The organism is Caulobacter sp. LARHSG274, assembly GCF_052871235.1.
Map to the genome: position 1 here is coordinate 167,794 of NZ_JBIXJO010000004.1, position 54,855 is coordinate 222,648.

Consider the following 54,855-nt stretch of genomic DNA (forward strand, 5'->3'; position numbering starts at 1 on the left):
AGCGCCATCTTCGGCATGCCGATCCTCGACGTCGAAAAGGCCCGCACGGTGCTGTTCGTCAAGCGCGGCATGAGCAGCGGCTATGCCGGGGTCGAGAACGAACTGTTCTTCCGCGACAACACCATGATGCTGTTCGGCGACGCCAAGAAGATGGTCGAGGGGATCGTCAAGGGGCTGTAGGGCTTCCCAAGGCGGCTGCTTTTCAAGGAAAGGCCCCGGACCTCCTGTCCGGGGCCTTTTGCTTTTTACATTCCGCGTCCCTCAGCGGGCGGCGACCGCCATGGGGCTGGCGCGGGACGCCATGCGCAGGCTTTGACGCTGGTGATCGGACAGTTGCGACATGACTTGCCGGCGGGCCGCGATCTTGCAGCCGGCCATGGTGAACCCGCCCTGGGCGTTGGCCAGCGCCATGTCGTGGCAGAGCTTTTCGCTGGCGGCGTTGACCCGGGTGGCCAGCTTGGCCGCGTCAGCGGGGGTGGCGAGGTTCAGGTCCGCCAGCTCGATGCGTGCGCTGGGTTCGGCGGCGGGGGTGGGCTGAGCGAGGCCCGAGGCGGGGGCGACGGTCAGGATCAGGGCGGCGGCGGCCGCGAGGCGGGTGAACTTGCGCATTGGAGTTGTCCCTCAATTGGCGCTTGGTCTCCCAGTCGCGAGCGGATTACTCCTGTATTTGTGGAAATGCGCGTTCATTCGAATTTCTGAAGTGAAAGTGACCGAAAATAGTTTTAAGTATATATATTGATATTGTGGATATGATGTATCGCAAATCGTGTGGTTGTATTTGTCGAATAGTTAAGCTGAAAATCCCGTGGTCGGGAATCGCGAACGAGCCTCAGAGCGTGCACCGGGTGGTTTCGGTCCACAGGTCGATTTCCGTTGATGGCCCGCGCCCAACGTCATTTCGGGTCAACCTCTAGGAGCTGTGGACAGTTAGGCGTTTGGCGACCGTGGGCCGCCCTCGTCCTTCGACAAGCTCAGGATGAGGGCTACTTTACAGGGCGGTTCAGTAGAATTCCTCATCCTGAGCTTGTCGAAGGACGAGGAATTCGGCCCAAGATCATCAACTGTCCACAGCTCCTAAGCCGCCTGCAGCCCCTCGACGCCCTCCAGGTCGACCCCCAGCCGGGTCCGCAGCTCCTCGCGGCCGCGTGTCGTCAGCCGGGCCGCACGGCTGCCGGCCACGGTCTCGATCCAGCCCAAGGCCACAAGGCGGCTCAGCAGGGCCACGCCGAGCGGGCCGGCCAGGTGGTGGCGGCGCTCGGTCCAGTCCAGGCACTGGCGGGCCAGGCCGCGCTTGGACCGCGAGGGCTCGGCCTCGACGCCGAGGTCCTCGAACCAGGCCTGGCCGGCCGCGGTGACCGCATAGAGCTTGTCGGCGGCCGGGACCAGCAGGCCGCGGCCGACCAGGGCGTCGGTCACCGCGATCCCCAGCCGTCCGGCCAGATGGCCGTAGCAGCAGCGGCCGTCGCGCAAAGCCCGGGCCTGGGGCAAGCGCGGCTGCTCCAGCGAGCGGACCGGGGCGGCCAGCAGGGCCAGGGATTCCAGGGCGTGGGCGACCTCGGCGTTGGCCAGGCGATAGTAGCGGTGGCGACCCTCGCGCTCGACCGTCACCAGCCCGCCGTCGACCAGCCGCGCCAGATGGTTGCTGGCGGCCTGGGCGGTCAGGCCGGCGGCCCAGGCCAGGGCGCCGGCCGGATGGGCCCGGCCGTCCATCAGGGCCTGCAGCATGGCCGCGCGGCCGGGATCGCCGATCAGGGCGGCCGGGGAGGCGATATTGGGTTCCATGGCTGACTCCGCGCTTTGATCGCGGACCGAAGATAGGCGTTATCGGACGACGTTGCTTCAGCCGTCGATGTAACATTCCGCGTCGGCCTCGACCAAGATCGCCGCATGACCCAGACCCGCCCCGCCAAGCTGCCGCTGATCCTGGCCGCCGCCAGCTTCGGCTTCACGATCGTCCAGCTGGACGTGACCATCGTCAATGTCGCCCTGGCCGCCATCGGCCGCGAGTTCTCCGCCCCGACGGCCGGGCTGCAATGGGTGGTCGACGCCTACGCCCTGCTGCTGGCGGCGCTGCTGCTGTCGGCCGGGACCTTGGGCGACCGGTTTGGGCCGCGGCGGGTGTTCCTGGCCGGGCTGGCGCTGTTCGCCGTCTCCTCGGCCGCCTGCGGCCTGGCGCAGGACGTGGCCCAGCTGATCCTGTCGCGCGCCGTGCAGGGCGCCGCCGCCGCCCTGCTGGTGCCGCCGTCTCTGGCCCTGATCGCCCACGCGGCGGCGGGCGACGACAAGGCGCGGGCCTGGGCGGTGGGCTGGTGGACGGCGGCCGGCGGGGTGTCGATCGCCGCCGGACCGGTGATCGGCGGCCTGCTGATCGGAGCCCTGGGCTGGCGCTGGGTGTTCCTGGTCAACCTGCCGCTCTGCCTGGCCGGGGCGGCCATGACCCTGGCCTTCGTGCCCGAGATCCCGCCGCGCGAGAAGCGGCCGCTGGACCTGCCGGGCCAGGCCCTCGGCTTCCTGGCCCTGGCCGGACTGGTGGCGGCGATGATCGAGGGCGGCCATCGCGGCTGGGGCGGCCCGCTGACCTTGGGCCTGCTGGTCGCCGGCCTGGCGGCGGCGGCCGCCTTCCTGGCGGTCGAGGCCAGGTCCGCCCACCCGGCCGTGCCGCTGGCGACGTTCCAGGCGCGCCGGGTGTGGTCGGCGGTGGTGGTCGGGGTGTCGGTGAACTTCAGCTATTACGGGGTGATCTTCGTGCTCGGCCTGTTCCTGCAGCGATCGGCGGGCTACGGGGCGGTCCAGGCCGGCCTGGCCTTCCTGCCGCTGACGGCGACCTTCATCGTCTCCAACCTGCTCAGCGACCGGATCGCCGCCCGGTTCGGCTCGGCGCGGACCATGGCCGGCGGCCTGCTGGTCGGCGCCGTCGGCTACGTCCTGACCAGCCGGCTGTCGGCCGACAGCGCCTATTGGGCGATGGTTCCCGGCTTCCTGCTGATCCCGGCAGGCATGGGCCTGGCAGTGCCGGCCATGACCAGCGCCCTGCTGGCCAGCGTCGACCGCCACGAGTCGGGGACGGCCTCGGGCGTGCTCAACGCCTGCCGCCAGGCCGGCGGCGCGGCCGGCGTCGCGGTGATGGGCGCGCTGGCGGCCGGCGGTCCCGAGCGGATCGCGGCGGGGCTGCGGGTTTCGGGGCTGATCGCGGCTGTGGTGCTGCTGGGCGCGGCCTGGGTGGCCGGGCGCAGCGAAAGCCGACAGTCGGTCGCCGCCTAGGCGAGGCGCGAAAAAGACGCCCGCACGAGGGCGGACGTCTTCCTCGGTTCTTAGCGGACTTAGGCCTTGAAGAAGGCCAGCAGGTCCTTGTTGATGAGCTCGGCGTGGGTCGAGGCCATGCCGTGCGGCAGGCCCGGATAGGTCTTCAGCGTGCCCTTCTTGAGCAGCTTGACGGCCAGGTGGGCGCTGTCGGCGATCGGCACGATCTGGTCGTCCTCGCCGTGCATGACCAGGACCGGCACGTCGATCTTCTTCAGGTCGTCGGTGAAGTCGGTCTCGGAGAAGGCCTTGATGCAGTCGTAGTGGGCCTTGGCGCCGCCCATCATGCCCTGGCGCCACCAGTTGTCGATCAGGCCCTGGCTGACCTTCGCGCCGGGACGGTTGAAGCCGTAGAACGGGCCGGCCGGCAGGTCCTGGAAGAACTGCGAGCGATTGGCGGCCAGGGCGCTGCGGATGCCGTCGAACACCTCGATCGGCAGGCCGCCCGGATTGGCCGCCGTCTTCAGCATGATCGGCGGCACCGCGCCGACCAGCACGGCCTTGGCGACACGGCCGGGCTGGGCGCGGGCCACATAGTGGGCGACCTCGCCACCGCCGGTCGAGTGGCCGACATGGATGGCGTTCTTCAGGTCCAGATGGGCCACGACGGCGGCGACGTCGGCGGCGTAGGTGTCCATCTCGTTGCCGGTGTCGGTCTGGGTCGAGCGCCCGTGGCCGCGGCGGTCATGGGCGACGACGCGATAGCCCTGGGCCAGGAAGAACAGCATCTGGGCGTCCCAGTCGTCGCTGCTCAGCGGCCAGCCGTGGTGGAAGACGACCGGCTGGGCGGTCTTGGGGCCCCAGTCCTTGTAGAAGATCCGCGTCCCGTCCTGGGTGGTCACATAGCCGTCGCCCGGCGCGGCCTTGGCGCCGGAGGTTTTTTGTCCCGCGGGAGCGGCGGCCTGGGCCGAGGCGGAGGTGGCGGTCGCGGCCGCCGCAGCGGCGAGGCCGAGGCTGGCGGTCATCACGTTGCGGCGCGAGGCGGTGTTCGTCTGGCTCATCTCGATGTCCCTCAATGATTGCTGCGATATTCGTTATCGCGATATCGATATGGCTAGGGCGTCCGCGGCGATCTGTCCAGCAAAATCTTTATCGCGATACCATTTTTTGTGGTATGCAACTGCCGAGGGCTCTCCCCCGTGAGGACTATCGCCGTGCCTATCCCGTTGGACAACCAGATCTGCTTCACACTGTACGCCACCAGCATGGCGATCACCCGCACCTACAAGCCGATGCTCGACGCCATGGGGATCACCTATCCCCAGTACCTGGTGCTGAGCGTGCTGGGCGAGGCCACGGACAAGGACGGCGGCGCGACGGTCGGGGCGATCGCCCATCGCCTGTCGCTGGAGTCCAGCACGATCACCCCGCTGGTGAAGCGTCTGGAGCAGGCCGGGCTGGTCACCCGCCAGCGCAGCACGGAGGACGAGCGCCAGGTGCAGGTCCGCCTGACCGAGGCCGGCCGGACCCTGCTGCAGCAATGCGACTGCCTGGGCGAGACCCTGGTGGCCAAATCGGCCATGACCATGGAGCAGCTGGACGCGCTGAACCGCCAGATCCAGGCGATGCGCGCGGCGCTGGTGGAAAACCCATAGGTCCCTTTCCTTCCCGACGAGGGGGAGGAAAGGAAATCAGAAATCGAAAACGCCCGCCCCGGTCTCCCGGAGCGGGCGTTTCCGTAATCACCAGGCGCTTCAGGGCCTAAACCAGCGCCCCGTGGCAGTGCTTGAACTTCTTGCCCGAGCCGCAGGGGCAGGGGCCGTTGCGGCTGGTGTGCTCCCAGCCGTCGGGCAGCAGGGTGACCGGCAGGGCCTCGCGCTGCTCGGGCGACAGGCCCTCGGGCAGGACGCCGGCGGTGGCGACGTTCTCGCCGGTCAGCGGGTCGAGATGGACCTCGACCAGGCCCTCGGGCGAATGCAGCGGCTCGGGCTCGGCATAGGCGATCTCGACCGTCATCAGCCAGCGGGTGGTGTTGGTGCGCAGGTCGCCCAGCAGCTTCTCGAACAGCGAGAAGGCCTCGGTCTTGTACTCGTTCAGCGGGTCGCGCTGGCCGTAGCCGCGCAGGCCGATGACGTTGCGCAGGTGGTCCAGGTGCATCAGGTGCTCGCGCCATTGCAGGTCGATCATCTGCAGCAGGAAGCTCTTTTCCACCGAGCGCATCTGATCGGGGGTGATGATCGCCTCGCGCTCGGCGGCGTGGGCGTCGGCGGCCTTGTTGATGCGCTCGCGCATCTCCTCGTCGCCGATGCCTTCCTCGGCGGCCCAGTCTTTCAGCGGCAGCTGCAGGCCCAGAATCGCCTGGACGCGCTCGTCCAGCCCCTCGATGTCCCACTGCTCGGCATAGGCCTTGGGCGGCATGTAGCGGGCGACGAAGTCGTCGACCACGTCGTGGCGCATCTCGGTGATGATCTCCGAGAGGTCGGTGGCCTCCATGAACTCCTGGCGCTGCTCGAACACGGCCTTGCGCTGGTCGTTGACGACGTCGTCGTACTTCAGGAGGTTCTTGCGGATCTCGTAGTTGCGCTGCTCGACGCGCTTCTGGGCGGTGGCGATGGCGTTGTTCAGCCACTTGTGGGTGATCGCCTCGCCTTCCTGGACGCCGAAGGTGCGCATGATCGCGTCCAGGCGCTCGCCGGCGAAGATCCGCAGCAGGTCGTCCTCGCACGACAGGAAGAACTTCGAACGGCCCGGGTCGCCCTGGCGGCCGGTGCGGCCGCGCAGCTGGTTGTCGATGCGGCGGCTTTCGTGGCGCTCGGTGCCGAGCACGAACAGGCCGCCGGCCGCCAGGGCCTGGGCCTTGGCTGCGGCGATCTCGGTTTCCAGCTCGACGCGCTGGGCCAGTTCGTCCTCGTGGGTCGGGGTGATCCCAAGGCCCTTCTGCTGCTGGCGCCAGTTGGCCAGGCGCATGTCGACATTGCCGCCCAGCTGGATGTCGGTGCCGCGGCCGGCCATGTTGGTGGCGATGGTCACCGCCCCCGGCACGCCGGCGTCGGCGACGATGCCGGCCTCCTGCTCGTGGAAGCGGGCGTTCAGCACCTGGTGCGGGATGCCCTTGTGCTTCTTGCCCTCATGCTCCCAGTCGTAGGTCGACAGCAGCCTGGACAGCTCCTCCGACTTCTCGATCGACACCGTGCCGACCAGGATCGGCTGGCCGCGGGCGTGGCAGTCGGCGATCTGCTTGAGGATCGACAGGTTCTTCTCGCGCTCGGTGCGATAGACCTCGTCGTCGTCGTCGATGCGCATCACCGGCCGGTTGGTCGGGATCTCGCTGACGCCCATCTTGTAGATGTCGTCGAATTCCTGGGCCTCGGTCGCGGCCGTGCCGGTCATGCCCGACAGCTTCTTGTAGAGGCGGAAATAGTTCTGGATGGTCACCGAGGCCAGGGTCTGGTTCTCGGGCTGGATGTCGGCGCCTTCCTTGGCCTCGATGGCCTGGTGCAGGCCTTCCGACAGCCGGCGGCCGCTCATCATCCGGCCGGTGAACTCGTCGATCAGGATCACCTCGCCGTCCTTGACGATGTAGTCCTTGTCGAGCGTGTAGAGCACATTGGCCCGCAGGGCCTGGTTTACGTGGTGCACGACCGAGATGTTGGCGGCGTCGTAGAGGCCGGCGGTGTCCTCGGCCAGGTGGCCGCCCGCCATCAGGATCTCTTCGATGCGCTCCTGGCCGTCCTCGGTGAGGATGACCTGCTTCTGCTTCTCGTCGTGGTCGTAGTTGGTCTTGTCCTTGATCAGCTCCTTCACGAGCAGATCGATGGTCTTGTAGAACTCGCTGCGGTCCTCGGTCGGGCCGGAGATGATCAGCGGCGTGCGGGCCTCGTCGATCAGGATCGAGTCGACCTCGTCGACGATCACGAAGTGGTGGCCGCGCTGGACCATCTCCTCGACGCTGTAGACCAGGTTGTCGCGCAGGTAGTCGAAGCCGAACTCGTTGTTGGTGCCGTAGGTGATGTCGCTGCGATAGGCGCGCTGGCGCTCGCCCTGGCTGAGGCCGTTGACGATCACCCCGTAGGTCAGGCCCAGGAAGTTGTGGATCTGGCCCATCCACTCGGCGTCGCGCCGGGCCAGGTAGTCGTTGACGGTGATGACGTGGACGCCCTTGCCCTCGAGCGCGTTGAGATAGGTGGGCAGGGTGGCGACCAGGGTCTTGCCTTCGCCGGTGCGCATCTCGGCGATGCCGCCGCCGTGCAGCACCATGCCGCCGACCATCTGCACGTCGAAGTGGCGCATGCCCAGCACGCGTTTGGAGGCCTCGCGGACCACGGCGAAGGCCTCGGGCAGCAGGTCGTCGAGGGTCTCGCCCTTTTCCAGCCGGGCCTTGAACTCGATGGTCTTGGCCTTCAGCGCCTCGTCGGGCAGCGCGGCGTATTCCGGCTCCAGGGCGTTGATCCGCGCGACCTTGGCGGACATCGCCTTGACCTTGCGTTCGTTGGAAGAGCCGAAGAGCTTTTTGGCGAAGCCGAGCATGAATAGGGAATCCGGAGCGTGTCTGTGAGGCCGGCGCTAGGGCTTTGAGGCCTTCACTACGGTAAAATCGAGGCGTCGAAGCTGGCGAAAACCGGCTTCTGGCGTGCGCGCGGAGACTTAAGCACCGACCCTGCGGGTGTCAACGCGAGCCGGACGGGTCGGTTCGCTGGAAACGCGGCCGGGCGGGGCCTGTCGCCTGCCCGCTTTCGGCTTCCGGCGCGATTTCCGACCGGCGTCGCGAAGCTGTTTCCTCTTGGCCCGAAACCGCGCTAGAGCGCTCTTCGAGAGTCAGCCGGAGATCGGCCACCGATGAATATGGGTAAGCCTCGCGCGTACGGCGTCGCCGTCGCCATCGTCCTGAGCCTGCTGGTCGCCGCCTGCGGCCGCGACAAGGCCGACGAGCGGCCGCCCGAGCCGGGCGACACCGCCGTGGCCAAGGTCGACGGCCACACGGTCTGGGCTTCGGACGTCAAACGCGAGGCGGTGGCCCAGGGCCTGATCAGCGAGGGCGATCCGCTGGACATCGGCTCGGACCTGTTCCGCCAGCGCCTGGACGAGGTGATCGACCAGAAGCTGCTGGCGACCGAGGCCCTGAAGCAGAAGCTGGACAAGGACCCGGTGGCCCAGCGCCGCCTGGCCGCGGCCCGCGAGCGGATCCTCGGCGACATGCTGGTCGAGAACGTCGTCGAGAAGGCGGTCAACGAGAACGCCATCCGCGGCCTCTATGCCGAGCAGCAGAAGCTGGCCGAGCGTTCGGAGGAGGTCCGGGCGCGCCAGATCCTGGTCGCCAGCCAGGCCGACGCCGAGGCGGTCAGGAAGCTGCTGTCGACCGGGGCCTCGTTCGACGCCCTGGCCATGGAGCGCTCGACCGACCCGGAGACCCGCTTCAAGGGCGGCGACCTGGGCTATTTCACCGTCGACGTGATGCCGCCCGCCTACGCCGCGGCCCTGAAGGACGCCAAGAAGGGTGACCTGGTCGGCCCGTTCCAGACCGAGGGCGGCTGGGCCGTGCTGCGGGTCGAGGACAAGCGCCTCGAGGAGCCGATCACCCTGGAGGCCGCCCGGCCGCAGATCGTCCGCTTCCTGACCTATGACCAGGTCCGCGACCTGCTGGAGAAGCTGCGCGGCGGCGCCAAGATTCAGATGCTGACCGGCAAGCCCCAGGACGTGCCCGGCGCGCCCCAGGAGCCGGCCTCGGCCCCGCCCGGCTCCGACAAGCCCGACGCCGCCAACCCGCCCTCCGACCTCGACGCCGCCCCGCCGGCCTCGGCCCCCGCCGCCCCAGCTCCGGCCAAGAAATGACCCGCAAGCCCGCCAAGCCGACCGCCCCGAAGAAGTCCAAGGCCGCGCCCGCCAAGCCCGCCGCCGCGACCGCCGCCCCGACTCCGGCCGAGATCGTCGGCCAGGTCGGGGCCAGCGTCGGCCAGACCCTGGAACGGGCCCTGGACCCGCTGACCGCCGCCCTCAAGCGCGCCGGCCTGCGCCGGGCCGAGAAGGCCGCCGGCCAGTTCTCGCCGGCCGCCGCCTCGCCCGAAGCCGTCCAGGCCGCTAAGGCGAGCGCGCCGGCGCCGGGCAAGCCGGGCCTGGCGGTCTCGCCCCTGGCCGTGCCGTTCCCGACCATCCCGCCGATCGCCGGGGTCGAGATCGCCACCGGCCGGGCCGGCTTCTACAAGCACCAGCGCGAGGACCTGCTGCTGATGCGCTTCGCCGAGGGCACCAGCTGCGCCGGGGTGTTCACCCGCCACGGGGTCGGCTCGGCCCCGGTCGACTGGTGCAAGCGCCAGCTGGCCGCCAGCAAGGGCGAGGACGTCCGCGCCCTGGTGGTCAACGCCGGCTGCGCCAACAGCTTCACCGGCAAGCCGGGGGCCGACGCCGTGCGCCGGGTGGCCACCGCCGTGGGCAAGCGCTTCGACTGCCGCCAGCGCGACGTGATGATGGCCTCGACCGGGGTGATCGGCGTCATCCTCGACGACAGCAAGATCACCTCCAACCTGCGCCTGGTGGAGGCCGGCCTGACCGAGGACGCCTGGGCCGGCGCGGCGGCGGCGATCATGACCACCGACACCTTCCCCAAGGGCGCCTACGCCACGGCGACGATCGACGGCCACGAGGTTCGGATCGCCGGCATCTGCAAGGGTTCGGGGATGATCGCGCCCGACATGGCCACCATGCTGGCCTTCGTCGCCACCGACGCGGCCATCGCCCCGGCCGCGCTGCAGACCCTGGTCAGCCTCTATACCCGCACCACCTTCAACTGCGTGACCGTGGACGGCGACCGCTCGACCAACGACACCCTGCTGCTGTTCGCGACCGGCCAGTCGTCGGCGCCGCGGATCGCCCGGGCCGGCGACCGCCGCCTGGCCGACTTCCGCGAGAAGCTGGAGGCGGTGCTGCTGGACCTGGCCCTGCAACTGGTCCGCGACGGCGAGGGGGCGACCAAGTTCGTCAAGATCACCGTCAACGGCGCCGAAAGCCCGCTGTCGGCCCGCAAGATCGCCCGCACCATCGCCGAGAGCCCGCTGGTCAAGACCGCCTTCGCCGGCGAGGACGCCAACTGGGGACGGATCGTCATGGCGGTCGGTCGGGCCGACGAGCCGGTCAATCGCGAGAAGATCAACGTCCGCTTCGGCGACCTCTACGCCGCCCGCGACGGCCTGGTCTCGGCCGACTATGACGAGGCGGCGATGAGCAAATACGTCAAGCGGGCCGAGTTCGAGGTCAGCGTCGACGTCGGCGTCGGCAAGGGCTCGGCCACGGTCTGGACCTGCGACCTGACCAAGCAATATGTGGCGATCAACGGGGATTACCGGTCCTAGCATCGCCCTATACCGCTCAATATAGGCACCGCTCATCCCCGCGAATGCCGGGACCCAGATGGAATGGCTTTGAGGCTGACGCCAATAGCGCTGAGCCCGTCCAACCAGCCAGACCGTTATGGGATCTGGGTCCCGGCATTCGCCGGGATGAGCGGGTTTAAAAGGGGTAAGCCATGTCTGTCCTAGCCCTCCACGACGTCGCCGCCGCCTGCCGCGAGGCCGGCTATGTCGTCGACGAGATCGACAACGGCCTGGAGGTCTCCGGCGCCGAGGACGGCGGGGCCTTCTACCTGTTTCCGCAGAACGATTGGCTGCAGGTGCGCTGCCAGGTCCTCGACCAGGCCGACCTCGACCAGGCCCGCAGCCTGGACGCCCTGTTCGAGACGATCGCCCGCGCCCAGTTCCGGCTGATCGGCTGCCGCTTCGGCTTCGACGTCCTGACCGGCCTGTGGCTGGTCGAGGACCTCTATCCCGGCTTCGAGCCCGACCGCCTGCCCGCCGTGCTGGAACAGCTGGCCTTCGTCTGGACCTCGCTGGCCGATGTGCTCGACGTCGCCCTGAAGGGAACGGTCGTGGATGAGACGGCCCTCGACGCGGCGTTCGAACTGGAACCGGCCGAACGACCTCACTAGCGGCGAAGTTATCCACAGCCTCGTGATCTCCCTTCCCCCTCGATGGGGGAAGGGCCGGGGATGGGGGTGGAAGCGGTTCAGGATGGATCGCAGGCGCGGAAGCTGTCGCAGGCGGCTTCGGACCTGTGAGTTATCCACAGCCCCCTTCATCCGTCTCCCCGGCGAAGGCCGGGGTCCAGATCGAACCCTGAGCGCTGGTCGTCCGGCCACCGTCGGCGGGCGCGTCATCCCCAGACGCTCAGGCTGAATCTGGACCCCGGCCTTCGCCGGGGAGACGGGGAAAAGTGGGGAAAGCCGCGTCTATCCCCGCTGTTCGCGAAACAGACTTGCGTAAAATCAACCACTTACAAGAAAACGCAGGTTTCCGATCCCCACCGTCCAGGACGGCCGCACACTGGCGGCATGACCCAACCTTCCTTCCCCGCCTGGTGCGAGACCCTGCAACTCAAGCTCATGGCCGCCCTCGACGCGGTCTGGGCGACCCTGGAGACCAGCGATGATCCCGCTGAGATCCGAAAGGCCCGCGACAAGGCCAAGGCCTGCGGCGAGCTAGCCTCAGTGGTCCGCAAGGTCGCGACCATGACCGGCCAGGCCCGGGCCAAGCCGGCCGTCGAAGCGCCGGAACCGGCCCTCGCGGTTCCAGCGACGGCGCCCGCCGCGGCCGTGGCCCAGGTCTCGGCCCAGGTCGAGCATGCGGTTCGGGCGCTGGAGAAGCTCAAGGGCCGGCGGCGCGCGGTTCTGAGGATTTCCCTTCTCCCGCAAGGGGAGAAGGGAAGCCGCGCGCCCGCTCAGCACCCGCCGGACCGAGAGGCCTATTTCGCGACGGTGGTCACCACCGTCGAGCCGGCCGTCAGCATCTTGTGCACGGGGCACAGCTCGGCGATCTCGAACAGCCGCAGGCGCTGGGCGTCGTCGAGGTCGCCGCCCAGGGTCAGCACGCGGCTGAAGATGTCGGCGGGCAGGGCGGCCGGGTCGCGCCGCCAGGTCACCTCGACATGCACCGCGCCCAGCGGCCAGGCCTTGCGCTGGGCGTAGAGGCGCAGGGTCTGGGTGGTGCAGGCCGCCAGGCCGGCGGCGACCAGGTCGTGCGGGGTGGGGCCGAGGTCGAGGCCGCCCTGCGACGGCGGCAGGTCGGCGGCCAGGCGCGAGGGGCCGGCGGCGACCAGGATCTGCACGCCGCCATGGCCGCTGTCGTCGGCGCTGGCGGAGGGGCGGGCGAGGTCGGGTGTCATGGCGGGCTCCAGAGGCTGGCTGGACTTGCTAGCCTGAAGCGGAGCCGGCTGGAAGGGATCAGGCCGCGGCCTGCCGTGCGCTGACGTCGAACAGCCGGGTCGCGCCGCGCCACACCTCGACCAGGTCGCAGCCGCGGTGCACGCCGATCAGCTCCTCGGCGCGGCGGCGCGCGGCGGTGTCGTCGGGGCAGGGGGTGACGTCGAAACGCGGCACCGAACCATCGGGCTGGACGCAGAAGAAGGTGAACACCTGCATGGGAACATCCGTTCGCATCAGGCGGGACCGGGTCCATATTCGATGGGCGGGGCCGCGAGCGCCGGCCTTGTTTCTGGGCCGACCAGGACGGATATAGGCGATCTTGACGGTTTTAACCAGAGATCACGCGTTTTTAATCCGGACTCTCCTGTGGGCGAATCCCCCGCGAGCGGGGAAGGTTCCAAACCGGCTTCCCCTTTTGGCTATCGCGCTCTAGGTTCGCCACCTTTCCGCAACGGCGACGTTAAGAGACTCATGGCCGCGCATTATCTCGACTTCGAGCGACCCATCGCCGATCTGGAAAGCAAGATCGAGGAGCTGTCCAAGCTCTCCGAGACGGCTGGCCCCGGCGCGTTCGACGGCGAGATCCAGGCCCTGCGAGACCGCGCCCAGCAGCTGCGCAAGGAAGCCTATGCGGGCCTGGACGCCTGGCAGAAGACCATGGTCGCCCGCCATCCCGAGCGGCCGCACCTGAAGGACTACATCGCCGGCCTGATCGACGAGTTCGTCGAGCTGCGCGGCGACCGCAAGTTCGCCGACGACCAGGCGATCGTCGGGGGCCTGGGCCGGTTCCGCGGCATTCCGGTCGTGGTCATGGGCCATGAGAAGGGCCACGACACCACCACCCGCCTGAAGCACAATTTCGGCATGGCCCGGCCCGAGGGCTACCGCAAGGCCGTGCGGCTGATGGACATGGCCGAGCGCTTCAACCTGCCGGTCATCACCTTCGTCGACACCGCCGGCGCCTATCCGGGCCTGGGGGCCGAGGAGCGCGGCCAGGCCGAGGCCATCGCCCGCTCGACCGAGCGCGGCCTGGTGCTGGAGACGCCGATGGTCGCCACCATCGTCGGCGAGGGCGGCAGCGGCGGGGCCATCGCCCTGGCCGGCGCCAACAAGGTGCTGATCCTCGAGCACTCGATCTATTCGGTGATCTCGCCGGAGGGCGCGGCCTCGATCCTGTGGCGCGACGGCGCCCGGGCCAAGGACGCGGCCAGCAACATGAAGATCACCGCCCAGGACCTGATCCAGCTGAAGATCGTCGACCGCATCGTCGATGAGCCGGCCGGTGGGGCCCATTCCGATCCGGCCGCCGCCATCGAGGCCGTCGGCGACGCGGTCGAGGACGAGCTGAAGGCGCTGATGAAACTCTCGGCCTCGGACCTGAAGAAACAGCGCGCGGCGCGGTTCTACGCCATCGGCCGCGAGGGGCTGCAGTAGGGCGTTTCATCCAGCGCAAAGCTCAACGTGGCGGTTGACGCGCGCTGTCTGGAATTCCATCCTGAATTGTAAGAGCAATTGGGGGAAGATCATGAACCGTCGTGCAACGCTGGCCCTTGCATTCGCCCTGGCCGCCGTCGGCGTCGCCGGCGAGGTCCGGGCCGAGGATCCGTCCGCCGCGGTGATCGAGGGCCTGACCTCGACCCTGCCCGGCGGGGTGATCAGCATCCAGGCCGACCCCGTCCTGTCGAGCGGCCGGCTGGTCCTGCGGGTGGTGGCCCTCAACCGCGGCGGGGCCCCCGCCGCCTTCAGCGACAAGGACATCCAACTCTACACCGCCGCCGGCCAGCCGGTGGCTCTGCTGTCCTTGCAGACCCTGATCGCCGAGGTCTCCAAGCCGTCCGGACCGGTCGGCGGCGCTCCGACCAACTATGGCGGTCCGGCCCTGGCCACGGGCCAGGACGGCCGGCTGGACGTCAGCGGCTTCTCGGGCGCCAACAATGCGGTGGCGGGCGGCCTGACGACCCAGACCCAGGCGCAGATCGCCTCGTCCGGCCGCAAGCTCAGCAAGGCCGACCAGGCCCAGGTCGACGCACTGCGGGCGGCGATCCTGCAGCCGATCCAGATCGCGCCCGGCCAGGCGGCCGGCGGCCAGATCGTCAGCGAAAAGCTGAAGTTCGACCGCAAGGCGCCGCGGGACCTGAAGCTGGTGGTGCATTTCAACGGCGAGACCCACGGCTTCGCCTTCACCGCGCCGCCGGCCCGCTGAGCGAGGGAGGCCAGGCGAATTTTTCTCGCCGGCCATGTCACGCCCGGCCGCGCCGCCTCGTCCTGTTCCCGAAGCCCGACCGTCGGGCAAGATCGAGGACAAGACCATGAGCGACACCGCCGCCTTCCGCCACGACCTGAACGTCCCCGCCGTGCTCCAGGCCTTCATCGCCGCCGAGGGCGCGGTGGCGGCCGCCGATATCGACAAGCACCTGTTTCACCTGGTCAAGCTGCGGGCCTCGCAGATCAACCAGTGCGCCTTCTGCGTGAAGATGCACACCAAGGAGGCGCGTCAGGACGGCGAGACCAACGACCGGCTGGATCGGCTGGTCGTTTGGCGTCATGTCTCGGACTTCACGCCCCGCGAGAAGGCCGCCTTCGCCTGGACCGAGGCCCTGACCGAGCTGTCGCCCAAGACCGACTTCGCGCCGCTGCGGGCCGAGCTGCGGGCCCACTTCACCGACGTCGAAGCCAGCGCCCTGACCGCGGCGGTGGGGATGATCAACCTGTGGAACCGGCTGCAGGTGTCGGGGCACTAGGCGGGATGGTGAGGCTGCCGACGCCGTGACGCCCCCTCCGTCACGATGCGTATTCGCATCGCGCCACCTCCCCCGCGATGCGGGAGGAGGAGAGGTCAGCCTTCTCCTCACCCGCGTAGCGGGGGAGGTGGCGCGTCGCCGCTTGGCGACGTGACGGAGGGGGCGTCACGCCGCTAACCGACCACGGTAAACACCCTCGCAAGCACTGTGACGCGCCCGTGAAGTTTTCGCGAAATAGCAGCGCTTCCGCCCGCCGATTAGCCAGTCGTTAGGCGGGAAATGGTCCCTCCGGCCGCGAGTGGAGGCGTTGCATGTTCACCCTGCGAGACACCGTTTCATCCCTGGCCCCGGCCCGGGCCGACGATCTGGGCAAGACCCTGTACGAGCGGTTCCGCGAGGAGCCCGACACCCTGATCGTGCCGGTGCTCGACGACGAGGACCGGCCGATCGGCCTGGTCGAGCGCAACGCCTTCTTCCTGCGCATGGCCGCCGAATACGGCCGGGCCCTTTACGCCCTGCGGCCGATCTCGGTGCTGATGGACGCCGCCCCGCTGATCGTCGAGGCCGATGTCGAGCTGGCGGCCTTCACCAGTGACAGTCTGTCCTACCGCGCCTCGAACCTGCTGCGCGGCTTCATCGTCACCGACGGCGGGCGCTATCTGGGGGTCGGCACGGTGCTGGGCCTGCTGCAGGCGGCCAACGAGACCAACCGCCGGGGCGTCGAGGCCCTGGCCGCGGCCAAGGCCAGCGCCGACCAGGCCCGCACCTTCATGACCGCGGTGGTCGAGGCCATCCCCTCGATGGTGTTCGTCAAGCGGGCCGACGATCACGCCTATGTCCTGCTCAACCGGGCCGGCGAGAAGATGCTGGGCCACGCCCGCGACGAGATGATCGGCCGCACCGACGCCGACTTCTACCCCGCCGAACAGGCCGCCATCTACCGTCGGCGCGACGCCGAGGTGATCTCCTCGGGCGAGGTGCGGGTGATCGAGGAGGACCAGGTGCCGCGTAAGGACGGCTCGGTGGCCCTGCTGCGCACCAAGAAGATCGCCATTCCCGGCCCCGACGGCCGGCCGGAATATCTGCTGGGCGTCTCCGAGGACATCGCCGAGCGCAAGCGGGCCGAGGCCCAGATCGCCCGCCTGGCTCACTACGACCCGCTGACCGACCTGCCCAACCGGCTGCTGTTCCAGAAGGACCTGGCCGCCGCCCTGGCCCGGGCGGCGCGGCGCGAGGACATGGTGGCGGTGCACTGCATCGACCTCGACCGCTTCAAGACTGTCAACGACACCCTGGGCCATCCGATCGGCGACGCCCTGCTGAAGACGGCGGCCGAGCGGCTGCGGGCCTGCGCCGGCGACGGCGACACCGTCGCCCGGCTGGGCGGCGACGAGTTCGCGGTGGTGCAGACCGGCCTGACCGACCTTGCCGAAGCCACCCGCCTGGCCGGCCGCATCGTCGAGGCCCTGGCCGAGACCTTCGCGCTGCAGGGCCACCAGGTGACCATCGGCGGCAGCGTCGGGGTGGCCGTGGCGCCCAATGACGGGGCCGGCAGCGACGAGCTGCTCAAGAAGGCCGACATGGCGCTCTATCGCGCCAAGGGCGACGGCCGCGGGACCTTCCATTTCTTCGAACGGGCCATGGACGAGCAGCTCCAGGCCCGCCGGGCCCTGGAGTTGGACCTGCGCCTGGCCCTGGCCGAGGGCCAGTTCGCCTTGCACTACCAGCCGCTGTTCAGCTTCGGCGCCGACCGGGTGATGGGCTGCGAGGCGCTGCTGCGCTGGAACCATCCCACCCGCGGCATGGTCTCGCCCGCCGACTTCATCCCGCTGGCCGAGGAGATCGGCCTGATCGTTCCGCTGGGCGAATGGGTGCTGCGCGAGGCCTGCCGCGAGGCGGCCGGCTGGCCCGGCCACGTGCGCCTGGCGGTCAACCTGTCGCCGGCCCAGTTCCGCGACAGGCAACTGGTGTCCACCGTGGTCTCGGCCCTGGCGGCCTCGGGCCTGGCCGCCGAGCGGCTGGAGCTGGAGATCACCGAGTCGGTGCTGCTACAGGACACCGCCGGCAACATGTCGATCCTGCACGACCTCAAGGCCCTGGGCGTGCGGATTTCGATGGACGACTTCGGCACCGGCTATTCCAGCCTGAGCTATCTGCGCAGCTTCCCGTTCGACAAGATCAAGATCGACCAGACCTTCGTGCGCGACATTCTCGACGACGCCGACGCCCTGGCGATCATCAAGGCCGTGCTCGACCTGGGCGCCAGCCTGGGCATCACCACCACGGCCGAGGGCGTGGAGACCGTGGAGCAGCTGGACGAACTGCGCCGCCAGGGCTGCGGCGAGATCCAGGGCTACTTCATCAGCCGCCCCAAGCCGGCGGCCGAGATCGCCGCGATGCTGGGGGTGGTCGTCCAGAGCGGCGACAGGGCCCCCGTGATCGCCTTCTCCCAGCGGGAGAAGGAGGGGCCCGCGCCGCAGGCGTGGGAGGATGAGGGGGTTCTGAGCTCGACGGCGTGCCGGCAGAGCGGTTCGTGAAGGCTGGGGACAGGCGCATGCGCCTGTCCCCGTCCCGATCCCTCCGTCTGGATTTATCCCCGGCCTTTCGGCCTTCACCCCTAGCCTCGCGCCGCGATCTTCGCCACACAGCGGCCATGCGCATGGTCGGCTATCTAAGGGTTCCGCCCGTCAGGGGCGTGGTGATCGACGGGCCGCAGTCGCAGCGGCTGTTCGAGGCCGGCTGCGACCAGCTGTTCCACGACCGTTGCTACGGCTTGGCCGTTCACAAGCCGGGCCTGGACCAGGCCCTGGCGGCGATGAAGCCCGGCGACGTGCTGGCGGTCGTCAACCTCCACGCCTTCGCCGCCCACCTGGTCGACCTGCTGGAGGTGCTGGCGCGGCTGGAGGCGGCGCAGGTCCATCTGCTGACCCTGGCCGAGGGCGTCGACACCCGCCAGCCCGGCGGCTTCTTCACGGCCTGCGCCCAACTGGCCCGCTTCCACGACCAGCGCCGCATGGTGCGGACGGCGGAGGAGAAGATCGTCCGCGACGGACCCTTACGCCCGGCCACGACGGAAACCGCCGACTAAGGACCGAACAGGCTGAAGTCGGGCAGCCGGCCGCGGGCGGCGATCTCTTCGTCGCTGCCCAGGCGCCGCACCGAGCCTTCCGAACCGTCGAACGGCTTCCAGCCCGGCAGGTCGGGCCCGTTCGGGTCGCCATATTTGGCGAAGTTGGTCCAGTAGCCCACCATCCGGGCGGCCAGCCGCCGATCCTCGGCGTTCCAGGCGCGATCGTCCTGGTCCAGGTGGTCGAACATGTAGCGGATCTCGGCCCCATGCCCGGCGTTGCAGCCGTAGCCGCAGGGGGTCGACGGCGCGGCCGGTGAATGGACGAAGTAGTAGAAATAGGCCGGGCGCTCGGTCTTCGCCTGGTGCAGCCTCGCCCAGCGCCAGATGCGCCATCCCCAGAAGTCGCTGACCAAGTGGAACATCGCCGCCGGGGCCTCGGCGTCGTCCTTGGCCGGATAGGCTTGCAGCAGGGCGGCGGAAGGCGGCCGTCCCAGCAGCTTGGCGATCAGCGCCGGATGGCGGGCCGCCGTGAAGTCCGAGGTGGCCAGGACCTCCGGCGCCAGGTCCTTGCCCTCGTCGGCGTTCCAGCCGACCAGGATCGGCACGCGGTTGCGCCGGCCGGTCTGGTAGGCCGTGGTCTGGTCCTCGCGCAGCACGACGCCGTCGACGACGGCGCGCGGCGTCCAGGGCCGCTTGATCAGGTCGTCCGCCGAAAGCCTGCGAAGATCGGCCAGCGAGGCCGCGCCGGTTTCGCGCGCGAAGGCCAGGCCTGTGGCCTCCGCGGCCGTGCGGTCGAATGGCGCGCGCTCGGTCGGGTCGAAGGGAAGGCCGACGTTGCCGCTTTGGGAAATGGCCCGTTGGAACAGCCCCTTGGCGCGCGGCGAGACGACCAGGGCCGCCACCGATATCGCCCCCGCCGACTCGCCCATGATGGTCACCCGCTTGGGATCGCCGCCGAGCCCGCCGATGTTGCGCTGGACCCATTCCAGGGCGGCGATCTGGTCGAGCAGGCCTTGGTCGCCCGAAGCGCCGTCCGGGGATTCGGCCCCGAGTTCGGGGTGGGAGAAGAAGCCGAACAGGCCCAGGCGATAGTTCAGGGTGACGACGATCACGTCCCGCCGCACCAACTGGGCGCCGTCATAGAGCGGCTGGGACCCGGACCCGCCGAAGAAGCCGCCGCCGTGAATCCAGACCATCACCGGCAGCCTGGCCTTGCCGGGGGCCGCCGGGGCCCAGACGTTCAGGTACAGGCAGTCCTCGCTCTGCGGCTCGGTGATCCAGCTGGCGGTCTGGCGGCAGACCGGCGCATAGGTCGTCGCCGGCCGGATTCCCGTCCACGGCGCGACCGGCCGCGGCGCGCGCCACCGCAGGTCGCCGACCGGCGCCGCCGCATAGGGCACGCCGAGGAAGGCGGCGACGCCGCCTGTGCTCTTGCCGGCGATCATGCCGCCGTCCACGTGGGCGATGATCGGCGCGACCGCCTGCGGCGGGGGCGGGGTCGCCGGGCTCTGAGCCTGCGCGGCCGTAGCGGTGATCAGGACGGCCGCGGCCAGGGCCAGGGCTTTGGTCAGGCGCGTCATCTTTCCCCCGTCGTGGATCTTGGGTCCGTTCGGCGCACCTTGGCCGCTGGAGCCCGGCTAGGCCACTGCTTTCAGCGCGGCGGCCAGGTCCTCGACCATCTCCGGCGTCGTCGCCCACGAGCACATGAACCGGGCCGTGCCGTTGAGGAACCGGTAGACGAACCAGCCCTTGGCCCGCAGGCGTTCGAGGGCCGCGTCGTCCATGTCGACGAAGACGCCGTTGGCCTCGACCGGGTGGCGGATCGGGAAGGGCATCAGGGCCGCCAGCTTGCGGGCCATGGCGTTGGCGTGGGCGGCGCGGGCCGCCCAGGGGCCGCCGTCGTTCTGCTCGCCCAGCAGGCCCAGCCACGGGGCGGCCAGGAACCGGCCCTTGGAGACCAGTTGGCCGGCGTGCTTGAGGCGGGCGTCCAGGCGCCAGCCCAGGGCCTTGTCCAGGAACACCACGGCCTCGGTCGGGGTCGAGCCGGCCTTGGTCCCGCCCATCACCAGGATGTCGACGCCGATCCGAGCCACGGCCTTGAGGTCGAAGCCCGCGGCCACCGCGTTAGCCAGCCGTGCGCCGTCGAGGTGGACGCCATGGCCCCTGGCCTTGGCCGGGGCGATCAGGGCGGCCAGCTCGGCCTCGCCATAGACCGTGCCGTATTCGGTGGCGTTGGTCAGAGACAGGGCCGCGGCCGGCTGGCGGTAGGAGACGTCCGGCTCGGCCAGGGCCGCCTGCAGGCCGGGGAGGGCGATCCTGCCCGAGGCGCCCGGCAGGCCGATCAGCCCGACCCCCTGGCCGAAGAAGCCGGGGGCGCCGGTCTCGTCGGTGCAGATGTGGGCGTGCTCGTGGGCCAGCACCGCCTCGTGCGGCCGGGCCAGGCAGGTCAGGGCGAAGGCGTTGGCCGCCGTGCCGGAGGCGGTGAACCGCACCTCGGCGTCGGCGTCCAGCAGGGCGCGGATGCGGTCGGCGGCCGCAGCGCTGACATGGTCGGTCCCATAGCCCGAGGCGGTCCCGGCGTTGGCGGCGACAAGGGCCTCCATCACCTCGGGCATGGCGCCGGCGACATTGTCGGAGGCGAAGTCGTAGCGGGCCTGGGTCATGGGCTTGCGATACGGTGGGTTCGCCGCAGCGGCAAGGCCCTCCGTCCGGGTGCGTCGAGAGACGTCCGGGTCGTCAAGCCCCGGCTAGCGTAGGTCCTCTAGACGCACTGTATCGTCCAGTTCGACGAAGACCGCGCGAGCCAGCGGTTCCGGCCGGCCCCTCACGGTCGGCGCGAAGAGGCCGGGAATCTTCTCGGTGACCCTGATCCGAGCGCGATCGACGCCGTTGGCCACCATCGCGTCGGCGACCGCCTTGACCCGCTGGCCGGCCAGCTTCTTGCGTCGCGCCTTTTCCTCGACCCCGTCGATGCTACCCGTTATGCGGTAGCGGGGCGGCGCGCCGGAGTCCTTCACCCATTCGTCGAACGCCGGCTTCATGTCGATGATCACCTGCGTGGCAACGGGCGAGAGTTCTGCGGAGTCCGGTTCGAAATAGATCAAGTAATCCGGTGGCGCGTAGGTGATAGCCCGTGCGGGCACCGCGCCCAGAACCGCCAAGGCAAGGCCAAGGCGCAAGGCCTCTCTGCGATCGGTGATCATGCGCTTTCCCCATCCTCGGTAAGGATGTCTTTGGTCGAGCGTCATGCGTCAAGAGATCAGGTCGCCGCCGCGAACCGCAGCCGCACCTTCGGCCACAGCATGTTGACCGCCAGCCCGGTCAGCACCAGCCCCGCCGCCAGCAGCTTCCAGCCGGGCAGGCTTTCGTGCAGCAGGATCGCCGAGGCGCCCATGCCGAACACCGGCACCAGCAGGGCCATCGGCGTCACCGTGGCGGCCGGGTGGCGGGCCAGCAGCCAGCCCCAGGCGGCGTAGCCGAACATGGTGTTGCCCACCGCCTGCCAGGCCACCGCCGCCCAGGTCAGGGCGTCGGCCCGGGTCACGCCGGCGACGATGGCCGGCCAGCCCTCCAGCCACAGCGACATCGCAAACAGCGGCGGGATCGAGAACAGGCTGGCCCAGACCACATAGGCCAGCATGTTCACCGTCCCGGCCTGGCGGGCGACAATGTTGCCGCCGGCCCAGCTGGCGGCGGCCAGCAGGATCAGCAGCACCCCCAGCGGCGTGGCCGCCCCGCCGCCATGTACGGCGATCAGCACGATGCCCGAGGCGGCCAGCAGCAGGGCCACGACCTGGAACGGCCGCACCCGCTCGCCGCTGATCTTCATGGCCATGCCGATGGTGAAGAACACCTGGGTCTGCACCACCAGCGAGGCCAGGCCCGGCGAGATGTGGCCCTTCATGGCCACGAACAGCAGGCCGAACTGCCCGGCCCCGATCAGCACGCCATAGGCCGCCAGGTTCTTCCACGGAACCTTCGGCCGCTTGACGATGAACGCCATCGGCAGCAGCACCAGGGAAAAGCGCAGGGCGGCGAACAGCAGCGGCGGCAGGTGGTCCAGCGCCACCCGGATGACGACGAAATTGGTGCCCCACACCGCCACCACGGCCAGGGCCAGCAGGAAGTGGCGCAGGGACAGGGGCGCGTCGGTCATGGCGGCATCCGGTGAAGCTGGATTGCCCCCGGACTTGAACCCTGCGGCGGCCGTCCGCAAGTCCGGCTGACAGTACGGCCGCGAAATCGCCGCCGTGCCGGGCCGCGCGAGGATCAGTTCGCCAGGTCGGCCGGCGTGGTCGGCTGCGAGATCACCGCCTCCATCCGCTTCCACCGCGCGTCCGGCGACGGGCCCGCTCGTTCGACATGCTCGCGGACCATGTCCTGGCCCAGGCCGTAATTGATGACATAGCTGCGATAGGTGTCGATGAAGCGCAGCCGCTGCTCGGCCCGCCCTTGCGTCATCAGGCCGTACTTGCGCAGCAGGGCCACGGCCGCGGCCTTGTCGAGGCGGCCGGCCAGATAGTCGTCGGCGATGGTGTATTCGGCCCCGGCCAGCTGGGCCTTGGCGGTGTTGAAGGCGTCGAAGGCCTCGGCGCCGGCGGGATCGAGGCCGGCCAGGGGATAAAGCTTGTCGCGCTCGAACCTGACCTTCTCGGCCCCGGGGAAGGCCAGGGCGATGCCGTAATTGGCCGAGCCCTCGGCGATCAGCGACTGCGGCGAGAACAGCGGATAGACGCTGAACTCGACCCAGCCCCTGGCCTTGGTCAGCTTCTGCTCCAGCAGGGCGTTGAGCAGGTGGTGGCCGGGATAGCCCTCGTGGCAGCCCAGGTCCAAGGCGCGGCTGATATAGACCGGCAGGCTGGTGTTGATCTGGATCAGGCTGTGGGCGTCGCCCTTGTACCAGTTGTAGCCGCTCCAGGGCTTGTCGGTGACGAATTCCATCTCGAACCGCTCGCCGGGCGGCAGGGCGATGTGCGCCTCCGTACGGGCCTTGCAGGCGGCGATGGCGGCCTGCATCACCGGTTCCAGCCGGTCGGGCGGGATGACGTAGCGGGCCTGGAAGGCGTCGACCCGATCGGCCAGGTCGCCGTCGCCGGGCAGCAGGGCGGCGATGCGGGCCAGGACCGGGTCGTAGCTGGCCAGGGGCCTCAGCGTCGGGCGGACGCCGAACAGGCCCTGGGCCTCGTCCTGGAAGCTGAATTTCTGGCCCGACAGCATGGCCAGCCGGGTCTGGGCCGCCTTCAGCTGGCCGGCCAGGAAGGCCCTGCGGCGGACCTCGTCGGGCGTCAGGGCCTTGGCGTCGACGGCCGCCAGGGCCGCGGCCAGGCGGTCGGCCTCGGCGCGCAGGGCGGGGACCTCGCGCGGCGCGGCCTTGGCGGCGTCGGCCCAGGCCTTGGGGCCGTAATAGGCGTCGACATAGCCCGGCTCGCGCTCGCCGGCCTCCAGGGTCAGGCGCACGAAGTCCTGGGCGATGGCGTCGAGCCGGGACGGGGCGGGCGCGGCGAGGACGGGGCCGGCGAGCAGGGCGAAGGCGGCGGCCAGGCCGGCCAGGCGGAGGGTCATGGGGCGTCTCGGATCGGTGGGACGCGCACGCTGCCCCGCCCTGCGCCCGCCGGCAAGCCCAGGTTGATGTCTAGCCCCGGGCCGCGACCGCCAGGCCCGGAAAGTCGCTGAACAGCCCGTCGACGCCGGCCGCGTAGAGGGCCTTGAACACCGCCTCGACGTCGCCGGCCTGGGCCGGGTAGTCGGCGGCCGAGGCGTCGCCGCGCCGCAGCCCGGCCGGCAGGAAGTAGTTCTCGGCCCGCACCGTCCAGGGATGGACGACGAGGCCGGCGGCGTGGGCGTCGGCCACCAGCGACGTGGCGGGCAGCAGGCGGTCGGCGTCCTGCGGGATCACCTGGGTCTTTTCCGGCCCCAGGCCGTCGGCATAGAGGGCGACGGCCTTCAGGCCCTCGGCGCTGGTCATGGCGGCGTAGGTCAGGTCGGACCGGTCGGCGGGGCCGCCTTCGCTGGCGGTCAGCTGCACCAGCCGGGCCCTGGTCTTGCCGCGCAGGGTCTGCAGCGGCCCGACCTCGAAGCACTGGACGAAGACCGGCGCCGTCGCCGAGTCCAGGTCGTGGGCCTTCAGCCGGGCGACCAGGCGATCCTCGGTCGGCAGGCCGATCGACGCGAAATAGCGGGGGTGCTTCAGCTCGGGATAGACGCCGATCGTCCGGCCGGCGCGCCGGCTTCCGGCCTTGGCGATGGCGACGACCTCGTCGAAGGTCAGCAGCGGGGCCTGGCCGTCATAGCGGACGTTGGCCGGGCGCAGCTGGGGCAGGCGTTCGCGGGCCCGCAGGGTCTTGATCTCGGCCAGGGTGAAGTCCTCGGCGAACCAGCCGGTCAGGCTCTGGCCGTCGACGGTCCTGGTCGCCTTGCGGCCGGCGAATTCGGGACGGCTGGCGACGTCGGTCGTGCCGCCGATCTCGTTTTCGTGCCGGACGATCAGGTGGCCGTCCTTGGTCGGGACGAGGTCGGGCTCGATGAAGTCGCAGCCCTGGTCGATGGCCAGGTCGTAGGCCAGCTGGGTGTGCTCGGGGCGCAGGCCGGAGGCGCCGCGGTGGGCGATGACGATCGGCTTGCGGGCGGCGGCGGCGCGGCCCATGGCCGGCAGCAGGGTTCCGGCCAGGGCGGCGGTGGTCAGGGCGCGGCGGGTCAGCAGGGTCATGGGCCGCCATCTAGCCCGCCGATGTGACGGTTTGACCAGCCCCGCCGCGCCGAATCGACCGACCGTCAGGCCTTGGCCGAGCGCTCCAGTATGGCGCGCAGGCTCTGGGCCTTCTGCGGCAGGTCCGAGGCCAGGCGCGAGGCCATCTCCCGCACCCCGACCGCATAGGCGTCGCCGCCGTCGGCGATCTCCTGGGCCCGCGCGGCGAGGCTTTCGAGGTCGTGCTCCAGGGCTTCGACCTGCTCGCGGGCCAGGGCCCGGGCCTCGCGCTGCAGGCGCTGGACGCGCTGGCTGACGGTTTCGGGATCGCGGCCGAGATTGTAGACCTCGGCCGTTCCGGCGCTCATTTCGGGCGCGCTCATGGTGTTCAAGGCTCCACGGGCGAGGCCCCCACGGGCGCCGACCCTCGCAGACTGTAAGGCGCGCCGCGGGCCGTGCGTTCCAGCGAATTTGTCGCAGGCCGGTGATCGCCGCGCCCCTGTGGCCCGGAGGCCACGAAAACCTACCCCATCTGGGGGAGGCGGCGTCAGGGTCCTACTCCATTTGGGTTAAGCGCGGCCCGGTTCAGGGCCTGGGCGACGACTCGCCGCCGGCCGGGCAGGGGCCCTGATAGGTGCTGACGGCCCGCAGGTGCAGGGCCTGTTGGCGGCCGAACGCCGACAGGGTCAGGTCCAGATCGGTGGTGGCGGTGGTGGCGAAGTCGCCGCGGACCACACCGGTCAGGGCGTAGGTCACCCCGTCCTTCTCGCAGGCGTGGTCGAGCCGGAAGCCGCTGGCGGTGCGGGTCAGGGTCGGCCGGCCGCAGGGACTGGCCTTGGCCGCCGCCTCGGCCCCCGGATCGTAGCCCTCGCCGACGCACTGGGTCGAGACCTCGTCGCCGGCCGGGGTCTTGGTGACCGTCTTCCACAGGCCCGGCTTCAAGGTGCTGGGACCGCCGGCGACCGGCGGCGGGATCGGGGCCGGCGCCGTCGCTTCCGGGGCAGCCTCCGGGGCCGCGGCCTTGCGCTCCGACCGCGAACAGGCCGCCAGGCCGCCGCCGGCCACGACCAGCAGACAGGCGATCGAGCGGAAAAGACGCAGTTTCATCGACAACCCTTGTCGCCATCGCCTTGGGGACGGCGACCGACTCTAGCGCCGCAGGGGTCGGTCGCGCTACTCCCGTCCTTTCCGCCTCGTCCGCGAAAGGCCGCCCATGTCCGAAACCCTCGAACAACTGATCGAGCGCCTGCGCCAGGTCGAGGCCCAGGTCGAGGCCGCCTTCGCCGCCCGCGCCCAGGCCCACGCCGCCGAGCACGGGGTCGAGCGCGACGCGGCCGGCCGGCCCTGTTTCAAGGCCGACGCCCTGCGCCGCCAGCGGGCCCACCGCAAGGGCCTGGGCCTGGCTCGCGTGCCCTGGCCGACCCTGCTGACCATGCCGCTGATCTACGGCATGGCCCTGCCGCTGATGATCCTCGACCTCAGCGTCAGCCTCTACCAGCTGGGCTGCTTCACCGCCTGGCGCATCCAGCGGGTGCGAAGAGCCGACTATGTCGTCGTCGACCGCCACCGGCTGGGCTATCTGAACCCGGTGCAGAAGCTCAACTGCGTGTTCTGCGGCTATGGCAACGGCGTCATCGCCTATGCCCGCGAGATCACCGCCCGCACCGAGCAGTACTGGTGCCCGATCAAGCACGCCCTGAAGGTCAAGGGCAGCCACGAGCGCTACGCCGCCTTCCAGGCCTATGGCGACGCCGAGGGCTTCGTCAGGAGCTCGGGGGCGTATCGCGAGCGGCTGCGGCGGGGGGAATAGGGTCAAGCCTGCGTCGGCTCGGCCGCGGTCGGGGCCGGCGCGTCGGGCGGGAGGCCCAGGCGCCGGCGGATCTCGTTGCGGACCCATGCCATCCGTTCGGGCGTCGGCCTGTCGTTCCGCTTGGCCCCCCGTTCGGGACGGCGGTGCTTGACGACTGGACGTAGGCGCTTGGCGCGGGGCTGGGTCATGGGGGCTCCTGTCGACACGATCTCTCGTCCTCACGCGGATCGCCGCTGAGGGAATGGAAAGGGACGCGGAGCGCCGGACATCGTCCGGAGTTCTTTGATAAATACCGTTTCGACGAAGCCGATTGCTCCGCGCGCTCGTTTTCCGTCCGCGTCCGGTAGGCGGCCCTGTTAAGGCCTAGCCGGACTCCGGAACCCCGCCGTTTCCGACGGGCTCCGGCGACGAGGGCGCGGATCTTCGACACACGCGCTTTATCCCCGTCGACGCCGACGGCGGGCGGGCTCCCCAACGATGGAAGTCCCCGGACACGCTGGAGTAACCCCCTCCAGCCCAGTCCCGCTCGATCGCCCCCCGCCGCCGCATCGGTCGCTGGCCATGCGCCCTTTCCCTGCGACGAGGTGAGGACAGGATACGGGCGGTTTCAGCGCCGAGGACTTGTGACGCTGAAGATTTTGCAAGGCGTTGGAAAGCTTGGTGTTCCGGCCGAGATCGGCGGGGATCGCCGCGCCCCGATCCCCCTAGAATCCTTCCCTCCCCCTCGTGGGGAGGGTGGCCCTGGCGGAGCCAGGGTCGGGTGGGGGGCTGCTGAGCCGGCCGATGGTCCAACACCCTGCACCGGCCCCCACCCGACCCCTTCGGGGCCACCCTCCCCGCAGGGGGGAGGGACGGGCGGACAGGTCGGCCCCCGCCGCCGACGTCCCCGACGGCCTGCCCGTCACCTGGCAGGGCCTGGCGCGCAAGGGCGACGGGCCCGACCGCGCCTGCACCGAGTACGAGATCCGTGTCGCGCTGAAGACCGCCAGCCCGCAGGCCGCCCAGGCCCTCGCCGCCGCGCGCAACGTCCTGTTCCCGGCCGACGCCGCCGTCGGCGACGAGTCTGGCGCATGGGCTTCACCTATGGCGGCGTCACCCGGGCCTATCTGAAGAACACCCTGGCGGTGACGATCGACATGGGGTTCGCGGCGGCTAGGGAGGTGGAGGGAAGGAAGGGCTGAGGGGGGGGGGGAATAGTGCGTGTCCCTGCTTCCTGTCCCTGCTTCCCTGCTTCTAACGGAGGCGACGCCGATCGGATGTTGGGATGAGTAGAACGTATGGAGAACGCTATAATTATGTTATGATGCGTCGCGACTCGAAAAAGGGGACGGAATGAAGCGAGTTGCGATTAGCGCGATTGTGGGCGGTGCCATCGGTGGCTCACTTGTCTGGGTGATGCAAAGGGGTTCGTTCAGCCTTCAGCCAAGTTCCTTGGATGGAGCTATGACCTTCGAGCAACTCGCCTCGCTTCTCCTGGCCTTTGCCTCGCTTCTGGTGACGGTGCTCGGGGTCGGGATCGGGGTCATGGCCCTCTGGGGCTACGCCCAATTCAAAACGATGGTCGAGGAATCGTCCGAAAAAGCGGCCGTCAGAAAAGTCGATGAAGACATCAAAGGTGGCGAGCTTCGGCGTCACATCGAATTCGTGGTGACGACATTCCTTGAGAGGGGTGCCCGCGACGGGTCACTTTCGGCTCTATTGGAAGCTCGTCGTGAGGAAGCAGACCGTCTTTCTCAAGTCGATGCGGGTTGGGAAGAGATTCCTGAGGAAGGACCAAATGCCTAGTAGAGAATGGGCTAAATTGTCAGAGCCGGCACGTGACACTCTTGCGGCTCATCAGCTGGAAGCTCCCGTAAAATTAGCGACTATCGCTAAGGTGCTGGGACTGTCGTTGCGTGCTTCGACCTTGCCCGCCGGTATATCGGGTGAAATTCGACCTGATGGTGAGCCAGGAAATTTTGTGATCAAAGTGAACAGGCACGATAGTGGGCGTCGGCAGCGTTTCACGATCGCACACGAGATTTCGCATTACCTGTTACATCGGGACCAAATCGGAAATGGTATTGCAGATGACGCGCTCTATCGCTCCTCTCTTTCGGATTCACGGGAAGCAGAGGCGAATAGATTGGCCTCAGATATTTTGATGCCAGATCACCTTGTAGCGGAAGAACTTGCTGCGGCGAAGGCACTGGGCGTCGAAGACGTCTTAGCGCATATGGCTGATAAGTTTGAAGTTTCTGAGGCTGCGATGAGAATTCGCCTGGGTCTCGGGTAAGGGAGAGGAATGTCCGGAGTGTTGCGCGCATTTGACGATATTTCGTACATCCCTCTTCTCGCAGTAAGGCCTGCGGAAATGATGGCGTTGCAGTCACTACCCGAGCGGGACAAAGATCGCCTGCTGCCAACGTTTAGGCTTCAGCCGTGGGTGAGCGCGCATAAGCTTGAAAGCGCCTTGGCTCGTATTACGGACGCCTACGGTAAGCGCCCATATTTCGTCTCCCTTTGCGATCCCGAAACCGTCGCGTCGCCCCGGCCTGTTCATGCGCAGTTAGATCAGCTCCGCGCTCCAGACGACGGGTTTCGCGCTTGGTGCGATTTTCTGGCGGATGAAGAGCGCCAGAATCTGATTCCGTCGCTTCAGCTCACTGATGTGAACGAGTTTGATACTCAGGCCGCGCGGCTAAGGGAGCTGGGGCGAGGCTTGATGGTTCCTTTGGAGGCTGAAGCCTTCCGTTTCATTCGGGCCATCGCCACGAGGACGGCGGCGGCAACTGATGGCGGCCGCGACGTAGTCTTTTTGCTGGATTGGGGTCGCCAAACCCGGCACCTCCTGCTCCTGGAAGCTGAGGCGACGGAATATGTGCGTACCATCCTGGAGGTGGCGCCGCATGCGCGCGTCGCTCTCTCCGCTTCGACATTTCCGGAGGCATTCACCGCGATATCTGAGCAGTCGATATACGAGCGTGAGTTCTTCGAGGCCGTAAAGCGTCGAAGTGATCGGGTGATTTTTAGCGATAGGGGAAGCACCCGAGCTGAGCGCCAAAATGGCGGTGGTGGAGCCCCCGCGCCGCGTATCGACTATGCGCGCGCGCGGCAGTGGAATTTCTTCCGCTCAGATACGTCTGATGATCGGCCTAGCGCCTATCAACTCCAGGCTCAAAAGCTGATGGCTTCGCCAATCTGGGACGGGAATCTCAGACTGTGGGGAACGCAAATGATTGAGCGTACCGCTTTGGGCGATGAATCCGCGATCGTCTCTCCCGCTCGCTCAACTGCGGTGCGGGTCAATATTCATTTGCATCAGCAGCTCTTCTTCAATGCGCCAAGGGAGCTGTACGATACGGATGAAGAGTGGACCGACTAGCGGCTCAGGCAGCTTCCAAAGCGGCGGCGGCAACTTCCCACTGACTCCATTGCTCGACACGTCGTTGTTCAGATTTTTGAAACGCCAACCGTTGGTCGCGATACCGGCTTAGAGCGTGGAGATCTTCTGCTTTGACGCGGCGACGGGAGACGCTACGCCAAAAAACCTCACTCGTTGGGCCGAAGCGACGGCGGAAAGCCGCAACGAAGGCATCGTAATGGTCGGCAGCATCGCCAGCCTCTGTCCCGAGGTAGCGCCGCGATTCCTTCTTCGTGAGGAGGTCGGCCAGCGGACGACTCCTGAGGCTCTCATCGCCCGGCACGGAACTTTGCGAGAGCGTTCCGTCGAGCTCTACAATCCAAACCTGGGCCTTGGCCAAAAGGTCGGGTGAGACCCGTGCGAGATGGCGTCGAGCGAGCACCAAAATCAGCTCGTCAAAATACAGGCTGTAGGCCGCAACCTGGCGCTCAAGGCGCTTCAGCGTATCGGCATCGCTCTTGATCTCTACCGCCGTAAGGCGATCGCCGAGGAGTGCTAGGTCTGCCCGAACGGATGTCTTTCCAACTCGGAATTCATTCGCAACGACGGTCTTGGCGGAGATTGAGCCACGGCGCCGAAGCTCCGTGAGCAACGCGGCCTTGATGTCAGCTTCAGATAGCCGAGTAGAAGGAAGAGGCCGCCGCTGGGTGCGTCCTCGGTCGTTCGTGGTGGTGCCACTGATGCGGGGAATTTCCACGGCTAAGTCTGTCTCAGTTTTTCAGGGCGAGCAATCGACGGTAGCTTTGGCGTTTTAAATCGGCGGAGGCAACTCCGGCCGCGACGCTCAGGCTAGTGCGGGATGCGTGCAATGCGACCTATGCTCTGCATCCAGGCATCGCGCCGAAATCCGCAGGGCGTAGAGCCAGCGTCGCGGCGTCCATGAGGCGGCGATAGTGATCAGCCGAGCGGGCGCCGTGGCGCGTGCGGCTCTCCCAGAGCAGGGTCTCGATGTCGCGGCGCGCTACGCGCGACATTCAGCCGTCTCATGCCGCGGTTTGCGTCCCAGGCCGTCGACGAGGCGGCGACGTCTTCGACGACCTCGTACCGGCCGGCGTCCAGGTCATCCAGGCTCTCCTGGACCAGGGCCTGGAAACCGGACAGGCCCATGGGGCTGTCCCCGGCCGTAGGCCCCCTCCGTCGCTTCGCGACAGCTCCCACAGAGGGGGAGCAGCCTAAAGCCGCCCCTTCCGAAACGCCTCCGCCTGCTCCGCCCGCAGCTCCTTGCGCACGCGGCCCGGCATCGCCTTGTCCACCGTCTCGCCCACCCCCGTCAGCGCCTCGTTGGCGAACTCCAGGTCCATCAGCTTCATGCGCTTGATCTCGTCGCGCAGGCGGGCGGCGGTTTCGAATTCCAGGTTGGCGGCGGCCTCGCGCATGCGGGCCTCGAGGTCCTTGAGGGCGGCCTTGAAGTTGTCGCCGCTGAACGGCTTGGCGTCCTTGCCCTCGCCGAGCCCGCCGATCGGCACGGTGACGCGGTCGCCGCGCTCGTAGGGGCTGTCGAGGATGTCCTTGATGTCGCGGCGGACGCTCTCGGGGGTGATGCCGTGCTCGAGATTGTAGGCGTGCTGCTTCTCGCGGCGGCGGGCGGTCTCCTCCATGGCCCGCTCCATGCTGCCGGTGATGCGGTCGGCATAGAGCACGACCTTGCCGTCGACGTTGCGGGCGGCGCGGCCGATGGTCTGGATCAGGCTGGTCTCCGAGCGCAGGAAGCCTTCCTTGTCGGCGTCGAGGATGGCCACGAAGCCGCATTCGGGGATGTCCAGGCCCTCGCGCAGCAGGTTGATGCCGACCAGCACGTCGAACTGGCCCAGGCGCAGGTCGCGGATGATCTCGATGCGCTCCATGGTGTCGACGTCGCTGTGCATGTAGCGGACGGCGATGCCCTGCTCGTTCATGTATTCGGTCAGGTCCTCGGCCATCTTCTTGGTCAGGACGGTGACCAGGGTGCGGTAGCCCTTGGCCTTGGTCAGGCGGATCTCGTCGATGACGTCGTCGACCTGGGAGGCGCCGTCCTTGCTGACCGGGCGGACCTCGACCGGCGGGTCGATCAGGCCGGTGGGGCGGATGACCTGCTCGGCGAAGACGCCGCCGGCCCGCTCCAGCTCCCACTTGGCCGGGGTGGCGCTGACATGCACCGACTGCGGCCGCATGGCGTCCCATTCCTCGAACTTCAGCGGGCGGTTGTCGAGGGCGCTGGGCAGGCGGAAGCCGTACTCGGCCAGGGTCCATTTGCGGTTGCGGTCGCCCTTGTACATGGCCCCGATCTGCGGGACGGTCTGGTGGCTCTCGTCGGTGAACAGCAGGGCGTTGTCGGGGATGTATTCGAAGAAGGTCGGCGGCGGCTCGCCCGGCTTGCGGCCCGACAGGTAGCGGCTGTAGTTCTCGATGCCGGCGCAGGAGCCGGTGGTCTCGATCATCTCCAGGTCGAAATTGGTCCGCTGCTCCAGGCGCTGGGCCTCCAGCAGCTTGCCGTTGGCGACCAGCCAGTCGAGGCGCTCCTTCAGCTCCTGGCGGATGCTGACGATGGCCTGGCGCAGGGTCGGGCGCGGGGTGACGTGGTGGCTGTTGGCGTAGACCTTGATGGTCTCCAGCTCGGCGGTCTTGCGGCCGGTCAGCGGGTCGAACTCGCTGATGCTCTCGACCTCGTCGCCGAACAGGCTGACGCGCCAGGCGCGGTCCTCGTAGTGGGCGGGGAAGATCTCGAGGGTGTCGCCGCGGCGGCGGAAGGTCCCGCGCTCGAAGGCGGCGTCGTTGCGGCGGTACTGCTGGGCGACCAGGTCGGCCATCATCTGCTTTTCGTTGACCGTCTGGCCGACCTCCAGGGTGAAGGTCATGGCCGTATAGGTCTCGACCGAGCCGATGCCGTAGATGCAGCTGACGCTGGCCACGACGATGACGTCGTCGCGCTCGAGGATCGCCCGGGTCGCCGAGTGGCGCATGCGGTCGATCTGCTCGTTGATCGATGAGTCCTTCTCTATGTAGGTGTCGGTGCGCGGGACGTAGGCTTCCGGCTGGTAGTAGTCGTAATAGCTGACGAAGTACTCGACGGCGTTGTCGGGGAAGAAGCTCTTGAACTCGCTGTAGAGCTGGGCGGCCAGGGTCTTGTTGGGGGCCAGGATCAGGGCCGGGCGCTGGGTGGCCTCGATGACCTTGGCCATGGTGAAGGTCTTGCCCGAGCCGGTGACGCCCAGCAGCACCTGGTCGCTCTCGCCGGCGCCGAGACCCTCGACCAGCTCGGCGATGGCGGTCGGCTGGTCGCCGGCCGGCTGGTAGTCGCTGACCAGCTTGAACCGGCGGCCGCCCTCCGACTTCTGCGGCCGGGCCGGGCGGTGCGGGGTCCACAGGGTCGGGGTCAGGCTGGCGGGCGCGCCGGCCAGGGTCGCGTCGTGGATGAACTTGGCGGAGACGTCGGAAACGCCGCCGGGGTCTTCGGCGGAGACGTCGATCGTGGGGGAACGGGCCATGGCGGCAAGGTAAGGTCGCCGGCCCTCCGTGCCTAGGGGGTCTGCTGACAGCCGGTGTCAGCAGACTGGCGGCAGGTGGCGGGATGGGGGCTTGCGTTCGTCTCCACCTCAGGGCGAGTATGGCGCGACGCCACCCGGGGGGAGCCGCCTTGCACCTGACGCGCAGACGCTTGGCCGCGGGACTGGCGCTCGCCGGGGCGGCGCCGGCCGGAGCCTGGGCCGCGGCCGAGCCGGTCAGCCACCAGACCCGGCTGTTCATGGAAGCCCGCTACCTGCCGCTCTGGCGGGCGATCCGCGCGACGCCGGACGACGCGGGGCTGCAGCAGATGGCGTCCTTCGTCGGCGATGAGGCGACGGCCCTGGCCCAGGCCTCGCGCGGCCCGCCCGACGGCGACGTCCTGCCGCCCGGCGCCGCGGCCGAGGACGCCCTGGCCGCCATCGTCGCGGCCGCCCGCGGCCGACGGGTGGTGTTTCTCAACGAGGCCCATGTCTGCTCGCGGCACCGCCACTTCTTGGCCCAGGTGCTGCGCGCCCTGCGGCCGCAGGGCTTCGACATCCTGGCCTGCGAGGACTTCCTGAACGCCGACGGCCCGGGGGCGCCCGACGTGCGGGCCTACCAGGCGGGCGGGGCGCTGGACCCGACGCTGGGCTTCTACCTGCACGATCCCCGGTTCGCCGAGGCGGTGCGCGAGGCGGCCGTCCTGGGCTATCGCCTGCGACCCTATGAGCAGCGCCGGGACCAAAGGGCGGCCGGCGAGACCAAGGCCGAGGCCATGGCCCGGCGCGACGCGGCCCAGACCGGCAACTTCATCGCCGGGGTGCTGGACTCCGATCCGCAGTCGCGGGTGGTGGTCTATTGCGGCTATTCGCACCTGAGGAAGACGCCCGACCGCCGCGGCTCGGAATGGTTCGCACGCCGGCTGGCGGCCATGGCGGGGATCGACCCGCTCTGCGTGTCCCAGGCCTATACCGGTTCGTTCGGGCCGCACGCCGGCGACCGTCCCCTGACCCGGGCAGTGCTGGAGCGGTTCGCGCCCAAGGCCTCGATCGTAGTCCGCGGCGGCGACGGCGTCTCGGTCGCGGCGGCCGCCGCCGGGGCGGACCTGGCGGTGTTCCACCCGTCGCTGCCGGATGTCGAGGGCCGGCCCGGCTGGCTGGCGGCCGATCCGACCCGGCGGCGGGTCGAGGTCGCCGTCCCGGCGCGGGCCGGCGACGCGGCGGTGATCGTCCAGGCCGTCCACGCCGTCGACAAGGACATGGCCGTCCCCGCCGACCAGCGGGTGGTGGCGGCCGGCGAGGACCGGGCGGTGCTGTTCCTGCGTCCCGGCGACTATCGCCTGCGGCTGGAGACCGACGCCGGCTTCACCCCGCTGAAGGCGGTGACGGTGGGCTGACCGCCGCCGGAACCGCCACCCGCCGCGCCGAGACGATCGGCACCGGCGGGTCGAGGATCTGGCCCTTCATCACCGGGTTGATCGCCTTGCCGGGGGTGGGCAGGGCCAGGATCTTGCGGACCACGTCCATGCCCTCGACCACGTGGCCGAAGGCGGCGAAGCCGAGATTGTCGCCCCCCTGAGCGTTATTGGGCGCGGCGGGATTGGCGTCCAGATAGGGCGCGTCGCCGACGCAGATGAAGAAGTCGGAGGTGGCGGTGCCCGGCGCGGTGCGGGCGATCGACACCGTGCCGTCGACATGCCTGAGGCCGGTCTGGCTGGTCGGCTCGTGGGCGACCGGGGGCAGGGCGCCGATCCCCTGCAGCCCGCCCTGGATCAGGCCGTAATCGACCGCGCCCGGGGCCCGCGAGGCGCGGAAGAAGGTCGCCTTGTCATAGAGCTTGCGGTCGACATAGCGCAGGAAGTTGGCGGTGGTCAGCGGGGCCTGGTCGACGGCCAGCTCGATGACGATGCGGCCCTGCGGCGTCTCCAGGGCGACGCGCACCGGCGGCTTGGCGGGCGGCGGGGCGGGCAGGGGCGTGGCGACCTGGGCGGCGGCCGGGAAGGCGGCCAGCAGGCCGGCGCCGATCAGCAGGCGGCGGCGGGCGATGGGGCGATGGGTCATGGCCGGAGACTAGCGCCGCCGATGCGCCGTGCAAGCGCCTGGCCAGGTCAACCTCCGGTCATTGTCAGGTGTCGCTCACCTTAAGATAACTCGATCTATGAATTGATTATAGATTCGTGATTACCAAGTACTTCGAATAGATATTTGTGCAATCGTATATGTATATAGATGTAGTGATATTTGATTACGCAAACAAAATTTAAAAACAGTGCAGCTATATTATTGACACAAAGGTGATCTGGGTAGAACACCAAGGGGTTGCTTTTAAACTTTCGCGAGGCGCGTCGGCCTCGTCTTCGGGGCGGTCCAGGATGAAGGTGGAGCGGACTTCGGTTCGCTCCGCAGCCCCCCTCATCGGACCGCCGTCTCGTCGGGTGACGCGCGCCGCGCGGCGTCGGCGTCGGTGCGGTCCTCCCAGCCTCGCACCGGCGTCGATGTCGCCGATTGCCATTTTGGGACGCGCGAGCAAGCGACTTGCTCCCGGCGTCGGACGCTCAGGAGCAGACCATGGCCGACATCGACCTCACCTCACCCGGCAGTACGACGACGATCGACGGCGTCATCGTAACCTATGGCGACCCGATCGGATCGGGCACCGGCATCTATTCCCCCTTCCTCGGCATCGACGACAACGATGGCAATGAAATGGGCTTCAACACCGACGCCACGGGCGTCCTCGATACCGACCAGAGCAAGACCAGCAGCCTGACGTTCAACGACATTCCGGTCAAAATCATCGATGGCGTGGAATATTTCGAGTTCCGGCTCGACCTGAACCAGACCAACGCCAACACCCTGATCTCGCTGACCAGCCTGAAGCTCTATTATTCCTCGGCGCCCGCGACGGGCGCGGACTATGTCGTCGCGACCCATGAGCTGGATTCCGACTTCACCAAGGTCTTCGACCTGGACGGAAATGGCGACACCCGGCTTCTGCTCGACGCTCACTCCTCCGGCAGCGGCAATGACGACTACGTCTTCTATGTGCCGGTGTCATCGTTCGCCGGGGCTGACTTCAGCACCGACTACATCACCCTGTTCGCCGACTTCGGCACGCCCGGCACCATCTACGCGGCCAATGACGGCTTCGAGGAGTTCAACACCGAGAAGGTGTCGACCATCAACGGCATCAAGTTCGGCGACACCAACGGCAACGGCGTCAAGGATGCGGGCGAGGTCGGCCTGGCCGGCTGGACGATCTTCATCGACGCCAATGCGAACGGCGTGCTCGACACGGGCGAACGCTCGACGGTCACCGCCGCCGACGGCACGTTCCACTTCGGCGGCATCGGCACGTCGCTGGAGTCGGTGCGCATCGACGAGGTGCTGCAGGCCGGCTGGGTGCAGACCACCGGCGATTATGAGACGGTCGACGTCTCCAGCGTCGGCAATTACAGCGTCCAGATCGGCAACTTCCTGCCCAATCCGGCCCTGAACATCACCAAGGACGCCAGCGTCCCCGGCGGGACCGCCGACTGGGCCGGCGAGGTGATCAGCTACACGATCAGCGTCGCCAACACCGGCAATGTCGCCCTGACCGGGGTGACGGTGACCGACCCGTTCGTGTCGAACCTGGCGCCGGTGCTGTCCAGCGGCTTCAACAGCGGCGACATCGACCATGACAACGTCCTCGACCTGACCGAGACCTGGCACTACACGGCCACCCACACGGTCACCCAGGCCGAGATCGACGCCGGCGGCACGATCGACAACACCGCCACGGCCGACAGCGACCAGACCGGCGCCGACACCGACGACGCCTCGATCCCGGTCGCCCAGAACCCGGCCCTGAACATCACCAAGGACGCCAGCGTCCCGGGCGGCACGGCCGACTGGGCCGGCGAGCTGATCAGCTACACGATCACCGTCGCCAACACCGGCAACATGACGCTCAGCGGCGTGACGGTGACCGATCCGTTCGCGGATGTCGGCTCGATCGTCCGCGGCGCTGACGTGGTCGGCGACAACGACGCCCTGCTCGAAGTCGGCGAAACCTGGGGCTATACGGCGGCTCACACCGTCACCCAGGCTGAGATCGACTCCAATGGCGGCGGCGACGGCCTGTTGCAGAACGTCGCCACGGCCGACTCTAACGAGACCGGCGAGGACACCGACGACGCCAGCGTGCCGGTCTATCGCAACCCGGCCCTCAACATCACCAAGGACGCCAGCGTCCCGGGCGGCACGGCCGACGTGGCCGGCGAGCTGATCAGCTACACGATCACCGTCGCCAACACCGGCAACACCACCCTGACCGGCGTGACCGTCACCGACCCGTTCGCGGATGTCGGCTCGATCGTGCGCGGGGCGGATGTCGTGGGTGATAACGACGCCCTGCTCGAAGTCGGCGAGACCTGGGGCTATACGGCGGCCCACACCGTCACCCAGGGCGAGATCGACTCCAACGGCGGCGGCGACGGCCTGTTGCAGAACGTGGCCACGGCCGACTCCAACGAGACTGGCCCCGACACCGACGACGCCTCGGTCCCGGTCGAGCAACAGCCTGGCCTGAACATCACCAAGGACGCCTCGGTGCCCGGCGGCACGGCCGACACGGCCGGCGAGCTGATCAGCTACACGATCACCGTCGCCAACACCGGCAACACCACCCTGACCGGCGTGACCGTCACCGACCCGTTCGCCAACGCCGGTTCGATCGCCCGCGGGGCGGATGTCGTGGGTGATAACGACGCCCTGCTCGAAGTCGGCGAAACCTGGGGCTACACGGCGGCCCACACCGTCACCCAGGGCGAGATCGACTCGAACGGCGGCGGCGACGGCCTGTTGCAGAACGTGGCCACGGCCGACTCCAACGAGACCGGCCCGGACACTGACGACGCCAATGTGCCGGTCGAACAGCGCGCTTCGCTGAACATCATCAAGGACGCCAGCGTCCCCGGCGGCACGGCCGATACGGCCGGCGAGCTGATCAGCTACACGATCAGCCTCGCCAACACCGGCAATACGAGCCTGACCGGCGTGACGGTGACCGATCCGTTCGCGGACGTCGGCTCGATCGTCCGTGGGGCCGACATCGTCGGCAACAATGACGGCGTGCTGAATGTCGGCGAAACCTGGAGCTACACGGCGGCCCACACCGTCACCCAGGGCGAGATCGACTCCAATGGCGGCGGCGACGGCCTGTTGCAGAACGTGGCTACGGCCGACTCCAACGAGACGGGCCCGGACACCGACGACGCCAATGTGCCCGTCGCGCAACGGGCCGGCATCGACATCGAGAAGTATGTGTCGATCGACGGCGGCCTGACCTGGGACGACGCCGACAGTCCGCAAGGACCGGTCGCCACCTCGGGCGCGGACATCCAGTTCAAGTTCGTGGTGAGCAATACCGGCAATGTCAGCCTGACGAACGCCACGGTCACCGACTCGGTGTTCGACCTGAACGGCGCGGCGGCGGGCACGGCGATGTCGCTGGGCACGCTCGACGTCGGCGAGACCAACACCTTCTACTACGACGCCTCGTGGGTCGCGGGCCAGCACGTCAACGACGCTACAGCCACCGGGACCTATTCCGGCGGCACGGCGACCGACCATGACCTGGCCTACTATTTCGGCCTGATCGACTGCGTCGGGGTGCGGACCCCCGGCTTCTGGCTGTCGCCCAACGGCCTGACCTTCTGGGACGGCACGGTCGGCAATGAGACCAAGTCGGGTCCCGAATTCCCGACCGGCGAACTGCTGGCCTTCAACAACAGCATCAATGACGGGCCTGACCCGGGCAGCAGCAACAAGGAGGAACGCTACATCCTGCTGGGCGACGACAACGGCAACGGGGTCACCGACGCCGGCGAGGACACCCTGCAAATGTCGCTGGCCCTGGCCCTGAAGGTCATCGACGCCTCGATGAAGACGCAGCAGGACGCCCGCTACGTGCTGGGACGCGACGTGATCGCCGCCTGGCTCAACTTCGAGGCCGGCAATCCGTCCGGCAGTCCGGCCGACCTCAACAGTCCGGCCCACAAGATGGACCTGGCGATCGACTGGCTGCAGCAATATGCCGACGCCAACCATGACGGGATCGCCGACTTCAACGGCGCGGCCGTCAAGCAGAGCAGCGCGGCGTGGCAGGGTTCCGGCGCGGCGCTTCACACCGCCCTGGACGAGTACACAACTTCGGCACGGTCAATGGCGTGGCCTATTCCTGCGACGCCGACGACCACGTGTTCGTCGACGCCCTGATCCGCTATCACGAAGACGTGCTGGCATGAGCGGGCGCAGCGCGGCTGGGGAACGAGCGGCTCGGACCCGGAAACAGATCCCTGAGCCGCTCGCCACCGCGCTGCGAACCTGCCGGCGGCATGTGTTGATCGCCGCCGGCTTCAGCGCCCTGGTCAATATCCTCTACCTGGCCCCGACGCTGTACATGCTGCAGATCTACGACAGGGTCATCCCCACCAGCGGGATCCTGACCCTGATGTTCCTGACGGTGGCCGTGGTCTTCGCCCTGGCCACCCTGGCCATGCTGGACAGCCTGCGCCAGCGGGTCCTGGTCCGGCTGGGCCTGCGGCTCGACCGCGAACTGGCCGCCGAGGTCCTGGCCCGCCTGACCGGCGGCCTCGACCGCGGGGCGGGGCCGCGGCTGCGCCAGGCGATGCGCGAGTTCGACGCCCTCCGCGGCGTGGTCGCCGGCCCGGCCGCCCTGGCCCTGCTGGACGCGCCCTGGACTCCGATCTACCTGGCCCTGTGCTTCATCCTCCATCCGCTGCTGGGCGCGCTCTCGGTCTGCGGGGCCCTGGCCCTGCTGGTCCTGGCCATCCTCAACGAGCGGGCCACCCGCGCCAAGCTGGGGGCCCTGCACGAGGCCTCGACCCAGGCCTACGCCGCCCAGGAGGCCATCGCCTCGCAGGGCGGCCTGGTCCGAGCCCTGGGCATGCGCCAGCCGCTGATCGTCCGCCAGCTGATCGAGCGCCGGAACGCCGTCGGCCTGCAGGCCGGCGCCCAGTTCACCGGCGGGGTCTATTCGGGCCTGATCCGCTTCCTGCGCCTGACCCTGCAGTCCCTGGCCCTGGGCACGGGCGCCTGGCTGGCCGTGAAGCACGAGATCTCGGCCGGCGGGGTGATCGCCGCCTCGATCCTGCTCAGCCGCAGCCTGGCCCCGATCGAGCAGATCGTCGGCGCCTGGAAGGGCGTGATCCAGGCCCGCGAGGGCTTCAACACCCTGGTCGAGCTGTTCCGCCAGGCGCCGACCCCGATCCCGCGCACCCGGCTGCCCGATCCCCAAGGGCGGCTGCGGGCCGAGCAGGCCAGCGTCCGCACCCCGGACGGGGCCGGCATGATCCTGCGCGGGGTGTCGTTCGACGTGAACCCCGGCGAGATCATCGGCGTCGTCGGCCCCAGCGGGGCCGGCAAGACCACCCTGGCCCGGCTGCTGGTCGGGGCCCTGGCCCCCGACCACGGCTGCATCCGCGTCGACGGCGCCGACCTAGCCGACTGGCAGCAGGAGCGGCTGGCCGCCCATATCGGCTACCTGCCGCAGAACTGCGGCCTGTTCGCCGGCACGGTGAAGGAGAACATCGCCCGCTTCGCCAGCATCCTCGAGAGCGACCCGGCCGAGATCGACGCCCGGGCCGTGGCCGCCGCCGTGGCCGCCGGGGCGCACGAAATGATCCTGCGCCTGCCCGACGCCTACGAGACCCAGTTGGGCCCGAATGGCAGCGGCCTCTCGGCCGGCCAGGCCCAGCGCCTGGCCCTGGCCCGGGCCCTGTACGGCGAGCCGCGGATCTTCGTGCTCGACGAGCCCAACTCCAACCTCGACTCCGAGGGTGAGACCGCCCTCGAGCACGCCGTCGCCGCCCAGAAGGCCCGGGGCGCGGCCCTGGTGGTCATCGCCCACCGGCTCAACATCCTGGGCATAGCCGACAAGCTGCTGGTGCTGCGCGAGGGCGCGGTCGACCTCTACGGTCCGCGCCGCGAGGTGCTCAAGGCCCTGGAGGCCCGCGTCGCCAGCCTGCCGCGCGCCGCCAACGCCGAAGCCGACCTTCGCGCCACGAGGCAGCCATGACCGGTTCGCTGATCCGCTCGACCTATGACGACATCATCCCGGCCGGGGTGCTGGAGGGCGACGGCCCCAGCGACGGGACCCGCTGGGAGCTGCGCGTCGGCCTGGCCGCGGCGGGGGCCTTCTTCGTCGGCTTCCTCGGCTGGGCGGCCCTGGCCCCGCTGGACGCCGGCGCCTATGCGCCTGGGGTTGTCGCGGTGTCGGGCAGCCGCCAGGCGGTGCAGCACCGCGAGGGCGGGGTGATCTCGGCCCTGCGCGTGCAGGAGGGCGACGTGGTCCGCCAGGGCCAGGTGCTGGTCGAGATCAATGTCCAGGACATCCGCGCCCAGGAGCGGGCCCTGGCTTCGCGGCTGTTCGCGGTCGAGGCCCAGCGGGCCCGGCTGATCGCCGAGCGCGACGGCCTGGCCGAGCCGCCGGTTCCGGTGGCCTTCCTCGGCCTAGCGCCCGAGGACAAGCTGCTGGCCGACGAGGCCCTGGCGCTGGAGCGCCGCCAGCTGGCCGCCCGGCGCGGCGCGCGGGACTCCCAGCACGGGGTGCTGGGCGAGCGGGCCAGCCAGCTCAGCGAACAGATCCACGGCTATGAGCGCCAGCTGGACGCCAATCGCGAGCAGCAGCGGCTGATCGGCGAGGAGCTGGAGGGCATGAAGAAGCTGGCCGCCCAGGGCTATGCGCCCCTGACCCGGGTGCGGGCGCTGGAGCGCGCCGCCGCCGACCTGGCCGGGGCCGACGGCGCCTTCCGCGCCCAGGCCGCCAGCGCCCGCGAGGGCATCGGCGAGACCCGGATGCAGGCCCTGCAGGGCGACCGCCAGCGGATGGACGAGGTGATCGTCGACCTGCGCGCCGCCGAGGTCGACCTCAACGAGCTGAAGCCCAAGCTGGCGGCGGCCCGCGACCAGCTGTCCCGCGGCATGGTCCGCGCCCCGGCCTCGGGCCAGGTGGTGGGGCTGAAGGTGTTCACGGTCGGCGGCGTGGCCCAGCCCGGCGACACCCTGATGGAGATCGTGCCCCGCCGCGCGCCGCTGGTCATCGAGGCCCGGATCGCGGCCAACGACGCCGACGACATCCATGTCGGCCAGACCACCGACGTGCGGTTCAGCGCCTTCCACGACCGCCACCTGCCGCTGCTGGCGGGCAAGGTCACCAAGCTGTCGGCCGACGGCTTCACCGACGAGAAGACCGGCGCCCGCTACTTCCGCGCCGAGGTCGCCGTGCCGCCCGAAGAGCTGGCGGCCCTGAAGCAGCCGGGTCGCGAAGCGCCGATGCTGAAGGCCGGCCTGCCGGTCGAGGTGGTGGTGCCGCTGCGCAAGCGGACGGCCCTGCAGTACCTGGTCGAGCCGCTGCAGCAACGGCTGTTCCGGGCCTTCCGCGAGCAGTGAGGGGGCGGAGCGTGATGAGGCCAGATAGGAACGCCCATCCTACTCCGTCTCCCCGGCGAAGGCCGGGGCCCAGATCATAGGGCTCTGCATTTCGGATAAGCCGCTAATACGACGGCTGAACCTGGGCCCCGGCCTTCGCCGGGGAGGCGGGGTGAATGGTGATTCAGTCTTCGATCATCAGCCCTACACCAGCATCCCCGCGCCGCGGGCCGCCAGGCGGCCGGCGTTGAAGAACGGCAGGGCCAGGGTGGCGGCGATCAGCAGCTCGAACACCAGGCTGCCCAGGTTCAGCGGCCCGCGGGCCCGGTCGATCACGGCCGAGGCGGCCCGGCCGATGGCGGCCCCCAGCCAGGCCATGGCCAGGGCGAAGGCCATCGCCGCCCCGACGCTGGAATGATAGCCCAGGAACAGGGCCGCCGTGGCGTGCGACAGGATCAGCAGGCCGCCCAGGGCCCGGCCCTCGGCGAGGGCGGCGGGGGCCGGCGCGGCCTCGTCGGGGCCCGCGCCCAGGCCGGCCAGGCCCAGCACCGAGCCCGGCCGCGCCAGGCTCAGCCCGCCCAGCACCCCGCCGATCACGCAGGCGACCACCGCCAGGACGAGCGAAAGACCGTAGCTCGACATCAACACAGCGGGGGCTCTCCAGTCCGGTCAGGCGGGGGCATGGCAGACCGCCTCGATGTTGCGGCCGTCCGGGTCGAACACGAAGGCTGCGTAGTAGTTGGGGTGATAGTGAGGCCTAAGCCCCGGCGGGCCGTTGTCGGTTCCGCCGGCGGCCAGGGCGGCGGCGTAAAAGGCGTCGACCGCCGCGCGGCTGGGGGCGACGAAGGCCACGTGCAGCGGGCCGGTCAGGACCTCGTCCTCGCCGATCCAGAAGCTGGGCTTGCCGGCCTGGATGTCCCGCCCGTCGGCGCGCGGGCCGTAGCCCAGCACCGCCGAGCCGCCGGTCAACTCGGCGCCGACGGTCATCACCACGTCTATGCCCAGCGGCGCGAAGGCGGCGTCGTAGAAGGCCCGGGCGGCGGCCAGGTCGGCGACCCGCAATCCCATGTGGTCGATCATCGGCCGACCCCGGCGGGGAAGAAGGCGGGGAACAGGATCGGGCGGCGGCCGTTTCCGCCCTTCAGGCCTGAGCGCGTCGTCATGGCGTCCTAGCGGCTCCCTCTTTGGTCCGGACCCTGACTTAGGCGCAAATTCGCCCACAGCAAATCGGCGGACCTCGTCCTTGACACCCCAGGCGGCGGGGCCTAATTCCTGCCCGGCGTTAGCACTCGACGGGAGTGACTGCTAACAACGGCGCTCCCACGGCCTGCGCACCCTAATTCTAACCGTCCCGACGGAGAACCACACATGAAGTTTCGTCCTCTTGGCGACCGCGTCCTCGTGAAGCGTGTCGAAGAAGAACAGAAGACCAAGGGCGGGATCATCATTCCCGACACCGTCAAGGAAAAGCCGCAAGAGGGCGAAGTCATCGCCGTCGGCCCCGGCGCCCGCAACGACAAGGGCGACGTCGTCGCGCTGGACGTCAAGGCCGGCGACCGCATCCTGTTCGGCAAGTGGTCCGGCACCGAGGTCAAGGTCGACGGCCAGGACCTGCTGATCATGAAGGAAAGCGACGTCCTGGGCGTGGTCGAGGGCTAAACGCCTCTCCCACCTCACCTCGCTTCGATCCCAAGTTTCTCTTTTAGAAGGGCTCTCACATGGCCGCTAAAGACGTTTATTTCTCCTCGGACGCGCGCGACAAGATGCTGCGCGGCGTCAACATCCTCGCCAATGCGGTGAAGGTGACCCTGGGCCCCAAGGGCCGCAACGTCGTCATCGAAAAGTCGTTCGGCGCCCCGCGCTCGACCAAGGACGGCGTCTCGGTCGCCAAGGAAATCGAACTGGCTGACAAGTTCGAGAACCTCGGCGCGCAGATGATCCGCGAAGTGGCTTCGAAGACCAACGACAAGGCCGGCGACGGCACCACCACCGCCACCGTGCTGGCCCAGGCCATCGTCCAGGAAGGCCTCAAGTCGGTCGCCGCCGGCATGAACCCGATGGACCTGAAGCGCGGCATCGACAAGGCCGTGCACATCGTCGTCGCCGACATCAAGGCGTCGTCGAAGAAGGTCACGACCAACAACGAGATCGCCCAGGTCGGCACCATCTCGGCCAACGGCGACAAGGACGTCGGCGAGATGATCGCCAAGGCCATGGACAAGGTCGGCAACGAAGGCGTCATCACGGTTGAAGAAGCCAAGACCGCCGAGACCGAACTCGACGTCGTCGAAGGCATGCAGTTCGACCGCGGCTACCTGTCGCCCTACTTCATCACCAACGCCGACAAGATGGAAGTTCAGCTCGAAGAGCCGCTGATCCTGCTGTTCGAAAAGAAGCTGTCGTCGCTGCAGCCGCTGCTGCCGGTGCTGGAAGCCGTCGTCCAGTCGGGCCGTCCCCTGGTGATCATCGCCGAGGACGTCGAGGGCGAAGCCCTGGCCACCCTGGTGGTCAACAAGCTGCGGGGCGGCCTGCGCGTCGCCGCCGTCAAGGCTCCGGGCTTCGGCGACCGCCGCAAGGCCATGCTGGAAGACATCGCCATCCTGACCGGCGCGCAAGTCATCAGCGAAGACCTCGGCATCAAGCTCGAGAACGTCTCGCTCGACATGCTCGGCAAGGCCAAGAAGGTCTCGATCACCAAGGACGACACCACCATCGTCGACGGCGTCGGTGAGAAGTCGGCGATCGACGCCCGCATCTCGCAGATCAAGAAGCAGATCGAAGACACCACCAGCGACTACGACAAGGAAAAGCTGCAAGAGCGTCTGGCCAAGCTGGCCGGCGGCGTCGCGGTCATCCGCGTCGGCGGCTCGACCGAAGTCGAAGTGAAGGAAAAGAAGGACCGCGTCGACGACGCCCTCAACGCGACCCGCGCGGCCGTGGAAGAAGGCATCGTCCCCGGCGGCGGCGTGGCGCTGCTGAAGGCCTCCAAGGCCCTGGCCAACCTGACCGGCGACAATGACGACCAGACGGCCGGCATCGCCATCGTCCGTCGCGCCCTGCAGGCCCCGATCCGCCAGATCGCCGAAAACGCCGGCGTCGAAGGCTCGATCGTGGTCGGCAAGGTCCTCGACAGCGAGTCGGCGACCTTCGGCTTCAACGCCCAGACCGAGCAGTATGTCGACCTGATCGCCGACGGCGTCATCGACCCCGCCAAGGTGGTCCGCACCGCCCTGCAGGACGCCGCCTCGGTGGCCGGCCTGCTGATCACGACGGAAGCCGCGATCGTCGAAGCCCCCAAGAAGGGCGGCGGCGGCGCCGGCGGCCCTCCCGGCGGCGGCATGGGCGGCATGGGCGACATGGATTTCTAAATCCAAGTCGGCTCAGGCTGAACGAAATGAAGGAGGGCGGGACCGCAGGGGCCCGCCCTTTTTCTTTGGGATATCGGGTCTCGGAGTTCTAAATTAATGCACTGTCACCGTAATTCCGACGGTCTGGACGCCCTGCACCGGATCTCCACCCGACTCCTTCGGGGCCACCCCCGCAAGGGGGAGAGAAGGTAGTAAAGAGAGCTGGAGGGCGTCGCCGGCTCGGTGGTTAGCGGAAGTCAGCCGCAGTCGTGCTTGGAGGCCAAGGTGCGATGAAGCCGGCATCCAGATACGGACCAAGCTTCGCCCACTCTCGAAGCACCTCCTTCCTCAAGTTCGGCCGTGAGCGCCACCCCTCGCGCCCACACCCGTGCAAATGAACCGGTGCAAACATTTTCTCGACCTCGGGCCAATAGCGCTCAAGGGTCATGAGATAGCGCGCCGACGTATAGTCCTTGCCGACAGCTATGAGGTTTCGCACCTCCTCAAGGCCAATTCGTCTTTCGATCAGCGGCAAGGAGAAGCTCACGTTCTCTCCGGTGTTGGTCGCCGTTTCTTCCAAGATGATCCGCTCGGCGGGAACGCCTAGAGCAATCATTCCATTCGCCAGCACGGAAGCTTCGGTATGGCCCTCGCCCGCGATAGGGCCGCCGCTGACCACGGCCCACTTGAACATTCCCTCGGCCCAAAGCGTGCTAATGACTGCAAGGAAACCGTCGAAGCTATGCTGAGTGCCGAACACGAACAGGAGATCGGCGGGCCGCAGCTCCGTCTTCACCAGATGAAATCGCTCGATCTTGTCGAGTAACGCCTCGGGAACGGGTTGTGAAAACATCTCTGGGGTTGCTGAGTGGCAAGTAAATCCATGTCAGCTTAGCGGACATTCTAGGCGACCGCCAAGGGGCCGAAACCAATCCCACCAGCCCACATCGCGCCGCCGACCCCTCGCCCAATCGTGCCATGCTGGATTACGGTGACAGGATTACGGTGGCAGTGCACCAATTTGACCTGACGTCGGAATGCGCTGTCGCCGTAATTACTTCAATTCTTAGGGCCAGCCTTGGGGCTTTCACCATCTCGGGCTGGCTTGTCGACGGGCTTGGACAGAGGAAAGAGCCATATTTTATGCGCCTTCTGGTCGACCACGAAATTAAAGCCGGCGAAAAATCCCATACCTATCCGGCCGTCGCCTTGACCAGGTAACGCGGAGGTTCGGGTTACCGGCATCGGGGTAAAAACCAGGGGCCCGACCGACAGCTTGTCCACGATCGCTGTCCTGGAGGGGGAAATTGTACCGTCCGCCGCTGTGTTAGTGCTATGAGTGACGGCAAGTTGTTCAAGTCCGAATCTGGACCACGCCTCATCGCCGAGCGATATGAAGTTGTTGTCGCCAAGATCAACTGTCAGGGTAGCGGCATGGCCATTGATAATGACGTCAATTTGCGGCGGATTATTCTTCAGGTTTAATTCAATTGCTTGCGGCGGCGCTCGAAAACCGCTCTGGCCCATTTGAAAGCTGCGTTCCTTCACGCTGAAAGCAAATAGGAATTGGTCGAACAAGTCTTGGCCAATGACCAACGAAATGGGGCGGCCAACCAGGCGCGACAATGCGGATAGATCCGTGGACAATTGGGGCGAATTTCGGAAGCTAAATTGCCCAGGAAGCTTAATATCCACGCCGTTTACGAACTTGAGAGGGAGCTTGCCTCCGAGCGTAGTCAAATCTCCGAACCGTGGACGGGCGCCTTGTGGGTCATCATCAAGTCCGATGGACTGGGCAAAGCCTGTATCGATTACGGTCTGCATAAAGCCGTTGTCAAAAAGGCCCCAGGCGCGGCGTCCGCCAATCTCGGTTTCAAACAACATTAGCCCACCGAAACTATCAATCGTAACGGGGTGACGTTGGTCTATCGGGGGAAAATAGACTTGCGTCTGGACATTTGTGATGCCGGATGCCGGAGGCGAGCTCGCCGAGGTTTGCGCTGCGGCGGGCGTTTTCAGCGCAGAATAACAAATAAACAGCAAGAAAATAGAAGCAAACCGCAACGCACAAAGGGCAAATCGCCCAGCGCTGACCTGACCATTGCGATCACCTCGCCGACATCCCGCCATCATTCGAGAACTTCCCATCTATTGATGCAATGAGTAGCGACGTCGATCAGATTTGAATTGCCGAGCATTTTACGACGGCCGCATCGGTGTCCCGTGCATCCAATACGGCGCCAAGGATCGGGCCCGCCGTCGTCATAAGGCGGACGTCCGCGGCGGCGACGTTCATGGCATGAGCATGGCTCAGGAAAGCTGGCTCTTTCGAGAGCTTGAGCTTCACCCAGGCGCCCAAGGTCCCGAAATTCGGCGGCGCTCCCCTGGGCGTGACAAAGATCTTTACGCCAACGTCAAGCGCCATGCCGTCGCCCCCGACCTAGTCGTCGCCCGCCTGAGGCGGATTGCACCTATAGATAGCAGAGCAATGGGGATCGTCTCAGCATTTTCTGAATTCGAGGCGCCTTTTACGGTGACAGTGCACTAATTATTTGACGCCTCGCCCCCGTCCCGCCACGCTCCGGCCATGGCGCGTCTGGCTCGCACGGTCTTCGAAGGGGTTCCCCACCACGTCACTCAGCGTGGCAATGGCGGAGCGCAGACCTTCTTCAGCGACGCCGACTACCAGTTCTACCGCGATATGTTGGCCGAGAACGCCGCCAAGGCCGAGGTCGAGGTCTGGGGCTGGGTGCTGATGCCCAACCATGTCCACCTGATCCTGGTCCCCTCCGATCCCGACGGCCTGCGCCGCTGCCTGGCGCCGGTCCACCGCCGTTACGCCGGCGTCATCCACGCGCGCGACAAGCGCAGCGGACATTTCTGGCAGGGCCGCTTCGGCTGCGTGGCCATGGACGAGGCGCATCTGGGCGCGGCGCTGCGCTATGTGGCGCTCAACCCCGTGCGGGCGCGCCTGGTCGAGCGGGCGGTCGACTGGCGCTGGTCGAGCCTGCACGCCTGCCTGGATCCGGAGCAGGGCGACGGCCTGACGCGGACCGCGCCGGTGCTGTCGCGCTATCCCGATTTCGCCGCCCTGATCGCCGACGGCGAGGACGAGGCGCTGTCCCGCGGGCTGCGCCGGGCCGAGACCATCGGCCGGCCGGTCGGCGGCGAGGCCTTCATCGCCCGCCTCGAAGCCCTGGCGGGGCGTCCGCTCGCTCCGGGCAAGCGGGGGCGGAAGTCGAAGGGCGCATTGAGCGCGCCGTCACCTGCAATTTCTGTCCGGTAGTTTCGTAACTCCACCGTAACGCCTGTCACCGTAATGCCGTAATTCTGCAGCTCCGCTCAATTCGAGCGGCGATCATGAAGATGGATCGAGACGCGGCGGACTCTTGGGGCCGGCCTCCAAGGCCAAATCAACTCAAGACTGCAATTACTCGTTAAGATTGTTCCTCGATAGTCATCGCGCTTTCGGGGAACGCATCATGGCCACGTCGTCCAATCTCGTGAAATCGGCTCTGACCGTCTGCGCCGCGGCGCTGCTGCTGGCGGGTTGCGCCAGCTCCGACGAGATGCGTGCGCTCCGTCAACCGGCCATGCCGCCGGTGGCGGTGGCCAAGGCCTCGCCGTCACGGCCGTTCTATCGCAACATCGCCATTCAGGAGATCCAGGGCGCGCCGGAGTTCCGCTGGTTCGACGGCGGAGCGGTCATGACCACCCGCCCGACGCGCACGCAGGTGCTGGACCAGTTGTCGGTCCACCTCGAAGGAGCCGACATGCTCGCGCCCCGTCTGGACGCCGAATACATGCTCTACGTACAGTTCGACGAACTGCGCGGACCGGATGTCTGGTTGGGAACCGACAAGCTGGCCTCGGCCCGCATCACCTTCCGTCTCGTGCGCTGGCGGACCAACGAACTGGTGCGCGAAAGGACCGTCGAGACCAGCTATCGCGCCCAATGGTCAGGGATCACACCGGACATGGTGCGGGCGGGGATCGCCGGTCCGATCGGCGTGGCCCGCGACTCCGCCGACGCGCCGATCGGCGGCTTCCTGGGCGGGGCGCTGCTGCTAGGCTACTTTGTCGATGGAAGACTGGCGGTGCCGATCTCCGCGGCGCCGCTCCTGGCCATCCCCGGCGGCCAGCAAGCCGCCTTGGTCGGTGGGCCGGAGCGGTTTGGGCCAGGCTTCGACGCCGCCCTGGTCACGGCCATCGCCGCCGCCTCGGCGCGCGGCAGCTTCAGCGAGCTGGAATTCGCGCTGGCCGGCGGAGCGGTGATGGGCACAGGGGCGGCGGCGGGCCCGGCGCCGGTCGTGCGGCCGGTGGCCTCCGGCGGCACGATCTCCAGCGAGTTCAGCGGCACGGCCAGGCGCTTTGCCGCGACGCGCGGCCTGATCGACCTGGCGTTCGACCAGTTCATGGGCGATCTCAGGGACGACGGTTCGGTGATCTACAAGCGGGCGGTGTCTTGCCGCGCGCTGAATCCCGAGGGCTATCGCGGCGCCCACCTTGCCGAGACCGCCGACGCCTACGCCGTCGATTGTCCAGGCGCGCAGTATAACAACAGCCCCAGCACCCAAGCCTATCCCACCCGCTTCTGATCGGCCAAGGACTTGGCCGGGGGCCGCCAAGCTCCGTTTGGTCCTGTCACCGTCGTCGCACCGCAGTCCTGAACGAACGAAGGAGAGCGGGGCCGCAAGGTCCCGGCCTTTTTCTTTGGGCGCAACGGAAAGCGCTTGGCAAAAGCGCGGCCCGAAGTTCAACTTCGCCTTGCATTAGGCGGGGTCTCTCCATGTCGCATCGAAATCTGGTTCTGACCGCCGCCGTGCTGGCGGGCGGACTGTCCGGCTTCCGGGCGCACGGCGCGGAAGACCGGCCGTCCGCGGCGGTCGTCGGCGACTGGGTGGGGGCCATCGAGGAGGGCGGCCAGCGCCTGCGCATCGCCGTGCACCTGCGCCGCGACGGCGAGGCCCTGGCCGGCGTGGTCGACAGTCCGGACCAGGGCGCGTTCGGCCTTCCGCTCGCCAACATCCGGGCCACGGCGGCCGGCTTCAGCTTCGACCTGCCGTCGGTCCAGGGCCGCTACGAGGCTCAGTGGGATCCCGCGCGCCAGGTCCTGACCGGCGGCTGGAGCCAGGCGGGCGCAACGCTGCCGCTCACCCTCAAGCGCGGCGGCTATCCGTTTCCCTTCTCCGCCCGCTGGGACGCGCCGCCCGCGCCCGGCCTGGCCTACACGCCCGCCAAGGCCGCCCGGCCGCGCGTCGGGCCCAGGGTTCGGGTCGGCAAGTGCGTGAACATCTCCGGCGCCCTCGACGCCCCGACGGAGAGCGCCTGGGGCCCGCCGATCACCGACGACGACTTCACGATCATCAAGGCCGCCGGCTTCTCCACCGTGCGCCTGCCCGTCGCCTTTTCCCGCCACGCCGCCGAGGCCGCGCCCTATGCGATCGACCCGGTGTTTCTCGCCCGCGTGCGCCATGTGGTCGAGCAGGCGACCGCCGCCGGCCTGAACGTCATGCTCGACATGCACAACTACGACGCAGTGATGCGCGACCCCGAAGGCCAGGCCGACCGCTATACGGCGCTCTGGCGGCAGGTGGCGACGCGGTTCGCCGACGCGCCGCCGAGCGTCTGGTTCGAACTGCTCAACGAGCCGTACGACAAGCTCGACAACGACAATCTCGGCCGGCTCTACGCCCCGGCGCTGGCGGCGATCCGCCAGACCAATCCGCGGCGGATCGTGGTGGTCGGGCCGCAATGGAACAATCTCGACAAGATGCTGGCTTTCGCCATGCCGAATGACCCCTATGTCGTGCCCAGCTTCCACTATTACGACCCGTTCCTGTTCACCCACCAGGGCGCGGCCTGGGCGGATCCGACCCCGCCGATCGGCCGGCCGTTCGGCTCGGCCGAGGACAAGGCCGAGCTCGATCGCGGGCTCGACAAGGTGCGCGGCTACATCGCCAGGACCGGGCGGGTGCCGATCCTGGGCGAATACGGCGTGCAGGACGATCCCCGGGTGCCGCTGGCCCAGCGGGTCCGCTATTACGGCGCCGTGAGCGCCGCCTTCGCCTCGGTCGGCGTCGACAGCTGCGCCTGGGGCTACCGCACGGGTTTCCGCCTGCGGGACGGCGACCACTGGCTGCCGGGGCTGGTCGAGGCGATCAAGACGACCCGGCCATGATCCTTGGCGTTCGGTTCCCGCCCATTCCGTCCCCGCCTGTGGATAGGTGATCACACTCGCGTCAACAGGCGCAGCCTTCGGCGGCCAAGCTCGTTGAGGACTCCGGCGACGCAAAAAGCGTGGCTGGAGGGCTGGGCATGGCGAGACACGACATCCACTTCCGCGACCGGCGCCCCTCGCGCGCGGTCTTCATCGTCCTGGGCCTGGCCCTGTGGCTGGTGCTGGGCCTGCTCAGCCAGGCGGGGTTCCAGCTGCTGGGGTGACGCGGCGGCGCTCTCCTGTCGCGCTACGATTTGCCGCGTTTGATCCTGGGGGTTGAGTCTGTACGGTCCCGCTGTGGCGCGCAACGATGCGCCGCGGGGAAGGGCGGGCGATGCACAGGCGTCTGGTCAGTCGAATTCGGGCGGGGCGCCTGCCCTACGCCAGCTTGGCCATGGTCGGGCTGATGCTGTGGCTGGCCCTGGGCCTGATCGTCCGCGCGGTGTTCCTGCTGCTGGCCGGCCGGTGACGGGCGGCCCAAATCTGCTACATCGGCGCTCATGTTCCGCCAGCGCCCCGATTCCGATCTGCTCGTCCAAGGCTGGGTGGTCGGGGTGATGGTCGAGGTCGCCGGCGAGCGCCTGCCGGTCCGCCACTATTTCGCGGTCGGCAAGCCCGACCGGGCTCAGGCCGAATGGGCGGCGGTCGACCTGGCCATGGCCACGGGGCCGGTCGCCTCCAGCCCGTCCGGCGGCCGCGAGCCGGTCGAGGCCCTGCGCGAGGTGGTCGCCTACCGCATGCGCGAGCTGGGCCTGAAGCCGGGCGAGGCCCGCGCCCTGGGCGACAAGTTCCCCCGCCGCTGGCTGCCGAGCTGAAGGCGAGGCCGCGTCCAGGCGCTCTTTCCTTCCGCTCGCGCCCAGGTCATCCTCCGGCCGAACCAAACCTTGGGGGATGCTTATGTCACGCCAGCCATGGGCCGCGCTCGGCCTGATCGTCGCCCTGGGCCTGGGCGGCGTCGCCTGTTCGCAGCCCGCGCCGGCGCCGGCGGGGCCGCCGCCGCCCAACGACTACGCCCGCGACGACGCCTGGCTGTGCCGGCCCGGCCGCCAGGACGCCTGCGCCGCCGACCAGACCGCCACGGTGATCGCCGCCGACGGCGGGACGACGATCGAGCCGTTCAAGCCCGACCCCAAGGCGCCGATCGACTGCTTCTACGTCTATCCCACGGTGTCGAGCGATCCGGGCGGCAACAGCGACATGGTCCCCGACCTGCCGGAGAAGGCGGTCGTCGCCCACCAGCTGGCGCGCTTTGGCCAGGTCTGCCGGCTGTACGCCCCCGTCTACCGCCAGGTGACCATCGCCGCCCTGCGCAAGGTGATGATGGGCCAGGCCTCGCCCGGCGACGGCGACCTGGCCTATGGCGACGTGCGCGACGCCTGGAAGCATTACCTGGCCCACGACAATCACGGCCGCGGCGTGGTGCTGATCGGCCATTCGCAGGGCTCGCGCATCCTGCTCGACCTGATCGCCCGCGAGATCGACGGCAAGCCGGTGCAGAAGCAGCTGGTCTCGGCCCTGATCCTGGGCATGAACACTCCGGTCGACCCGGCGACCGGGCGCTACGGCTCGCTGCCCCTGTGCCGCCAGGCCGGCCAGACCGGCTGCGTGATCTCCTATGTCTCGTTCCGCGCCGACAGCCCGCCGTCGGACAAGAGCTTCTTCGGCAAGGTCGCCGAGCCGGGCAAGACGGCCGCCTGCGTCAATCCCGCCGCCCTGGCCGGCGGCCCGGCGACGCTGCACAGCTATTTCAGCGACCGCACGATCATGGGCTCGGCCATGCGGCCGGCCACCACCTGGGCCAAGGGGGCGGAGGTCACGACGCCCTTCGTCGAGCTGCCGGGCCTGGTCTCGGGCGAGTGCGTCAGCCACGACGGCTTCGACTATCTGGCGATCACCGTCCATCCCGACCCCGCCGATCCCCGCACCGACGACATCCCCGGCGACCTGCTGGCCATGGGCATGCGGGTCAAGGACTGGGGCCTGCACCTGGTCGACGTCAACCTGACGATCGGCGACCTGGTCGAGGTGGTCGCGGCCCAGTCCAAAGCCTACGGGGCGAAGGCCAAGTAGCGGACTATTTCGTCACGCTCTTGAACACCGTCACCCCCAGGACGGCGAACAGCACGAAGCCGACCAGGAACAGGAAGAACAGGATCTTGGCGACACCCGCCGCCGCGCCGGCGATGCCGGTGAAGC

At 68.5% G+C, this 54,855-nt stretch carries 53 protein-coding genes (2 of these 53 cut by a window edge); 28 read left to right on the forward strand and 25 right to left on the reverse strand.

From position 1 onward, the window contains the following. Positions 1 to 180 carry the final stretch of an NAD(P)(+) transhydrogenase (Re/Si-specific) subunit beta gene (locus tag ACIPQB_RS11005; protein WP_446485264.1) on the forward strand. The gene continues 1,239 nt to the left of window position 1, outside the view, so only the last 180 of its 1,419 coding nucleotides appear in the window; the start codon falls outside the window, past its left edge; the stop codon is at positions 178 to 180. An 81-nt stretch (positions 181 to 261) separates the two neighbouring features. Here the strand turns inward: ACIPQB_RS11005 and ACIPQB_RS11010 are convergent, their stop codons facing one another. Beyond that, positions 262 to 609, reverse strand: coding sequence for a UrcA family protein (locus tag ACIPQB_RS11010; protein ID WP_446485265.1), 348 nt, complete (start codon positions 607 to 609; stop codon positions 262 to 264). A gap of 465 nt (positions 610 to 1,074) precedes the next feature. Continuing rightward, the gene (locus ACIPQB_RS11015) at positions 1,075 to 1,782 is read right to left on the reverse strand and encodes an ArsR/SmtB family transcription factor (protein WP_446485266.1); all 708 of its coding nucleotides are present in this window, start codon (positions 1,780 to 1,782) and stop codon (positions 1,075 to 1,077) included. Positions 1,783 to 1,887: 105 nt separating this feature from the next. On the opposite strand from ACIPQB_RS11015, the gene ACIPQB_RS11020 reads away from it, so the two are divergent. Beyond that, positions 1,888 to 3,261 (forward strand): MFS transporter, encoded by a 1,374-nt coding sequence (locus tag ACIPQB_RS11020; RefSeq protein ID WP_446485267.1) that lies wholly within the window; start codon positions 1,888 to 1,890, stop codon positions 3,259 to 3,261. Between the two features lie 59 nt (positions 3,262 to 3,320). Here the strand turns inward: ACIPQB_RS11020 and ACIPQB_RS11025 are convergent, their stop codons facing one another. After that, positions 3,321 to 4,301, reverse strand: a complete 981-nt coding sequence (locus ACIPQB_RS11025) for an alpha/beta fold hydrolase (protein WP_446485268.1) — start codon at positions 4,299 to 4,301, stop codon at positions 3,321 to 3,323. A gap of 153 nt (positions 4,302 to 4,454) precedes the next feature. Between ACIPQB_RS11025 and ACIPQB_RS11030 the strand changes: the two genes are divergently transcribed. After that, positions 4,455 to 4,895, forward strand: coding sequence for a MarR family winged helix-turn-helix transcriptional regulator (locus ACIPQB_RS11030; protein WP_446485269.1), 441 nt, complete (start codon positions 4,455 to 4,457; stop codon positions 4,893 to 4,895). Positions 4,896 to 5,001: 106 nt separating this feature from the next. Here the strand turns inward: ACIPQB_RS11030 and secA are convergent, their stop codons facing one another. Beyond that, the gene (gene secA, locus ACIPQB_RS11035; RefSeq protein WP_446485270.1) at positions 5,002 to 7,767 is read right to left on the reverse strand and encodes a preprotein translocase subunit SecA; all 2,766 of its coding nucleotides are present in this window, start codon (positions 7,765 to 7,767) and stop codon (positions 5,002 to 5,004) included. Between the two features lie 309 nt (positions 7,768 to 8,076). Between secA and ACIPQB_RS11040 the strand changes: the two genes are divergently transcribed. The 3 genes from ACIPQB_RS11040 to ACIPQB_RS11050 all read left to right on the forward strand — a co-directional run bounded on the left by ACIPQB_RS11040 (position 8,077) and on the right by ACIPQB_RS11050 (position 11,215). Further along, the gene (locus ACIPQB_RS11040; protein WP_446485271.1) at positions 8,077 to 9,069 is read left to right on the forward strand and encodes a peptidyl-prolyl cis-trans isomerase; all 993 of its coding nucleotides are present in this window, start codon (positions 8,077 to 8,079) and stop codon (positions 9,067 to 9,069) included. After that, a complete protein-coding gene (gene argJ / locus ACIPQB_RS11045; RefSeq protein WP_446485272.1) occupies positions 9,066 to 10,583 on the forward strand; it encodes a bifunctional glutamate N-acetyltransferase/amino-acid acetyltransferase ArgJ in 1,518 nt (505 codons plus the stop codon). Before ACIPQB_RS11040 ends, argJ begins: the two co-directional genes overlap by 4 nt. Before the next feature lie 173 nt (positions 10,584 to 10,756). Continuing rightward, a complete protein-coding gene (locus ACIPQB_RS11050; RefSeq protein WP_446485273.1) occupies positions 10,757 to 11,215 on the forward strand; it encodes a hypothetical protein in 459 nt (152 codons plus the stop codon). Positions 11,216 to 12,027: 812 nt separating this feature from the next. Here the strand turns inward: ACIPQB_RS11050 and ACIPQB_RS11055 are convergent. Beyond that, a complete protein-coding gene (locus tag ACIPQB_RS11055; protein ID WP_446485274.1) occupies positions 12,028 to 12,447 on the reverse strand; it encodes an OsmC family protein in 420 nt (139 codons plus the stop codon). A gap of 58 nt (positions 12,448 to 12,505) precedes the next feature. Then, complete coding sequence (locus tag ACIPQB_RS11060) at positions 12,506 to 12,703, reverse strand: hypothetical protein (RefSeq protein ID WP_446485275.1); 198 nt, start codon at positions 12,701 to 12,703, stop codon at positions 12,506 to 12,508. A gap of 255 nt (positions 12,704 to 12,958) precedes the next feature. Between ACIPQB_RS11060 and ACIPQB_RS11065 the strand changes: the two genes are divergently transcribed. The 5 genes from ACIPQB_RS11065 (at position 12,959) to ACIPQB_RS11085 (ending at position 18,316) form a co-directional block, all read left to right on the forward strand. After that, a complete protein-coding gene (locus ACIPQB_RS11065; RefSeq protein WP_446485276.1) occupies positions 12,959 to 13,921 on the forward strand; it encodes an acetyl-CoA carboxylase carboxyltransferase subunit alpha in 963 nt (320 codons plus the stop codon). 91 nt (positions 13,922 to 14,012) lie between these two features. Then, complete coding sequence (locus ACIPQB_RS11070) at positions 14,013 to 14,690, forward strand: hypothetical protein (RefSeq protein ID WP_446485277.1); 678 nt, start codon at positions 14,013 to 14,015, stop codon at positions 14,688 to 14,690. Positions 14,691 to 14,796: 106 nt separating this feature from the next. Continuing rightward, the gene (locus ACIPQB_RS11075) at positions 14,797 to 15,228 is read left to right on the forward strand and encodes a carboxymuconolactone decarboxylase family protein (protein ID WP_446485278.1); all 432 of its coding nucleotides are present in this window, start codon (positions 14,797 to 14,799) and stop codon (positions 15,226 to 15,228) included. A gap of 311 nt (positions 15,229 to 15,539) precedes the next feature. Further along, entirely contained in the window at positions 15,540 to 17,765 is a 2,226-nt protein-coding gene (locus tag ACIPQB_RS11080; RefSeq protein ID WP_446485279.1) for a putative bifunctional diguanylate cyclase/phosphodiesterase, read from the forward strand. 122 nt (positions 17,766 to 17,887) lie between these two features. Continuing rightward, positions 17,888 to 18,316 (forward strand): recombinase family protein, encoded by a 429-nt coding sequence (locus ACIPQB_RS11085; protein ID WP_446485280.1) that lies wholly within the window; start codon positions 17,888 to 17,890, stop codon positions 18,314 to 18,316. Here ACIPQB_RS11085 and ACIPQB_RS11090 read toward each other — a convergent pair. The 8 genes from ACIPQB_RS11090 to ACIPQB_RS11125 all read right to left on the reverse strand — a co-directional run bounded on the left by ACIPQB_RS11090 (position 18,313) and on the right by ACIPQB_RS11125 (position 26,090). Beyond that, a complete protein-coding gene (locus ACIPQB_RS11090) occupies positions 18,313 to 19,878 on the reverse strand; it encodes a carboxylesterase/lipase family protein (protein WP_446485281.1) in 1,566 nt (521 codons plus the stop codon). The genes ACIPQB_RS11085 and ACIPQB_RS11090 overlap by 4 nt on opposite strands. 57 nt (positions 19,879 to 19,935) lie before the next feature. After that, entirely contained in the window at positions 19,936 to 20,961 is a 1,026-nt protein-coding gene (locus ACIPQB_RS11095; protein WP_446485282.1) for a beta-eliminating lyase-related protein, read from the reverse strand. Between the two features lie 84 nt (positions 20,962 to 21,045). Beyond that, positions 21,046 to 21,501, reverse strand: coding sequence for an OmpA family protein (locus tag ACIPQB_RS11100; protein WP_446485283.1), 456 nt, complete (start codon positions 21,499 to 21,501; stop codon positions 21,046 to 21,048). A 56-nt stretch (positions 21,502 to 21,557) separates the two neighbouring features. After that, complete coding sequence (locus ACIPQB_RS11105; protein WP_446485284.1) at positions 21,558 to 22,454, reverse strand: EamA family transporter; 897 nt, start codon at positions 22,452 to 22,454, stop codon at positions 21,558 to 21,560. Positions 22,455 to 22,567: 113 nt separating this feature from the next. After that, positions 22,568 to 23,860 (reverse strand): hypothetical protein, encoded by a 1,293-nt coding sequence (locus tag ACIPQB_RS11110; protein ID WP_446485285.1) that lies wholly within the window; start codon positions 23,858 to 23,860, stop codon positions 22,568 to 22,570. A gap of 70 nt (positions 23,861 to 23,930) precedes the next feature. Next, a complete protein-coding gene (locus ACIPQB_RS11115) occupies positions 23,931 to 25,004 on the reverse strand; it encodes a glycerophosphodiester phosphodiesterase (protein ID WP_446485286.1) in 1,074 nt (357 codons plus the stop codon). 65 nt (positions 25,005 to 25,069) lie between these two features. After that, on the reverse strand, positions 25,070 to 25,366 hold the full coding sequence (locus ACIPQB_RS11120) for a hypothetical protein (RefSeq protein WP_446485287.1): 297 nt from the start codon (positions 25,364 to 25,366) through the stop codon (positions 25,070 to 25,072). A 202-nt stretch (positions 25,367 to 25,568) separates the two neighbouring features. Further along, complete coding sequence (locus tag ACIPQB_RS11125; protein WP_446485288.1) at positions 25,569 to 26,090, reverse strand: hypothetical protein; 522 nt, start codon at positions 26,088 to 26,090, stop codon at positions 25,569 to 25,571. Positions 26,091 to 26,196: 106 nt separating this feature from the next. On the opposite strand from ACIPQB_RS11125, the gene ACIPQB_RS11130 reads away from it, so the two are divergent. Continuing rightward, a complete protein-coding gene (locus ACIPQB_RS11130) occupies positions 26,197 to 26,793 on the forward strand; it encodes a hypothetical protein (protein WP_446485289.1) in 597 nt (198 codons plus the stop codon). Between the two features lie 2 nt (positions 26,794 to 26,795). Here ACIPQB_RS11130 and ACIPQB_RS11135 read toward each other — a convergent pair whose 3' ends face one another. After that, complete coding sequence (locus tag ACIPQB_RS11135; RefSeq protein ID WP_446485290.1) at positions 26,796 to 26,981, reverse strand: hypothetical protein; 186 nt, start codon at positions 26,979 to 26,981, stop codon at positions 26,796 to 26,798. A gap of 1,255 nt (positions 26,982 to 28,236) precedes the next feature. Here ACIPQB_RS11135 and ACIPQB_RS11140 point away from each other — a divergent pair. Genes ACIPQB_RS11140 through ACIPQB_RS11150 form a run of 3 tightly spaced genes read left to right on the forward strand, consistent with a single transcriptional unit; the run spans position 28,237 to position 30,157 of the window. Continuing rightward, complete coding sequence (locus ACIPQB_RS11140) at positions 28,237 to 28,578, forward strand: hypothetical protein (protein WP_446485291.1); 342 nt, start codon at positions 28,237 to 28,239, stop codon at positions 28,576 to 28,578. After that, a complete protein-coding gene (locus ACIPQB_RS11145) occupies positions 28,571 to 29,068 on the forward strand; it encodes an ImmA/IrrE family metallo-endopeptidase (protein ID WP_446485292.1) in 498 nt (165 codons plus the stop codon). The genes ACIPQB_RS11140 and ACIPQB_RS11145 overlap by 8 nt, the downstream gene beginning before the upstream one ends. Positions 29,069 to 29,077: 9 nt before the next feature. Then, positions 29,078 to 30,157, forward strand: a complete 1,080-nt coding sequence (locus ACIPQB_RS11150) for a beta family protein (protein WP_446485293.1) — start codon at positions 29,078 to 29,080, stop codon at positions 30,155 to 30,157. Positions 30,158 to 30,161: 4 nt separating this feature from the next. On the opposite strand, the gene ACIPQB_RS11155 is transcribed toward ACIPQB_RS11150, so the two are convergent. The 3 genes from ACIPQB_RS11155 to uvrB form a co-directional block, all read right to left on the reverse strand. Beyond that, a complete protein-coding gene (locus ACIPQB_RS11155) occupies positions 30,162 to 30,893 on the reverse strand; it encodes a sce7726 family protein (RefSeq protein WP_446485294.1) in 732 nt (243 codons plus the stop codon). A gap of 200 nt (positions 30,894 to 31,093) precedes the next feature. Next, positions 31,094 to 31,303 (reverse strand): hypothetical protein, encoded by a 210-nt coding sequence (locus ACIPQB_RS11160; RefSeq protein ID WP_446485295.1) that lies wholly within the window; start codon positions 31,301 to 31,303, stop codon positions 31,094 to 31,096. Positions 31,304 to 31,368: 65 nt separating this feature from the next. Then, on the reverse strand, positions 31,369 to 33,660 hold the full coding sequence (uvrB, locus tag ACIPQB_RS11165; RefSeq protein ID WP_446485296.1) for an excinuclease ABC subunit UvrB: 2,292 nt from the start codon (positions 33,658 to 33,660) through the stop codon (positions 31,369 to 31,371). Between the two features lie 170 nt (positions 33,661 to 33,830). On the opposite strand from uvrB, the gene ACIPQB_RS11170 reads away from it, so the two are divergent. Next, on the forward strand, positions 33,831 to 35,054 hold the full coding sequence (locus tag ACIPQB_RS11170) for a hypothetical protein (protein WP_446485297.1): 1,224 nt from the start codon (positions 33,831 to 33,833) through the stop codon (positions 35,052 to 35,054). Here the strand turns inward: ACIPQB_RS11170 and ACIPQB_RS11175 are convergent. After that, a complete protein-coding gene (locus ACIPQB_RS11175; RefSeq protein ID WP_446485298.1) occupies positions 35,023 to 35,718 on the reverse strand; it encodes a peptidylprolyl isomerase in 696 nt (231 codons plus the stop codon). The two genes, ACIPQB_RS11170 and ACIPQB_RS11175, sit on opposite strands and share 32 nt — an antisense overlap. Positions 35,719 to 36,225: 507 nt before the next feature. Here ACIPQB_RS11175 and ACIPQB_RS11180 point away from each other — a divergent pair. Genes ACIPQB_RS11180 through ACIPQB_RS11190 form a run of 3 tightly spaced genes read left to right on the forward strand, consistent with a single transcriptional unit; the run spans position 36,226 to position 43,113 of the window. Continuing rightward, a complete protein-coding gene (locus tag ACIPQB_RS11180; protein ID WP_446485299.1) occupies positions 36,226 to 39,918 on the forward strand; it encodes a beta strand repeat-containing protein in 3,693 nt (1,230 codons plus the stop codon). 25 nt (positions 39,919 to 39,943) lie between these two features. Beyond that, positions 39,944 to 41,740, forward strand: coding sequence for a type I secretion system permease/ATPase (locus ACIPQB_RS11185; protein WP_446485300.1), 1,797 nt, complete (start codon positions 39,944 to 39,946; stop codon positions 41,738 to 41,740). Beyond that, positions 41,737 to 43,113, forward strand: coding sequence for an HlyD family type I secretion periplasmic adaptor subunit (locus ACIPQB_RS11190; protein ID WP_446485301.1), 1,377 nt, complete (start codon positions 41,737 to 41,739; stop codon positions 43,111 to 43,113). The genes ACIPQB_RS11185 and ACIPQB_RS11190 overlap by 4 nt, the downstream gene beginning before the upstream one ends. A 183-nt stretch (positions 43,114 to 43,296) precedes the next feature. Here the strand turns inward: ACIPQB_RS11190 and ACIPQB_RS11195 are convergent, their stop codons facing one another. Next, the gene (locus ACIPQB_RS11195) at positions 43,297 to 43,734 is read right to left on the reverse strand and encodes a DUF4345 family protein (RefSeq protein WP_446485366.1); all 438 of its coding nucleotides are present in this window, start codon (positions 43,732 to 43,734) and stop codon (positions 43,297 to 43,299) included. Between the two features lie 27 nt (positions 43,735 to 43,761). Further along, positions 43,762 to 44,172 carry a VOC family protein gene (locus tag ACIPQB_RS11200; protein ID WP_446485302.1) on the reverse strand — a complete coding sequence of 137 codons (411 nt, stop codon included), beginning with the start codon at positions 44,170 to 44,172 and terminating at the stop codon, positions 43,762 to 43,764. A 288-nt stretch (positions 44,173 to 44,460) separates the two neighbouring features. Here ACIPQB_RS11200 and groES point away from each other — a divergent pair, with 288 nt between their 5' ends. Together groES and groL are read left to right on the forward strand one after the other, a co-directional pair. After that, a complete protein-coding gene (gene groES, locus ACIPQB_RS11205) occupies positions 44,461 to 44,751 on the forward strand; it encodes a co-chaperone GroES (protein ID WP_446485303.1) in 291 nt (96 codons plus the stop codon). Positions 44,752 to 44,810: 59 nt separating this feature from the next. Continuing rightward, positions 44,811 to 46,460 carry a chaperonin GroEL gene (gene groL / locus ACIPQB_RS11210; RefSeq protein ID WP_446485304.1) on the forward strand — a complete coding sequence of 550 codons (1,650 nt, stop codon included), beginning with the start codon at positions 44,811 to 44,813 and terminating at the stop codon, positions 46,458 to 46,460. 226 nt (positions 46,461 to 46,686) lie between these two features. On the opposite strand, the gene ACIPQB_RS11215 is transcribed toward groL, so the two are convergent. The 3 genes from ACIPQB_RS11215 to ACIPQB_RS11225 form a co-directional block, all read right to left on the reverse strand. Then, positions 46,687 to 47,292, reverse strand: coding sequence for a YdcF family protein (locus tag ACIPQB_RS11215; RefSeq protein ID WP_446485305.1), 606 nt, complete (start codon positions 47,290 to 47,292; stop codon positions 46,687 to 46,689). A gap of 206 nt (positions 47,293 to 47,498) precedes the next feature. Then, the gene (locus tag ACIPQB_RS11220; protein ID WP_446485306.1) at positions 47,499 to 48,572 is read right to left on the reverse strand and encodes a pepsin/retropepsin-like aspartic protease family protein; all 1,074 of its coding nucleotides are present in this window, start codon (positions 48,570 to 48,572) and stop codon (positions 47,499 to 47,501) included. Positions 48,573 to 48,615: 43 nt separating this feature from the next. Further along, positions 48,616 to 48,864, reverse strand: coding sequence for a hypothetical protein (locus ACIPQB_RS11225; RefSeq protein ID WP_446485307.1), 249 nt, complete (start codon positions 48,862 to 48,864; stop codon positions 48,616 to 48,618). A gap of 162 nt (positions 48,865 to 49,026) precedes the next feature. Here ACIPQB_RS11225 and ACIPQB_RS11230 point away from each other — a divergent pair, with 162 nt between their 5' ends. From ACIPQB_RS11230 to ACIPQB_RS11260, 7 genes are all read left to right on the forward strand, one after another. Continuing rightward, entirely contained in the window at positions 49,027 to 49,725 is a 699-nt protein-coding gene (locus ACIPQB_RS11230; RefSeq protein ID WP_446485308.1) for a transposase, read from the forward strand. Positions 49,726 to 49,921: 196 nt separating this feature from the next. After that, positions 49,922 to 51,037: a hypothetical protein gene (locus tag ACIPQB_RS11235; RefSeq protein ID WP_446485309.1), complete on the forward strand. Its 1,116-nt coding sequence runs from the start codon at positions 49,922 to 49,924 to the stop codon at positions 51,035 to 51,037. A 191-nt stretch (positions 51,038 to 51,228) separates the two neighbouring features. Then, positions 51,229 to 52,620 carry a glycoside hydrolase family 5 protein gene (locus tag ACIPQB_RS11240; protein ID WP_446485310.1) on the forward strand — a complete coding sequence of 464 codons (1,392 nt, stop codon included), beginning with the start codon at positions 51,229 to 51,231 and terminating at the stop codon, positions 52,618 to 52,620. A 137-nt stretch (positions 52,621 to 52,757) separates the two neighbouring features. After that, the gene (locus tag ACIPQB_RS11245) at positions 52,758 to 52,883 is read left to right on the forward strand and encodes a hypothetical protein (RefSeq protein ID WP_446485311.1); all 126 of its coding nucleotides are present in this window, start codon (positions 52,758 to 52,760) and stop codon (positions 52,881 to 52,883) included. Positions 52,884 to 52,993: 110 nt separating this feature from the next. After that, positions 52,994 to 53,128, forward strand: coding sequence for a hypothetical protein (locus ACIPQB_RS11250; RefSeq protein ID WP_446485312.1), 135 nt, complete (start codon positions 52,994 to 52,996; stop codon positions 53,126 to 53,128). A gap of 31 nt (positions 53,129 to 53,159) precedes the next feature. Continuing rightward, on the forward strand, positions 53,160 to 53,474 hold the full coding sequence (locus ACIPQB_RS11255; RefSeq protein ID WP_446485313.1) for a hypothetical protein: 315 nt from the start codon (positions 53,160 to 53,162) through the stop codon (positions 53,472 to 53,474). Positions 53,475 to 53,556: 82 nt separating this feature from the next. Next, positions 53,557 to 54,729, forward strand: coding sequence for a DUF3089 domain-containing protein (locus ACIPQB_RS11260; protein WP_446485314.1), 1,173 nt, complete (start codon positions 53,557 to 53,559; stop codon positions 54,727 to 54,729). Between the two features lie 4 nt (positions 54,730 to 54,733). Here ACIPQB_RS11260 and ACIPQB_RS11265 read toward each other — a convergent pair whose 3' ends face one another. Next, positions 54,734 to 54,855: the 3' portion of a DUF1328 domain-containing protein gene (locus ACIPQB_RS11265; RefSeq protein WP_446485315.1), read on the reverse strand. The gene runs 55 nt beyond the window's last position; the window shows 122 of its 177 coding nt (coding positions 56-177); its start codon lies off the right edge, out of view; it ends in the stop codon at positions 54,734 to 54,736.

Bases quoted from the DNA above. Each gene is read 5' to 3' on its own strand.
- ACIPQB_RS11010 (WP_446485265.1), bottom strand. From the start codon at position 609: ATGCGCAAGTTCACCCGCCTCGCGGCCGCCGCCGCCCTGATCCTGACC.
- ACIPQB_RS11015 (WP_446485266.1), bottom strand. From the start codon at position 1,782: ATGGAACCCAATATCGCCTCCCCGGCCGCCCTGATCGGCGATCCCGGC.
- ACIPQB_RS11020 (WP_446485267.1), top strand. From the start codon at position 1,888: ATGACCCAGACCCGCCCCGCCAAGCTGCCGCTGATCCTGGCCGCCGCC.
- ACIPQB_RS11025 (WP_446485268.1), bottom strand. From the start codon at position 4,301: ATGAGCCAGACGAACACCGCCTCGCGCCGCAACGTGATGACCGCCAGC.
- secA (WP_446485270.1), bottom strand. From the start codon at position 7,767: ATGCTCGGCTTCGCCAAAAAGCTCTTCGGCTCTTCCAACGAACGCAAG.
- ACIPQB_RS11040 (WP_446485271.1), top strand. From the start codon at position 8,077: ATGAATATGGGTAAGCCTCGCGCGTACGGCGTCGCCGTCGCCATCGTC.
- argJ (WP_446485272.1), top strand. From the start codon at position 9,066: ATGACCCGCAAGCCCGCCAAGCCGACCGCCCCGAAGAAGTCCAAGGCC.
- ACIPQB_RS11050 (WP_446485273.1), top strand. From the start codon at position 10,757: ATGTCTGTCCTAGCCCTCCACGACGTCGCCGCCGCCTGCCGCGAGGCC.
- ACIPQB_RS11055 (WP_446485274.1), bottom strand. From the start codon at position 12,447: ATGACACCCGACCTCGCCCGCCCCTCCGCCAGCGCCGACGACAGCGGC.
- ACIPQB_RS11060 (WP_446485275.1), bottom strand. From the start codon at position 12,703: ATGCAGGTGTTCACCTTCTTCTGCGTCCAGCCCGATGGTTCGGTGCCG.
- ACIPQB_RS11065 (WP_446485276.1), top strand. From the start codon at position 12,959: ATGGCCGCGCATTATCTCGACTTCGAGCGACCCATCGCCGATCTGGAA.
- ACIPQB_RS11070 (WP_446485277.1), top strand. From the start codon at position 14,013: ATGAACCGTCGTGCAACGCTGGCCCTTGCATTCGCCCTGGCCGCCGTC.
- ACIPQB_RS11075 (WP_446485278.1), top strand. From the start codon at position 14,797: ATGAGCGACACCGCCGCCTTCCGCCACGACCTGAACGTCCCCGCCGTG.
- ACIPQB_RS11080 (WP_446485279.1), top strand. From the start codon at position 15,540: ATGTTCACCCTGCGAGACACCGTTTCATCCCTGGCCCCGGCCCGGGCC.
- ACIPQB_RS11085 (WP_446485280.1), top strand. From the start codon at position 17,888: ATGGTCGGCTATCTAAGGGTTCCGCCCGTCAGGGGCGTGGTGATCGAC.
- ACIPQB_RS11090 (WP_446485281.1), bottom strand. From the start codon at position 19,878: ATGACGCGCCTGACCAAAGCCCTGGCCCTGGCCGCGGCCGTCCTGATC.
- ACIPQB_RS11095 (WP_446485282.1), bottom strand. From the start codon at position 20,961: ATGACCCAGGCCCGCTACGACTTCGCCTCCGACAATGTCGCCGGCGCC.
- ACIPQB_RS11100 (WP_446485283.1), bottom strand. From the start codon at position 21,501: ATGATCACCGATCGCAGAGAGGCCTTGCGCCTTGGCCTTGCCTTGGCG.
- ACIPQB_RS11105 (WP_446485284.1), bottom strand. From the start codon at position 22,454: ATGACCGACGCGCCCCTGTCCCTGCGCCACTTCCTGCTGGCCCTGGCC.
- ACIPQB_RS11110 (WP_446485285.1), bottom strand. From the start codon at position 23,860: ATGACCCTCCGCCTGGCCGGCCTGGCCGCCGCCTTCGCCCTGCTCGCC.
- ACIPQB_RS11115 (WP_446485286.1), bottom strand. From the start codon at position 25,004: ATGACCCTGCTGACCCGCCGCGCCCTGACCACCGCCGCCCTGGCCGGA.
- ACIPQB_RS11120 (WP_446485287.1), bottom strand. From the start codon at position 25,366: ATGAGCGCGCCCGAAATGAGCGCCGGAACGGCCGAGGTCTACAATCTC.
- ACIPQB_RS11125 (WP_446485288.1), bottom strand. From the start codon at position 26,090: ATGAAACTGCGTCTTTTCCGCTCGATCGCCTGTCTGCTGGTCGTGGCC.
- ACIPQB_RS11130 (WP_446485289.1), top strand. From the start codon at position 26,197: ATGTCCGAAACCCTCGAACAACTGATCGAGCGCCTGCGCCAGGTCGAG.
- ACIPQB_RS11135 (WP_446485290.1), bottom strand. From the start codon at position 26,981: ATGACCCAGCCCCGCGCCAAGCGCCTACGTCCAGTCGTCAAGCACCGC.
- ACIPQB_RS11140 (WP_446485291.1), top strand. From the start codon at position 28,237: ATGACCTTCGAGCAACTCGCCTCGCTTCTCCTGGCCTTTGCCTCGCTT.
- ACIPQB_RS11145 (WP_446485292.1), top strand. From the start codon at position 28,571: ATGCCTAGTAGAGAATGGGCTAAATTGTCAGAGCCGGCACGTGACACT.
- ACIPQB_RS11150 (WP_446485293.1), top strand. From the start codon at position 29,078: ATGTCCGGAGTGTTGCGCGCATTTGACGATATTTCGTACATCCCTCTT.
- ACIPQB_RS11160 (WP_446485295.1), bottom strand. From the start codon at position 31,303: ATGGGCCTGTCCGGTTTCCAGGCCCTGGTCCAGGAGAGCCTGGATGAC.
- uvrB (WP_446485296.1), bottom strand. From the start codon at position 33,660: ATGGCCCGTTCCCCCACGATCGACGTCTCCGCCGAAGACCCCGGCGGC.
- ACIPQB_RS11175 (WP_446485298.1), bottom strand. From the start codon at position 35,718: ATGACCCATCGCCCCATCGCCCGCCGCCGCCTGCTGATCGGCGCCGGC.
- ACIPQB_RS11180 (WP_446485299.1), top strand. From the start codon at position 36,226: ATGGCCGACATCGACCTCACCTCACCCGGCAGTACGACGACGATCGAC.
- ACIPQB_RS11185 (WP_446485300.1), top strand. From the start codon at position 39,944: ATGAGCGGGCGCAGCGCGGCTGGGGAACGAGCGGCTCGGACCCGGAAA.
- ACIPQB_RS11190 (WP_446485301.1), top strand. From the start codon at position 41,737: ATGACCGGTTCGCTGATCCGCTCGACCTATGACGACATCATCCCGGCC.
- ACIPQB_RS11195 (WP_446485366.1), bottom strand. From the start codon at position 43,734: ATGTCGAGCTACGGTCTTTCGCTCGTCCTGGCGGTGGTCGCCTGCGTG.
- ACIPQB_RS11200 (WP_446485302.1), bottom strand. From the start codon at position 44,172: ATGATCGACCACATGGGATTGCGGGTCGCCGACCTGGCCGCCGCCCGG.
- groES (WP_446485303.1), top strand. From the start codon at position 44,461: ATGAAGTTTCGTCCTCTTGGCGACCGCGTCCTCGTGAAGCGTGTCGAA.
- groL (WP_446485304.1), top strand. From the start codon at position 44,811: ATGGCCGCTAAAGACGTTTATTTCTCCTCGGACGCGCGCGACAAGATG.
- ACIPQB_RS11215 (WP_446485305.1), bottom strand. From the start codon at position 47,292: ATGTTTTCACAACCCGTTCCCGAGGCGTTACTCGACAAGATCGAGCGA.
- ACIPQB_RS11220 (WP_446485306.1), bottom strand. From the start codon at position 48,572: ATGATGGCGGGATGTCGGCGAGGTGATCGCAATGGTCAGGTCAGCGCT.
- ACIPQB_RS11225 (WP_446485307.1), bottom strand. From the start codon at position 48,864: ATGGCGCTTGACGTTGGCGTAAAGATCTTTGTCACGCCCAGGGGAGCG.
- ACIPQB_RS11230 (WP_446485308.1), top strand. From the start codon at position 49,027: ATGGCGCGTCTGGCTCGCACGGTCTTCGAAGGGGTTCCCCACCACGTC.
- ACIPQB_RS11235 (WP_446485309.1), top strand. From the start codon at position 49,922: ATGGCCACGTCGTCCAATCTCGTGAAATCGGCTCTGACCGTCTGCGCC.
- ACIPQB_RS11240 (WP_446485310.1), top strand. From the start codon at position 51,229: ATGTCGCATCGAAATCTGGTTCTGACCGCCGCCGTGCTGGCGGGCGGA.
- ACIPQB_RS11245 (WP_446485311.1), top strand. From the start codon at position 52,758: ATGGCGAGACACGACATCCACTTCCGCGACCGGCGCCCCTCGCGCGCG.
- ACIPQB_RS11250 (WP_446485312.1), top strand. From the start codon at position 52,994: ATGCACAGGCGTCTGGTCAGTCGAATTCGGGCGGGGCGCCTGCCCTAC.
- ACIPQB_RS11255 (WP_446485313.1), top strand. From the start codon at position 53,160: ATGTTCCGCCAGCGCCCCGATTCCGATCTGCTCGTCCAAGGCTGGGTG.
- ACIPQB_RS11260 (WP_446485314.1), top strand. From the start codon at position 53,557: ATGTCACGCCAGCCATGGGCCGCGCTCGGCCTGATCGTCGCCCTGGGC.